The organism is Bordetella muralis (assembly GCF_054781015.1).
The window spans coordinates 1-57,671 of record NZ_BAAGVF010000010.1; the positions used below are offsets into that span (position 1 = coordinate 1).

The following is a 57,671-nucleotide window of genomic DNA, read 5'->3' on the forward strand; positions in this document are numbered from 1 at the left end:
GAAGCGCCAACACGGTCACTGCCCCGCCTCGACGTCCAATAGCACTCGATCCCCCGTCCTGCTCACAAGGCAACGTCCAACTTTGCACTCAGTTCACCCAGCGCATGTTTCATCATGCTAAGCCGACAAACCTCGATCCGCTCGCTTCTCCCACGCCGGCTATTGCATCCCGGTGGTGACGAGGATAGTGCTCAGCGTCGTTCCCATAGCCTTCACCATGGGACCTTTTTCCGCATCCAGCCATTCGTCCAGCGCATGTGCGCGGCCGAACGTGCCCGGCGCCATGCGGCCTACGGTGATGGCTGGGATACCGAGGCTCATGGGCAGATTGGAATCGGTGGAGCTGCGGTTCAGGTCGGGCTCGTAACCACCCGCTTTGATCGCAGAAATCGCGTACTGCACGATATCGGTATCAACCGCTGTGGTGCCAGCAGGGCGGTCGCCGATCGCGTCGAGTTTGAGCTTGATTTCGCCTTCTTTGGTTGAGCGCGCGAAATTCTCGGTAGCCACTGCTTCTTTGACGATCGTCAGAAAGCGATCTTCGACGCGTTTGAGCGCGTCTACGTCTTCGGAGCGCATGTCGACTTCCATCCAGGCTTCGACCGGAATCGAATTGACCGAAGTGCCGCCGCCCAGACGACCTATGCTGTAGGTAGTCTTGGGGTGGGCAGGGACCGAGATCGTAGAGAACGCCGTGGCGGCTTGGCCGAGCGCATACATGGGATTGACCAGGCCAAATGCGCCGAAACTGTGTCCGCCAGGCCCTTGGAATGTGGCGCGGTAGCGTTTGGATCCCACACCGCCATGCGTGACGCGGGCTACCGATCCGGACTCGACCGAGTAGAAAGCCTTGATCTTGCCTTGGTACTTGCCTTTGGTGAAGAGGTAGCGCACCCCACGCAGATCACCTGGGCCTTCTTCGCCCACCGTGCCTACGAACAGGATGTTGTCGCGCGTGCGGATGCCGGCAGCTTCCATGGCGCGCACGTAGCCGGCGAGCACGGCCAGGCTCATGGTGTCGTCGCCGATGCCGGGCGCGGCCAAGCGGGTGCCTTCACGCTTGACCTTCACGTCGGTGCCTTCTGGAAACACGGTGTCCATGTGGGCCGACACCACGACGACCTGGTCGCCGCCGGCCGTGCCGGGGCGCAGGCCCAGCACATTGCCTTCTTCATCCAGGGTGACGTCTTTCAATCCACTGGCGCGCAGCAGTTCGGCAAACGCTTGAGCACGCTTGGCTTCCTTGAAGGGAGGAGCGGGAATTTCGGTCAGGGTAATGCCGTCTTCGACGATGCGTCCGTGCTGTTCGTCAAGCACGGCCAACGCTTTCTTGTAGGCATCGGACGATAGAACTTTCTGTACTGCCTGGTCATGCGCTGCGCTGGCAGTGACCGCGTCCTTTGCCAGAACGGGCGTAGCCGCACACGCCATCGATAATGCCAACACTACTGCAACACGCCGAGATTCCTGCAACATCGTTGGTGCTCCTCAGGGTTGAAATTGAATCTCGACTGTGTGCCAGTTTGATTGTTGTGTCAACAATCGCTGCTCTTGCGCCTATTGTTCTGGTGAATGTTCCGTCAACGCGCGCGCAACGGCATCAATGACCTGTGCGACGGTGTCTGTGGCGAGGCAGTCTACGATGACGCGCTCGGGCTGTGCTCGCAGCCAGGTGATTTGGCGTTTGGCTAGCTGGCGCGTCGCGGCGATACCTTGCTCGCGTGCCGTGTCCAGATCGACAGCGCCGTCCAGATAGCTCCACATTTGCCGATAGCCAACACAACGTACCGAGGGCAGGCCGGGGTGCAGATCGCTGCGCGCATGCAGGCCACGGACCTCGTCCAGCAATCCGGCATCCAGCATGGCGTCAAAGCGCTGGGCAATGCGTGCATGCAGTGCAGTGCGATCCGAGGGCTCCAGGCTGATCGTGATATATCGGTGCGCAGGGGCTGAGTCACCGGCCGGGGCATCCACGTCGGCGTTATGGGATGTCCGTGGCAACTCGATCGTGCGTTGCTGACGTTGCAGCAATGCGGACATGGGTTGCCCGCTCAACATACAGATTTCCAATGCACGCTGAATGCGTTGGCTGTCGTTGGGGGCTAATCGAGCGGCCGTGATGGGGTCCAACTGCGCCAGCTCAGCATGCAAGGCGGGCCAGCCGTGCTGTGCGGCGCGTTCTTCCAATTGCGCACGCAGCACAGGGTCGGCCTGCGGCAGATCGTCCAGTCCGTCGCGCAAGGCCTTGTAATACATCATGGTGCCGCCTGCCAGCAGGGGCATGCGGCCGCGCGCCCGGATCTCGTCGATGAGGCGCAAGGTGTCGGTACGAAACTCTGCAGCGGAATAGGACTCGGCAGGGTCTCGGATATCCAGCAGATGTTGTGGGACGAGAGCCTGCTCGTCGCGAGACGGTTTCGCTGTTCCGATATCCATGCCACGGTAAATCGTGGCGGAATCGACGTTGATGATTTCCAGCGGCCAGCGTTGGGCGAGCGCCAGCGTGGCGGCGCTCTTGCCCGCCGCCGTCGGACCGGCCAGGCAGATGATCGGTGAGGGGATCATTGGCCGCGCAGAAAAAGTTTATCCAGATCGGATACTGACCACTGCACCCAGGTGGGCCTGCCATGATTGCACTGATCGGCGCGTTCGGTGACTTCCATCTGCCGCAGCAGCGCGTTCATCTCTTCGAGGTTGAGGCGCCGGTTGGCGCGTACGGAGCCATGGCAGGCCATGGTGGACAGCAGCTCGTTACGCTGTTCGGTCAAGAGGCGCGATACGCCCACGGCACCCAGGTCACGCAAAACGGCCCGCGCCATGGTTTCAATATCGCCTCGCGCCAGCATGGCAGGCACGGAACGAACGGCAATCGAGGTGGGGCCGGCAGGGCGCAGATCAAAACACAGTTCGGCGAGTTGCTCTTGGTGTTCTTCGACGAGGGCGACGTCTTTTTCCTGCGCATGAAAGACCACGGGCACCAGCAGTTCCTGGCGCGGCAACTCGCGCGCATCCAGCGCGCGTTTCAACTGTTCGTACACGACCCGCTCGTGTGCCGCGTGCATATCGACCAGCACGAGTCCGCGGCGATTTTGTGCCAGGATATAAATGCCGTGTAGCTGCGCCAGCGCCATGCCCAATGGGTGTTCTTCATCGGTTGGCAGGTTCGACGCTGTGCGCGCGGCGGTTGACGGAGCGTCCGGCTCGCGCAGCGTACTCGCTGGAGCCGCGGCCGTTCCATCCAGCGGCCGATACAGCGCACGCCAATCTGCGACAGGGTTGCCGCTGGGCTCCGTATGCAGACGGAAAGGAACCTGAGTGTGCGGCCGCATAGGCTGGCGAGGCGCCGCCGAAGAGGATCCATCGGCCACCAAGCCAGAACGTCCGTCATACCGGTTTGAACCAGACGACTGCCATGAGCCCGTTTGTCCCCTGAATTCTGAGCCGCCTGATTGTCCGGCCATGTTGGCCGGTTGCCCCTGGGCGTGCCGTTCAGCGCCGTTCGCGGTGGCGTTTTGTCCTGCTCGATTCTCGAATTCGTCCGAAGCGGTGGCGGTTGAGGGCACGCGACCCGGTGACGAACCCGATGTCCAAGAGGGCGATGACGTGCCGGGAAATACCGCGGTGTCAACCTGACCGGACGTTGCTGATGTGTCCAGCCCTCGTGCGGACACCGCCTGTCCCTCAGCGTCATCCGATTTCGCGGAGACCGCCGACGCGCCACCGGTTTGAGCCAGCGCCTGGCCCACCACCTGGGTGACGAATCGATGCACTGCGCCGCTATCGCGAAAACGCACCTCGTGTTTGGCCGGATGTACGTTGACATCGACCGCGCCTGGATCGATGTCCAAGTACAGGACATAAGCTGGTTGGCGGTCACCATGCAACACGTCGGCATACGCCGACCGCAGCGCGTGGCTGACGGTGCGATCCCGGACGAAGCGGCCATTCACGTATAGATACTGGCGATCGGCTCGTGCACGGGCGGCCGTGGGCCGCGTGATCATGCCCGACAGGCCGATGGCTCCCATCGATACATCGACCGGCAAGCCGTGTTCGGCGAATTCCGCTCCCAGTACGTCACGGATGCGCTGGCCAGGTACGGCAGGCAGCCACTGACGCTGCGCCCGGTCATGGTGGAACAAGCGGAACGCAATGTCCGGGTGAGCCAGAGCAATACGTTCCATCGCGTCGACGCAGTGGCCAAACTCGGTAGCCTCGGAACGCAGAAATTTGCGGCGCGCGGGCACCGCGTCGAATAGCTGGCGCACGTCGACGGTGGTGCCCGGCGGGCCCGATGCGGGACTGACCTGCATGCTGCCGCCTTCGATCTGCCAGGCATGTTCGCCCTGGCGTGTGCGGGAAATGATCGTGACTTGCGCGACCGAGGCGATCGAGGCCAGCGCCTCGCCGCGAAATCCCATCGACGCGACTGACTCCAGCTCGCCGAGGGATCGGATCTTGCTGGTGGCGTGCCGTGCCAGCGCCAGCGGCAGTTCCTCGGGCGGAATTCCGCCGCCATCATCGGACACGGCAATGCGCCGGATCCCGCCACCTTCGAGGCGGACCTCAATGGCGCGCGCGCCGGCGTCGATGGCGTTTTCCAGCACCTCTTTCAAGACGGAGGCGGGGCGTTCGATCACCTCGCCGGCTGCGATCTGACTGATCAGCAAATCGGGCAGGGCGAGAATGCTGCGGCGCTCGGACGCAGAGGAAGATTGGGACAAATCAGCGTGTTCAGGCATGTGACGATTTTAGCGCTCGTGCGGGCGGTCTTGGGGCGGCGTCTTCGACGCGGATTTCACGCAGGGTGCGCTATAGTCGAATTCGGTTCGCGTCGGGACGTCCCGGTGGAACTGCCTTTTCTCAGACATGGTTACTGCATGCTCGAATTTTTCCAGATGGTATTGCACATCGATCAGACCCTAGGCGTCTGGGTCGATCAGTATGGTTCGTGGGTTTACCTGGTTTTGTTTTTGATCATTTTTGCCGAGACTGGATTGGTGGTGCTGCCATTCCTGCCGGGTGACTCCTTGTTGTTTATCGCGGGCGCATTTGGTGCGACGGGCAGTTTGAATCCCGTGCTGCTGGGGGGCTTGCTTATTGTCGCTGCCGTGACGGGAAATACGGTCAATTATGCGATCGGCCGCTACATCGGCCCGCGTGTTTTTACGATGAATGTCCGCTTCCTGGATCGGGCCGCGTTATTGCGCACCCACATGTTTTACGAAAAGCACGGCGGCAAGACCATTGTCATGTCGCGCTTTCTGCCGATCATCCGTACATTCGCGCCGTTTGTCGCCGGCGTGGCGGAAATGAATGTGCTGCGGTTTCAGTTGTTCAACGTCAGCGGGGCGATCTTATGGGTCGCGAGCCTGATCACGGCGGGATATTTCTTTGGCAATATCCCGTTGGTCAAAGAACACTTGAACACCATTGTGCTGCTGGGGCTCGCGGCAGCGATCGTGCCCATCCTTCTGGCTGGCGTCATCAAATTGGTGCGTGGGCGGCGGCGTTCCGGGAATCGAGATCTGCCCTCCTGAAAACGTCGGAAAATCTGAGGGCGAAGCCGGCGTCGCAGTCTATCGGCGAATTATTTTCGGACGCCTCAAAGTACATCGGCCCGGGTATGTCCCGGGCCGATTGTCATTGCGTCGCGCGGTTTTAACTGGCGTCCGCAATATGCGCCAGTGGCGGATTGGCGACGAAGTACTGCTGAATGCCTGCCATGATGGCCCGAGCCATTTTTTGCTGATGGCTGCTCGAACGCAGGAGTTCTTCTTCGCGCGGATTGCTGATGAACGCGGTTTCGACCAGGATCGATGGAATATCCGGCGCCTTCAGTACCGCAAAGCCGGCCTGTTCAACCTGGCGTTTATGCAGGCGATTGATTTTCTGGATCTCGTCCAGGAGCGCGGAGCCCAGTCGCAGCGAATCATTGATCTGCGCCGTGGTAGAGAGGTCCAGCAAAACCTTGGCGACTTGTTTGTCGTGACTGCCCAGATTGACCCCGCCGATCAGGTCGGCCGCGTTTTCCTTGTCGGCCAGCCAGCGGGCCTGGGTGCTGGAGGCGCCGCGTTGCGACAGGGCAAATACGGACGATCCATTGGCCGAGGGCTTGATCCAGGCGTCCGCGTGGATCGAGATAAAGAGATCTGCCCGTACCCGCCGCGCTTTTTGGACGCGCACGTGCAGCGGCACGAAATAATCATCGTCACGCGTCAAATAGGCGCGCATGTTGGGCTGATCGTCGATCAACGCTTTCAATTGCCGCGCGATACGCAGCACCACGTCTTTTTCGCGCAAGCCGCTCTTGCCAATGGCGCCGGGGTCTTCGCCACCATGGCCGGGATCCAGCGCAATCGTCACCATGCGCTTGCGGCGAGAGGGCGTCGAGGGCGAGGGCAACGAGGGCTGAGGAACGACAGGCGCAGGCGCGGGAGTAGGCTGAGGCAAGGCCACCCGCGGGGGCGGTTCCTGTCCCCGGGCTTGCGGCGCTGGGGCAGGGACGGGCGCAGTGCCCCCGGGGGTGCCCGAGTTGCGCGAGATGTCTTCGAGGATGCGCGCCAGCGGGTCGTCTACATCGGGGCCGGCCTGTTTGTCCAGTACGGCCATCAACGGGTCTTGTGCGACCTTGGGATACAGATCGAGCACCAGGCGATATTGGTAATCGGCCACCGGCTTGAGCGTGAACACTTGCGGTGCGATGGCCTGTTTCAGGTCGAACACCAGGCGCACGACATTGGGGCGGTTCTGCGCCACGCGCAGACTGCGGATATAGGGGTCGTCCGGGCGGACCTTGGAAATCAGCTGGTTCAGCTCGGCATTGGCCTGCAGGCCCTGGATGTCGACCACCAGGCGGTGCGGATTTTCCAGGGTGAAGTGTTCCGCTTTGAGTTCGCTGTCTAGTTCCAGCGTCACGCGGGTGTATTCATCGGCAGGCCAGGTCCGCACCGCCAGGATGGTGGCGGCCTGAGCCAGACGCGGAATGACGGGCAGGACGAGCAGCGTCGTCGCCACGCTGATCAGGCGTCGGCGGCGGGCCCCGTTGGGGGACAGGGCATCTGGGGCGGAGGAGCAATCGCGTTCAACCATGTTTGTCCTCGTGCGGTAAAGGCAGTCAAAGTGACCACGCGGCCCGGGTCTGCATACACCAGGGAAACCTGCATGTCGGGGGGGGGAAGCAACCCCTCGGCACGCTCGGGCCATTCGATCAGGACGACCGCGTCATCACGCAGTAAATCTCGAAATCCCGCATCCAGCCATTCGCGCGAATCGTTAAATCTATAAAAATCAAAGTGATAGAAGTATAAGTTAGAAACTTTATACGATTCAAGTAGCGCGTAGCTGGGACTTTTGATCCGGCCCTGAATGCCGCATTCTCGCAACAGTGCCCGGGTAAAGGCGGTTTTTCCCGCCCCTAATTCGCCATGCAGATGGATGCGTCCCCCTGGTGCGAGGCCGGTGGCGCCGGTGACCAACGGTGCGAATCGACGGGCCAGCACATCGGTGGCGGTTTCGTCGGGCAGGGACAGGGTCAGGCTGCACAGCGGAGCGGACATGGCGGGGCTCGAGTGGTAAAACAGGTTGAACGTGTGCGAATTATAGGAAGTGGCCGGTCTGCTATGATCGGATTGAGTTTTATTCTTGTTTAGGCTTTGTGCCTGCGCCCCATTTCGGACATTTTTTGCCCGGGACCGCTCCAAAGGCGCAGCGTGGATTTTTTCCAGGAATTTTCACCCATGACTACCCGCATCGAGAAAGACACCTTCGGTCCCATCGAGGTCCCTTCCGACCATCTCTGGGGCGCGCAAACACAGCGGTCGCTGCATTTTTTTGCCATTTCGACCGAGCGCATGCCCGTGCCGCTGGTTGCTGCCATGGCGCGCCTGAAGCGCGCGGCGGCCAAGGCCAACGCCGAGCTGGGTGAGCTCGATCCCAAAATCGCCGACGCCATTGTGCGTGCCGCGGACGAAGTCATTGCCGGCAAATGGCCCGATGAGTTTCCCTTGTCGGTCTGGCAGACGGGCTCGGGCACGCAAAGCAATATGAATATGAACGAGGTGCTGGCCAATCGCGCCTCCGAGCTGCTGGGCGGCGTACGCGGCGAAGAACGTCTCGTGCATCCCAACGATCACGTCAATCGCGGCCAATCGTCCAACGACACCTTTCCGACCGCCATGCACGTGGCGGCGGCGGTGCAGGTGGAGACCCATCTGCTGCCGGCCCTGAAAGCGCTGCGTGCCACGCTGGCCGAAAAGAGCGCGGCGTTTTATGACATCGTCAAAATCGGCCGTACCCATTTGCAGGATGCGACGCCGCTGACGCTGGGCCAGGAGCTATCTGGCCATGTGGCCCAACTGGACCTGTCGGAGCAGCAGATCCGTGCAACATTGCCGGGCCTGCATCAGTTGGCGATCGGCGGTACCGCCGTTGGCACGGGGCTGAACGCGCACCCGGAATTCAGCGCCAAAGTCAGCGCCGTGCTGGCGCATGATACGGGCTCGGCATTTGTCTCGGCCCCCAACAAGTTCCAGGCCCTGGCGTCGCACGAGGCCCTGCTGTTTGCCCACGGGGCGCTGAAATCTTTAGCCGCCGGATTGATGAAAATCGCCAACGACGTGCGTTGGCTGGCCAGCGGCCCGCGTTCGGGCCTGGGTGAAATCAGCATCCCGGAAAACGAGCCGGGCAGCTCCATCATGCCGGGCAAGGTCAATCCCACGCAGTGCGAAGCCATCACCATGCTGGGGGCCCAGGTCCTGGGCAACGACGTGGCCATCAACATCGGCGGCGCCAGCGGTAATTTCGAGTTGAACGTGTTCAAGCCGCTGGTGATTCACAATTTCCTGCAGTCAGTGCGCCTGTTGGCCGACGGCATGGCCAGTTTTGACCAGCATTGCGCGGCGGGCATCGAGCCCAACCGCGAACGCATCGCCGAGCTGGTGGACCGCTCGCTGATGCTGGTGACGGCGTTGAATCCGCATATCGGCTACGACAAGGCTGCGCAAATTGCGAAGAAAGCCCACAAGGAAAATCTGTCGCTGAAAGAATCCGCCCTGGCGCTGGGTTTTGTGACGGAAGCGCAGTTTGCCGAGTGGGTAGTGCCAGCGAACATGACGAACGCCAAGCGTTGAATACGGCTGTCCTCGCGCGATGGGCTCCGGATGCGCAAACGTGTCCGGGCCCCGACCGCGCAGGGATGAGATACCGGACAGTCGTCTGTGGGCCGAAAAACGAAGAGTGGGGCATTCACGTTCGGCGTTCCTGTGGCATCCGGCCACCCGCACGTGGCCGACGGCCCGGTCTGCATGGCCGTCAATAGTTGTAGATCATCAGCCACATCGGCAGCGTGACCACCGAAAACAACGTCCCCAGAGAAATGATCAGCGCGACCAGCCGGCCGTCGCCGCCCATGCGCATCGCCAGCACATAGGCCGCGGAGGCGGTGGGTAGCGCCGCAAATAACAACAGCATGAGCGCTTGCTCACTGGGTAGGCCGAACAGTTTTGCGGCCGTGAGAGCGGCCAATGGCAACAGCAGCAGTTTCACGGTCAAGGTCCACGCAATCAGCTTGCCGTGTTCTCGTCCGCCCTGCCAGGACAGGCTGGCGCCCACACACAGAATGCCGAGCGCCAGCGATGCGGCGCCCAACCGCGCCAATACCGTATCGACCGGCCCCGGCAACTGCAATCCTGCCAGGTTGCCCGCCAAACCCATTAACGTGGCCATCAACAGGGGGTTGCGCAGCAATTCGCGCAACAGGCCATTATTACCGTGCCGGGCCAGGCCATAGACAGCGGCCAGATTGGCCAGCGGCACGGCAAACCCGATGATCAGCGCCATCGTGGTCTGGCCATGAGGGCCGCCCAGGCTGGCCGATAGCGCTAGCCCGATATAGGTATTAAAGCGATAAGCGCACTGCGCCGACGAGGCCAGTGCCAGGGGCGGTGCCCGCAGGACGCGTCCGCCCGCCCAGGCCAGCACAACGCCAGTCAGCAATACGGCGACGGTTGCCTGCAGCAGCATCAGCGCACTGCCGGCACTGATGGGGGTGCGCAGAATGGATTGAAACAGCAGCGCCGGGAACAACACGAAATACACCAGGCGCTCGGTGCCCGCGAAAAACTCGCGATTAAAGCCCAGTTTGTGACGCAAGATCCAACCCAGGGCAACCAGCAAAAAATCAGGCAAAACCAGCAGTGCGACCGACATAACAATCCGGGAGGGTTTGGCAATTATTGTATTTGTGGGCTACTCGGGCAGGCCGATTTGCTGCTATTCTCCCCGAAATCGACGAAGATGCAATTTAAAGTCGTATATATTTCGCACAGTTTTGGCTATTTACACAGTGACGTGTTTCCAGCGGTCGGCTTATCGGCGGCTCGCTGAAACCTGCACTAGTGGCTCTCAGACAGGGCCGCGCACATGGAGGAATCACGATAATGAAGATCAACGCTCGTATCCTGGCGACTGCTATCGCAATGGCTACCGGATTGGCTGCCACGTCGGCTGCAGTTGCTGCGGATGCCTATCCCAACAAACCGATTCGCGTGATTGTGCCGTTTGCCCCGGGCGGCTCGACCGACATCATTGCGCGTCTGGTGACGCAGCGCATGGCCCAGGAACTGGGTCAGCCTCTGGTTGTGGAAAACAAGGGCGGCGCGGGCGGCGCAATCGGCGCTGCCGAGGCGGCTCGTGCGGCCCCGGACGGCTATGTGCTGTCGATCGCGACCGTGTCCACGATGGCAGTGAACTCGGCTTGCCGTCCCAATGATCTGCCCTACGATCCGATCAAGGACTTCCAGCCCATCACCAATTTCGCCAACACGGCCAACGTGGTGTCGGTAAATCCGAAATTCCCGGCCAAGGACTTCAAGGGTTTCCTGGAAGAACTGAAAAAGAACCCCGGCAAGTACTCGTATGGCAGCTCGGGCACCTGCGGCGTGCTGCACTTGATGGGCGAGTCCTTCAAGGATGCGACCGGTACGGATATCGTGCACGTTCCTTACAAGGGTTCGGGCCCGGCTGTGGCTGACGCTGTCGGCGGCCAGATCGAAATCATTTTCGACAACCTGCCTTCGTCCATGGGACAAATCCAGGCTGGCGGCCTGCGCGCCATGGCTGTTGCATGGCCCGAGCGCTTGAAGTCCTTGCCCGATGTTCCTACCTTCAAGGAAGTCGGTTTCCCGCAAGTGAACCAGCCGGTTTGGTATGGTTTGCTGGCCCCCGCCGGCACCCCGATGGAAATCGTGAACAAGCTGCGTGACGCCGCAGTGGTGGCCCTGAAAGACCCGAAGGTCATCGATGTCCTGGCGCAACAAGGTTCCGCACCGTCGGGTAATACGCCGGAAGAGTTCACCAAGGAAATCAAAGAGCAATACGACTGGGCGAAAGATATCGTCAAGAAGAGCAACATCAAGCTCGACTAAGCCGTTCTATGCGAGACAGGCTACAGGCTTGTCCGCGTGAGGGATGAATAGGGGCGCTCCATCTGGGGCGCCTTTTTTTTTACAGTGTCAGGTGCTTTGGGTGTGGGCGAGGTTGGCGTGCTTATGGACGTCGAGCCGAGGCAATCGGGCCGTGAGGGCTTCACAAAGCCGGTCCGGCGCGCGGGCGCCGGACACCGTGTTCGCTCACCTCGTCCGCGCCTTCGCGCTCCCTACGGTGTCCGCTCCACTCGGCTTTGAGGCGCCCTCCCGGCCCGATTGCCTCGGCTCGACTCGCAGTAATTCAAGCTCATGACATCGCCGGCACGGTTGTCTTGCTTGGCATTTTTCTGCAGCCGCGTTGGCAAGGAGGAAGGTCTTGCAGGGCTGCCATTTTCGGGTGCCCTGCACCCCCGAAAATGGCGATCAGTCCGGGCATGCGGCGGGGTGGCGTGGTGCCTGGTTGGAAGATCTGCTTGGCTAGAGTCGATGCATGCGACGATGATGTATGGAACGTATGATGAGATGTAGAGCGTCATGACGCATAGAACGATGGTACGTAGAACGTCACTACGCGTAGGACATCGGGATATGCAGAGCGAGCGAAGAGGCGTCGCCCATCGTTGGATATCGCGAAATCGTGGTGCGAACAATCTCCTGCTGATCGATAAGAAACCGTCGCTCGAGAGATCTTCTGTTCATCCCCGATGCCACGGTCACTGCCCCGCTTCGACGTCCAATAGCACTCGATACCCCACCCCTGGACCGCAACAACAACGGCACTGGCAGCAATGCTCCACCACGCGATCCGCCTTTATGGATGCGATGGATCGGCCTGCGACAGTGCCTCGCAGGCCTCGCGCAGCTGTTCGATGAATTCGCGGTGCAGGTTGGACAAAGGATCCTGCGTGCGCGTCAGAATGCTGAGAGGCACTTTCAGCGGCGGGTCCAGCCGGCGTACCACCATGCCGGGACGCAGCATGGCTCGCACGGTGATGGCATCGACGATGGCCTCGCCACAACCTGCCTCGGCCAGGGCGCAGGCCACATAGTGAGTTTGCACCTGAATCGCCACGTCGGGATTCAGGCCTTGTGCGTCCAAGGCCATTTGCAATAGCGTGCCTGAGGCATCGCGAGAGTCCAGCACAATCAAGGTGTCGTCGACCAGATCGGACAGACGCGTCGTTTTGCCGCCGTTCGATTTGCGGCCCAGATGCACCAATTCGGTATGGCCCAGCGGCGCGCGGGTCAGGCCCGCGTAGTCCTGCATGTCGAATGTCACGGCCAGATCGAGTTCGCGGCTCAACAGCCCCTGGACCAGTTCGGCGCTGTGATAGGTATGAATGTCGAACGTGATACCCGGCTGTTTATCGCGGCTGGCACGCACCACTTGCGGCAGCAGGCCCAGTCCCAAAGCGGGCGCGCACCCCAGGCGGATGTGGCCGTGCGGGCGCTCCCGCAGACTCGCCGCCAGTCTGCGTACGCTATTGAGGTCTTGATTGAGCCGGGTGACCTCCGGGCTCAGGATCTCGGCCTCGCGTGTGGCGACCAGCCGGCCCTTGACGCGCTCGAATAGCTTGAATCCCAATTGCATCTCGGCATGCGCGAGCAGTTTGCTGGCTGCCGGCTGAGAAATGTGCAGCGCCGCGGCCGCCTCGGTCAAAGAACCGGTGCGGCGTATAGCCTCGAAAATTTCGATGTGTCGAAGGCGCATGGCAAAGGGGAGAGCGAAAACGCCCCATTCTATTGCGATAATGTGCCCGAAGGGGCGCGTGCGCCGGTGTTGTGACTCGATGTGGTGGTTCGGTGATGCTTTGATTAAAACGCCCCGGAGCGATCGCCGCGCATTCCAAGTGACACGCTTGCCGCAACTATGGGCTGGGGAGAGACCTTGATGTCGATCAGAAAAAGCATCCTGGCGGTATGCATCGCCGCCTTGTCGAGCACTGCCGTGGCGCAGGTTGCCGTTGATACCCACGAAAATCTGAACCCCGAGATCGCCTCCGGCTACACGACGCGGCAGGCCGTCACCGCCCAGGACCTGATGGTGGCGACGGCCAATCCGCTGGCGACCCAGGCAGGGTATCGCATCCTGCAAGCAGGCGGCAGCGCCGTCGATGCGGCCATCGCAGCCCAGTTGGTACTGGGTCTGACCGAGCCGCAATCCTCGGGCATCGGCGGGGGCGGTTTTCTGGTGCACTATGCCGCCGCGAATCGGCAATTGCGCGTCTACGATAGCCGGGAAACTGCGCCTGCGGCCGCGCGTCCCGATCGTTTCCTGCGCGACGGCAAACCACTGCCGTTTGCCCAAGCCGTCAACAATGGCCGATCCGTCGGGACGCCCGGTCTGCTGCGTGGCCTGGAGCTCGCACATCGGCAACAGGGAAAATTGCCATGGCGTTCGCTATTCCAACCCGCCATTGAGCTGGCGACGCAAGGTTTCGCTGTCTCTCCCCGATTGCATGCGCAGATCAGCGAGTCGCGTGACGCACTGGCCGCTCAGCCGGCCGCAGCCCGCTATTTCCTGGATGCGGAGGGAAAGCCCTGGCCTGTCGGGCATGTGTTGAAGAATCCCGACTATGCCGCCGTCCTGAGCCGTGTCGCCGACAAAGGGCCCGATACGTTCTATCACGGCGATATCGCGCGCGACATCGTAGCGGCGGTTCGCGGTCATGCGAGTCCGGGCGATCTGAGCGTGGCAGACCTGGCGGGCTATCGTGCGCGAGTGCGCGATGCGGTGTGCGGCGACTATCGGGAATATCGTTTGTGTGGTGCGCCGCCGCCCAGCAGCGGGCCATTGGCGGTGTTGCAGATGCTGGGCATTTTGCAGCATTTCCCCATGAATCAGTTGGGGCCGAACAGCGTGCAGGCCGTGCATTATTTCGCCGAAGCGGGCCGCCTGGCCTATGCCGATCGAGGGTTCTATGTCGGCGACCCGGAATTTGTGCGGGTGCCTGTGCAGGCCATGTTGAATCCGGCGTATCTGGCACAACGCGCCACGCTGATTCATCTCGATCGCAGCATGGGAACCGCATTGCCGGGCGATCCTGCGAAACTCCTATCGCAGCGCGCACAGGATGATGCTCTGGAGCTGCCATCCACCACCCACGTGGTGGTCGTGGATGCCCAGGGTAACGTGCTGTCGATGACCAATACCATAGAGTCCGCGTTCGGCAGCAAGATCTTTGTCAGAGGCTTTCTGTTGAACAATGAACTGACCGATTTCTCGATGTCGTTTCAAGACCCCGAGGGCCGACCTGTGGCCAATCGTGTGCAGCCCGGCAAACGGCCGCGCAGCTCCATGGCGCCGATGATCGTGTTTCGCGATGGCCAGCCATATATGGCAGTAGGATCGCCAGGCGGCAGTGCCATCATCAACTACGTGGCCAAGACCTTGGTCGGTGTGTTGGATTGGAATCTCGATATCCAACAAGCGATCGCACTGCCCAACATGGGCAGCCGCAATCAGGCAACCGAGCTGGAGCAGGGAACCGCGTTGGCAGAAATGGCGCCGCTGCTGCGAGCCAAGGGGCATGAGGTCAAGGTGACGGAGTTTCCCAGTGGTATCCAGGGGATCGTGATGGACCGCGGCGTCTTGACCGGCGGCGCCGATCCCCGGCGTGAGGGGTTGGTGCTGGGCGGGAAAAATTGATGCTGAAGTACGGGCGCCTTTTAAGCCGGTATTGCCCCAGGCAGGCACCGCAGCGCCCGTATTCGCTTCATCAATGATTGTGGCGTGGCATGCGCTGTGCGATTTTCCGGAATTGCAATGCGTCTTCCAGCACAGCTCCCTCTGCCAATGAGCCGACCCCGCGGCGATAAATCATCTGCCAGGGCGTGGCGTCTGGCGGCACAGCCGGGATGCCGTCGGTTTGTTTACGGCGGGCGATTTCGGCATTATCCACCAGGGCATCACAGAGCCCCCGGTTCAAATCGATGCGTATCTTGTCACCCGTGCGCAGCCACGATAGCCCGCCGCCGGCCGCGCTTTCGGGCGATGCATTCAGAATGGATGGGCTGTCGGCCGTGCCCGATTGACGTCCATCGCCCAGGGTCGGCAGGCTTGAGATTCCTGCACGCAACAGAGCGTCTGGCGGTTGCATATTGACGACCTCGGCAGAGCCTGGCCAGCCGATGGGACCGGCTCCCCGGATCACCAGGATGCAGCGTTCATCGATATTCAGCGCCGGGTCGTTGATACGGCGGTGATAATCCTCGGACCCGTCGAATACAACCGCACGGCATTCAAAAATGCCTTCGCTGCCGGGCTCGTTCAAATAGCGTTGTCTGAATTCTTCCGAGATCACGCTGGTTTTCATGATCGCGAAATCAAACAGATTGCCCTTGAGCACCATGAATCCAGCGCGTTCTTTCAATGGCGTGGCATATGGATAGATGACTTCACGATCCGTGCTTTCGCGGCCTTGCAGGTTCTCACGCACGGTCTTGCCCGTGACAGTGGGGCAATCTCCGTCCAGTTTGCCTTGCTGCAGCAATTCCCACATGACGGCGGGCACGCCGCCTGCACGATGAAAGCGCTCGCTTAGGTATTTGCCGGCAGGCTGCACGTTGGCCAGTAGCGGCAGGTCGTAACCCTCGCGTTGCCAGTCGTCCAGCGGCAGTTCCACACCCGCATGGCGCGCCATGGCCATCAAGTGCGGTTGCGCATTGGTAGAGCCGCCCAGGGCGGTATTCACCCGAATGGCATTCAAAAAGGCGGCGCGCGTCATGATGTCAGAGGGTTTGATGTCGTCCAGCACCAGCTCCACCGCCCGGCGGCCCGTGCGATAGGCCATCTGGCCGCGTTCGCGATAGGCGGCCGGAATCGCCGCACAGCCGGTCAACGACATGCCCAGCGCTTCGGCCATGGCGTTCATGGTCGAGGCCGTGCCCATGGTGTTGCAATGACCCACCGAGGGGGCAGAGTCCAATGCGGCCTGCATGAATTCTTCTTCGTTGATTTGTCCGGCTGCGAGCTTGCGGCGCGAGCGCCAGATGACTGTGCCGGAGCCGACCAATTCATTCTCGTGCCAGCCGTCCAGCATGGGGCCGCCGGACAGCACGATAGCGGGAATGTCGACTGTGGACGCGGCCATCAAGGCAGAGGGTGTGCTCTTGTCGCAACCGGTCATGAGCACCACGCCATCAATGGGATAGCCGTACAGGATTTCCACCAGGCCCAGATAGGCCAGGTTGCGATCGAGTGCGGCGGTGGGGCGCTTGCAGTTCTCGAACAAGGGATGCGTAGGGAACTCGATAGGGATGCCGCCCGCATCGCGCACGCCATCACGCACGCGTTTGACCAGTTCCACATGCACGCGATTGCAGGGCACCAGATCACTGCCGCTTTGCGCAATGCCGATGATGGGTTTGCCGGAGCGCAGTTCTTCTGGAGTGATGCCGTAATTCATGAAGCGCTCCAGATACAGCGCCGTCATGTCGATGTGATCGGGGTTGTCGAACCAGTCCAGTGAACGCAGCCGTTTGACGGGTTTTTTACTGTTGTCCATGTCTACTCCGGGTTAGCCCAGCTTGCCGCCGAGTTCGTCTTCGATATGCGCGCGAATGATCTCGTCGAACGACGATTCCGCCGTAAAGCCCAGTTCACGTGCCCGCGTGGCGGTAAACCCGGGGGCCCAGCCTTGGACCATTTGCGTGATCATGGCGTCGGGCTCGCGCCGAATCAGGGCGACGGCCTTGTCACCGGCTGTGCGGCGCAATGCCTCGATCTGTTCGCCGACGGTGGCGCTGACACCAGGCATGTTCAGATTGCGCCGCGGCCCCACACCTTGCAAGTCCAGCGTGGCGGCATGGCGCAGGAATCCCACGGCCGAACGCGGCGACGCGTGCCAATGCCGCACATCCTCGGGAACGGGCAGCACCGCCTCCTGGCCTACCAGGGGCTCGCGCAGGATGCTGGAAAAAAAGCCCGATGCCGCTTTGTTGGGCTTGCCCGGGCGTACGCACAGAGTCGGCAGACGTATCCCTATCCCATCGAAAAAGCCGCGTCGCGTGTAGTCCGACAGCAGCAGTTCGCTGATGGCTTTTTGCGTGCCATAGCTCGTCAACGGCGTATGGTGAAAATCGTCGGGAATGGGGTAGGGCAACGGTGCGCCATAGACGGCGATCGACGAGGCGAACACGACGCGTGGTTTATAACCATCGGCCGTAGATTGCGAACGGATGGCATCAAACAGGTAGCGGGTGCCGTCCAGATTGATGCGGTAGCCCTTGTCGAAATCCAGTTCGGCTTCGCCCGACACGATCGCAGCCAGGTGCACGATCAGGTCGGGCCGGGCGGCGACGAGGGTCTCGGCCTTGCCCGGCTCGGATAAATCCGCTGCCTCGCAATCAACCTGTCCTCGAAATTTCGCAGGCGCCTCGGGCGGCACCACATCCCATAACGTCAGCCGGTCTACGTTCTGCGTGCCCAGCACCGGGTCACGCGTCAACGATTCCGTCAATTTCCGGCCGACCATCCCGGCCGCGCCAATGATGGCGATATGCATTGCAGTCTCCTCCGGGCATCCCAGGGCCCGATACGATATTTTTGTTGAGAGCTAGGGTTGATCTCTAGTAGGCATAACCTGCACTTCCAGGTAATCTGATGACCTATTATAGGGTTGTCTGACAGGCTGACTACTGGTAAAAACCAGTCCAACGAAAAAAATCTGGAGACTCGCATGACATCGTCGGCTATTGCCCGTGTCGCTGATTTGCAGACCGCCTTGGTGCACAGGCTGGGGGCTGCGTCGGTGATTACCGATCCCACGGATCAGGCGCGCTATTGCCGCGACTGGCATGGCGATGTGACCTCGGGGGCGGTCGCCGTATTGCGCCCCGATTCGACACAGGCGGTGGCAGAGGCGGTGCGCGCATGTGCTGAGCTAGGCTTGGCCGTCGTCCCGCAAGGGGGCAATACGGGCCTGGTGCTGGGCGCCACGCCCGACGATCCACAGAATCAGGTCGTGTTGACCCTGGAACGCATGAACCGGGTGCGCAGCATGGACCCGGGCGATTTTTCTGCGGTAGTCGAGGCGGGCTGTATCCTGCAACAGATCCAGGAGGCCGCCGAGGATGCCGATATGTTCCTGGGCCTGTCGCTGGGCGCGGAGGGCAGTTGCCAGATTGGCGGCAATATCAGTACGAATGCCGGCGGCATCAACGTATTGCGTTATGGCATGGCGCGCGAACAGGTATTGGGGCTGGAGGTAGTGCTGCCCGACGGCACGATCCTGGACGCGTTGGGAACCTTGCGCAAAGACAATCGCGGCATCGACATCAAGCAATTATTCATCGGCGCCGAAGGCATCCTGGGTGTGGTCACCGCGGTGTCGTTGAAACTGCACCCGCGTCCCGAGCAGGTCGAGACCGCCTTGTTGGGCGTGGACTCACTGCACACTGCGATTGCGTTGTACCGCCGCGCACGGCGCGATTGCTGCGATCTGATGACCGCTTTCGAGTTCATGCCGCCATCGGCCTTCATGCTGGCGCGCGAGGCGATTCCCAGCCTGACGCTGCCGATCGCGATGGACCATCCCGGTTATGTGCTGATGGAGCTCTCGGGTTCGGGCCTGGTCGATATGCGCGCCTTGCTGGACCACTTTCTGGAAAACGTCATGGCCGATGAGTTGGTGCGTGATGGGGTGGTGGCGGCCTCTCGGGCGCAGGCTGCCAATCTTTGGAAATTCCGCGAAGCCATGAACGAGGGTCAGGCGCAGCGCGGCGCGCATTTGCGTACCGATGTGTCGGTGTCGCTGTCGCAATTGTCGAGTTTCGTAGAGCAGGCAGAGACGCGGCTGCGAGCTGAGTTTCCCGATTGCCTGACGCTGTCATATGGTCACGTGGGTGATGGCAACGTTCATATCAATGTGATCCCGCCGGCTTCGGCGGATGCCGTCGAGCGCGATCGCGTGATTCACGATGCCAAGGACTGCATCAATGCGGTGATTGATGAGTTTCGCGGCAGTATCAGTGCCGAACATGGCATTGGCCGCTTGAAACGCCCCGAATTCGAAGCGCGTATCAGCGACCCGCGCCGCCAGCTGTTGACGGCTATCAAGCGGGCGATTGATCCGGACGGCAGGCTGAATCCCAATTGCCAGATACGCAGCGATGCATGATGTGCGCTGACACGAAAACGCAGGAACACAATGGTTAATTTCGGACAGATCCAGCGCTTGGAGCATTTGCCTGCCAAAGTCGCTGCCACCATAGGACAGGAGATCTCGTCGGGCCGCCTCAAGGCCGGCGAGAAACTGCCTACGGAGCACGAGCTGGCCAAGACGTTTGGCGTGAGCCGGTCGGTCGTGCGCGAGGCTATCGCGCAATTGCGGAATGAGGGCCTGCTCGATACGCGCCAAGGCGTCGGAGCCTTTGTGCTGGAGCCGCAGCGCCGGCCGGTCATTCGCATTGACAGTACCGACTTGTCTAACCCCGAGAGCTTTCGCAGTCTCTTTCAGCTGCGTGTGCCTTTAGAGGTCGAGGCTGCAGGACTGGCTGCCTTGCATCACACAGCCGACGAACTGGGACGCCTGGATGAGGCGCTCGACATCATGCGCGGCATGGATACGCGCTGGACATCCGAAGGCGTTGCTGCGGATCTGGAGTTTCATTGCGCTCTGGCCGACGCTACGCATAACGAGTACTACGCAATGTTCGTAGGATTCATCGGCGAAAAAATCACCAACACGATTGCGGTGGCGCGTGCGCGCGCCGAGCTGGAACAGATTGTGCAGATCACCGTTGCCGAGCATACCGCGATACGCGATGCCATCGCGTCGCGCGACATGATGCAGGCGCGTGCCGCTATGCGAGCCCATATTCTGGGGGCGGCCGCGCGTCTGGACCTGCATTTGGAAACCCCTACCGGCGATCGCCTCAGAGATCGTGGTGCAGTGACCTGATATCGAGGCAGAACGAGCCGCTCGCAATAGATTCATTTCTAACGACAACCGTATTCGCGCGACATGCGCGACCAGGAGACCAGAATGACCGCGCCCAGCGCATCCTCAGGCACCATCCCCGAACGAAGCGACGCCGCAGCCCAACGTGCGCGGCTGACCGCCGCGGATATTTTGCCCCGCGACGTCGACCAGGCCCGTCTGGTCGGCCGCGTCTGGTCTAAAAAAATGGGCGGCCCATGTCCTGTGTTTTTGCGCCAAGGACAGCTCCATGACGTCAGCAGTGTGGCATGCACACTGTCCGCGTTGCTCGAGCGTTCTGACCTGCTGACGCAGTTTGATCAGAACCAGGATTTGCCTGTGTTGGGAAGCGTGCAGGATTTTCTGGATGGTTCAGCGGGCGAATTGCTGGCGCCACTGGATCTGCAAGCGGTGAAGGCTGCAGGCGTCACGTTTGCCGATAGCATGCTGGAGCGCGTGATCGAAGAGCAAGCCAAAGGCGATCCTTCTCAGGCTCAGGCGATTCGCGCCAAACTGGCACCCGTGCTGGGCGATAACCTGCGCGGGCTCGTGGCAGGTTCAGAACAGGCACAACAGGTCAAGGCGCTGCTGCAGGATATGGGCCTGTGGTCGCAGTACCTCGAGGTCGGCATCGGCCCGGACGCAGAGATCTTTACCAAGGCGCAGCCCATGTCCTCCGTGGGCTGCGGTGCGACGATCGGCATCCATCCCGGATCGCATTGGAACAATCCCGAGCCCGAAGTCGTGCTGGCGATCACCTCGGACGGCCGTATCGTCGGCGCGACGCTGGGCAACGATGTCAATTTGCGTGACTTCGAGGGACGGTCGGCCTTGCTGTTGAGCAAGGCCAAGGATAACAACGCTTCGTGCGCGATCGGCCCCTTTATTCGTCTGCTGGATGACGATTTCACGCTGGCATCCCTGGGCCAATTGGAAGTGTCGCTGGATGTGCAAGGGCCCGACGGTTTTCGCATGCAAGGCATCAGCGCCATGTCGGCAATCAGCCGCTCGCCGCGCAATCTGGCCGATCAGTTGTTGAATCGTTGCCATCAATATCCCGACGGCGCGGTGTTGTTCCTGGGCACCATGTTTGCGCCGACCAAAGATCGACGCGGCGAGGGGCAGGGCTTTACGCATGAGGTGGGTGATCGCGTCAGTATTTCGACGCCTGCGTTGGGACAACTGGTCAACTGGGTCGATACGTCCGACGCATGTCCGGAGTGGACGTTTGGCGTGGGTGCATTGATGCGCAACCTGGCAGAACGAGGATTGTTGGCACCCAAGGCATAGAAAGCCCGGCGGGCCGAGACCCGCCACAGCATTGCTCTGCATGAGGACTAATAACGTATCGCGCACGCCGGAGGGCACAGCGCGATCACCAAGGAGACAGGTATGCAACGAGTCACTGAACTGTTTTACAAATTTCTGGGCCTCATTATGGTCCTGTTGCTGGCCGCCATGGTGGTCATGGTATTTGGCAACGTGCTGCTGCGTTACGGATTCAATTCCGGCATCGTGGTGTCCGAGGAATTGTCGCGCTACTGCTTTGTCTGGCTGACCTTTGTGGGAGCCGTGCTGACCTTTCGCGAGCATTCGCATATGGGCATCGAAAGCCTGGTGCAGCGTTTCGGACGGCGCGGCCGCCTGACCTGCATGGCGTTGAGCAACATCATCATCATGGGCAGTTCCGCGATCTTTTTTTGGGGCGCGGTCATGCAGTTCGATATCAACGCCACGATGTTCGCGCCGGTCACGGGGCTGTCTCTGGCCTGGGTCTATGGCATCGGGCTGTTCACTGGCGCTGCATGCTTTTTGATCTCGGCATTGAGATTGATACAGGTATTGATAGGCAGGATCAGCGACGAAGAAATTGCTCGCTTCGTCGGTGAAGACGGCCAGATTGCGGAGGTGGTCTGATGACGTTGCTGATCTTTGTAGGTTCGCTGCTAGGTGCCATGGCAGTAGGCGTGCCGATCGCCTTTGCCTTGATTTTCTGCGGTATCGCGTTGATGTGGCACATGGATATGTTCAATGCGCAGATCGTCGCGCAGAACATGGTCACGGGCGCGGACACGTTTACCCTGCTGGCGATTCCCTTTTTCCTGCTGGCGGGCGAGTTGATGAATGCCGGCGGCCTGTCGCGCCGCATCATTGATTTTGCATTGGCCTGCGTGGGTCACATCAAAGGCGGCCTGGGCATCGTTGCCATTCTGGCTGCGGTCATCATGGCCAGCTTGTCGGGGTCGGCTGCAGCCGATACGGCAGCGTTGGCGTCCATCCTCATCCCCATGATGCGCGAGGCCGGCTACAACGTTCCTCGTTCCGCTGGCTTGATGGCGTCGGGAGGCATTATTGCTCCCGTGATTCCGCCGTCGATGGCGTTCATCGTGTTCGGCGTGGCTGCCAATGTGTCGATTTCCAAATTGTTCATGGCCGGCATTGCGCCGGGGCTCATGATGGGGTTGACGCTGGTGGGTATGTGGCTGTGGCTGGTACGCAAATCCGACATCAAACCCTTGCCCAAGCAAAGTATGAAACAACGCTTGCAGGCGACGGGGCGCGGCGCATGGGCGCTGGGCATGCCAGTGATCATTCTGGGCGGCATCCGGATGGGTGTTGTCACGCCGACCGAGGCTGCCGTGGTGGCGGCCGTCTATGCCTGGTTCGTGGGCACATTCGTCTACCGCGAACTGAAGTTTTCCCATCTGTACGACGTATTCCTGAAGTCGGGCAAGACCACGGCCGTGGTGATGTTCCTGGTGGCCGCCGCCATGGTATCGGCCTGGTTGATTACCGCGGCGGACATCCCGGGGGAGGTCACGGCGCTGATCGAACCCTTGATAGACCAGCCCAAGTTGCTCATGTTCGTGATCATGCTGCTGGTAATGGTTGTCGGTACCGCGTTGGACCTGACGCCCACGATCTTGATCATGACGCCGGTGCTGATGCCTATTGTGAAACTCGCCGGCATCGATCCCGTGTATTTCGGCGTCATGTTCATCATGAACAACTGCATCGGTTTGTTGACGCCGCCGGTTGGAGTGGTGCTGAACGTGGTCAGCGGTGTGGCGCGCGTCCCCTTGGGGCGTGTGGTGTGGGGAGTGATGCCGTTCCTGCTGGCGTATTCAGTGTTGCTCGTGTTGTTCGTGATTTTCCCGGAACTGATCACCGTGCCCATGCATTGGTTGTTCTAGATTCCTGATGTTGAGTTCGCCGTGACGACACGTTGCGGCCAGACGTACGAAGCGAGCAACAAGACTCGCCGCTTTACCCAAGTCCAACGTTTATTGACTGATATCGAAAGACAAAATCTGCCGATCAGATGAGGAGATCTACATGAAGAAACTAGTCATAGCCGCCGCCATCGCCGCTCTGGGTGCCGCTACCGCGTTGCCTGCATCCGCCGCGGGCGACTTCAAGTCGCGCAACATTCGCCTGTCCAATGGATTGGCCCAAGAGCACCCGGTCGGTAACGGCGTCAAAGTCTTTAATGAGTGCCTGCAGGAGAAATCCGGCGGAAAAATGAAGATCACCGCATACTGGAGCAGCTCGCTGGGCGACGATATGCAGGCTACGCAAGCGCTGCGCTCAGGCACCCAAGAGGCCGTGATCACCTCGTCCTCGCCGTTGGTGGGCCTGGTGCCCGCATTGGGCGTGTTCGATCTGCCGTTCCTGTTCAGCAACGAACAAGAGGCCGACGCCGTCATGGATGGCGAGTTCGGAAAATTCATCAATGAAAAACTCGACGCGGCGGGCGTGGTCAACCTGGCCTACTGGGAAAATGGCTTTCGCAATCTGAGCAACTCCAAACATCCCGTGAGCAAATGGGAAGACTTTGGCGACCTCAAGCTGCGTGTCATGCAGAACAATATCTTCCTCGACACGTTCCGCACCATGGGCGCCAATGCGACCCCGATGGCGTTCGGCGAGATTTTCTCCGCCTTGGAAACGCGTGCTATTGATGGCCAGGAAAATCCCTTTGTGACCATCGATACCTCGAAATTCTATGAGGTGCAGAAATACATCTCTGTGACCAATCACGCGTATACGCCGTTCCTGGTCTTGTTCTCCAAGCCGATCTGGAGCCGCTATTCCGATGACGAGAAGGCCGCATTGCGTGAATGCGCCGTGCTGGGCGGCAAAGAGGAACGCAAAGTCATCCGCACCATGAACGGCGAGTCCCTGGCCAAAATCAAAAAGGCTGGCCTCGAGGTCAACAACGTCAGCCCCGAAGAGCAGAAACGCATGCGCGACAAAGTCCAATCGGTGTACGAGCAGCACAAAGCCACCATTGGTGCCGACGTCGTGGACCGCGTTCAGAAAGAGCTCGCAGCTTTGCGCGCAAAGAGCGGTTCTTGATCCCTCGCAGGCTGCGCCGTGCTCACAGAGCCGGCCAGCCTGATGCATGGCCCGTGCAAGACCATGTATGAGAATCATCTCGTCATCAACGTGGAACGTCCCGATGCCTGAAGCAGCATGATGACAAGACATCTAACGGAAAATGGCGATAAGGATTACAGGGAAGCCCCATGGCACAGCATGTAAACCAACCGGCAACGCCCTCATCGGCAACCGCCTCGTCCCTGTTTGACCTGTCCGGCCGGCGTGTCCTCGTCACGGGCTCCAGCCAGGGGCTCGGTTACGCGTTGGCGCGTGGGTTGGCTCAGCACGGCGCCACCGTCATCATGAATGCGCGCAACGCAGCGCGCCTGAACGAGGCAGTACAGCGTTTGCGCGGTGAAGGCTTGTCCGCTCACGCATTGCCATTCGACGTCACCGATCCCGCCGCCGCACAAACCGGCATCAACGGGGCCGAATCCGAATTTGGCCCCATCGACATCCTGGTCAACAACGCCGGCATGCAACATCGCGGCCCATTGGAGCAATTCCCTGTAGACCAATGGGATGCCCTGATGCGCACCAACATCAGCAGCATCTTCTACGTCAGCAAACCTGCGGCCACTCACATGATCGCGCGCGGCCGCGGCAAAATCATCAACATCGCCTCCGTACAGAGCGAATTGGCCCGCCCTGGCATCGCCCCGTACACCGCCACCAAAGGTGCTGTACGCAACCTCACGCGCGGCATGGCGACCGACTGGGCGCGTCACGGCCTGCAAATCAACGCCATCGCTCCGGGCTATTTCCGCACCGAACTCACTCAGGCCCTGGTAGACAACCCCGATTTCACCCAGTGGCTCAGCCAACGTACCCCCGCCGGCCGCTGGGGCAATCCCGAAGAGCTCGTCGGCGCTGCCGTATTCCTGGCCAGCGACGCCTCCTCTTTCGTCAACGGCCACACCCTCTACGTAGACGGCGGCATGACCGCCAGCGTATAAAACAAGTTGAAGACGCGGAGTCACCGTCCTCCGTGAACAGAACATCCCCAGGACAATCCCCATGCCAACCCCTCTGCTAAACGCATTGATCCAGACCCGCGTGGTCCCCGTCCTCCGTTACACCGACGCCGAGCAAGCCCTCTACGCCGCAGACATCGCCATCCGTGCAGGCTTCGAAGCCATCGAGTTGACCTGGACCATTCCCGACGTCCTGAACGTCCTGCAAACCCTGCGCCAGCAACACGGCAGTGCCGTCCTGCTAGGTGTAGGCACCTTGATGGACGCCGCTCAGGCAAACGCCGTACTCAAGGCCGGCGCCGATTTCCTCGTCTCCCCTGGGTTAGCCACCGACATGATCCCGCCCGCCCACGAGGCCGGCAAACTATGCCTCGTAGGCGCCTTCACCCCCAGCGAAGTCATGACCGCGAACCGGGCCAACGCCGACGTCGTGAAAATCTTTCCCGCCGACACCGGCGGCCCCGCTCATCTAGCCGCCCTGCGAGCCGTGTTCCCTGACACCGTGTTCTGCCCTACGGGCGGCATATCGACAAACAACATGCACGACTATTTCCGCGCAGGCGCCAACTTCGTCGGTATAGGGTCCTCTCTCTACGACAAAAAAGCCTTTGCCGCCCGCGACACCGACAGCCTCTTGGCGGCGGTGCGCCAGACCCGGGAGGCCGCCCATGGCCGCGCATGATTTCGATGTGGTGGGCCTGGGCGAGGCCTTGATCGAATTCAACCAGACCGTGCCGGGCGAGCCCATGTACCGCCAAGGCATCGGCGGCGACACCTCGAACGTCATCATCGCCGCAGCGCGCGCAGGCGCTCGCACCGCCTATCTGGGCCGCTACGGCGGCAACGACGATTTCGGCGAATTGCTGCTGCAAACCTGGCGCAACGAGGGTGTCGACGTGTCCGGCATGATATGTGACGAACAGGCCAACAACGGCCTGTATTTCGTGCAGCATGCGGCGGACGGCCATCGCTTCAGCTATGCACGCCACGAGTCGGCTGCCGCGCGCATGCGGCCCGCGGACTTGCAGCATGGACTGGTCGAACGGTCGCGCTATCTGCACGTATCCGGTATCAGCCTGGCCATCAGCACCACCGCCTGCGATACCGTGTTCGCCGCCATGGAACGCGCCCGCAACGCCGGGACGCGCTCGTGCCTGGACGCCAACCTGCGCGCCCGCCTGTGGCCGATGTCACGCGCTCGCGCCATCCTGCGCGAAGCCATCGCGCAGTGCGACGTGTTTCTCCCAGGTCTGGACGATATGGCGTTGATGACCGGCATGGACCAGCCGGATGCGATCCTGGACTGGATTCGCGCCGTCAACGACCACGCCATCGTCGTACTGAAGATGGGCAGCAAGGGCGTGATCCTGGACGACAAGCTCACTCGCACGCCCATTGCGCCGCGCAGCGTGAAAGCCGTCGACGCCACCGGGGCGGGCGATTGCTTCGCAGGTAATTTATTGGCGCGCGCCTGCGCCGGTGACGATTGGTTGCAGGCCTGCTATTACGCCAACGCGGCCGCAGGTTTGTCCACGACCGGATATGGGGCGGTCGATCCCTTGCCTAGACCTGAGCAGGTCAGGGCATTTCTGAATGCGGCAAATTAACATCGCCCGCTAACAGTCCCTCGGCCAAGAGCGCTGGCATCGCATGTGTGCGATGCCAGCGTTTTTTTTGCCTGTGTTGCATCGCACGACAAAAAGTCGTTGACACGTTCTTGCGCTTGGAGGACTATTTGTCCAGACAAACTAACAAATTGAACAAAGGAGGCAGCATGGAGGTAGTGGAAACCGGTCCTCAGCGGTATCGCTTCAGCTTTGGACGCTATCTGGAGGAATTCGAATTAGGCGCTGTGTACGAGCATCGGCCCGGCCGCACCTTGACCGATGCCGATAACATTCAGTTTTCGCTGTTGACGATGAATTTTCATCCCATGCATTGCGACGCGGCGTTTGCTGCGCAAAGCGAGTTTGGCCGTTTGCTGGTCAACAGTGGCTTGACGGTGGCGATGGTGCTGGGCATGACCGTAGCGGATGTCAGCGGTAAGGCGATCGCCAATCTGGGTTGGAAAGAGATCAATCTGACCGCTCCCGTTTTCGCCGGCGATACCTTGTATGCCGAATCGGAAGTACTGGAGCTGCGTGAGTCGCGCAGCCGGCCGACACAGGGCATCGTGACGACCCGGACGCGGGCCTATAACCAGAACGGCGTCGAAGTCATGAACTTCATCCGATCCTGCCTGGTACCCAAACGCGGCCACGCCGTCGGCGACAAGTAACGCCGGCATTTCACTTTCAGCTGTTTGATGAGCCTGCGTGGCTCAAGGGTTCTCTACGTCTGGAGAGAACCGTGGCATTGCAGTACTCACTTCAGGAGATATTGCTATGTTTTATCCGTTTTTCCGCCGGCTTGCGGTGCTATGCGCGTTGGCCATCCCAATGAGCGCCGGTGCGGTCGAGATGGTGCTGACTTCCGAAGTCGCGGCTTCGCACTGGAAAACGCAATACATGAATGAATTTGCCAAGGACGTTGCGAAACGCACCAACGGCGAAGTTCAAGTCAAGGTCTTTCCCGCCTCGCAGTTGTACAACGATCAGGACGGGGTAGCGGCATTGGGCACCGGTGCCGTGCACATGGTATGGCCGGTATCTGTGCGGCTCGAGACATTGGATGCGGGTCTGGGTTATCTGAATCTGCCGTTCGGCCTGTCTGATGAAAAAATGGAAAACGCCTGCTTTGCCAGCGGCCTGACCGATCTGATATCCGAACGATTGAAATCCAGGCAATTGCAGGTGTTGGGCCTGTTGCGCACCGCAGATCTGTTTTTCATCTTTCGTGACCGGGACGTGAAGTCGCTCGCTGATATGCAGGGAGCCAAACTGCGCGTGACGGGGGGCCGCATTTTCCTGGACATGGTGCGTGGTTTTGGTGCCAGCCCGATTTCCATGGCCGCATCGGAAATGAGTTCGGCGCTTGCGCAGGGCGCGATCGACGGCGTGTTGACGTCACCGGCGGGGTGGGCCGAGATGATCGGCAAAACGGGCAAGTACGCATTCCATGTTCCGGGCATGTCGTTGGCCACCTATGCCATCGTGGTGGACCGGGGATGGATGGAGACGCTTTCGGCATCGCAACGTCAAGCCATTGTGGACAGCTTGAACAGCATCATTCCGCGTCAATGGAAAGAAGCTCGTGCAGATGACGCGAGACTCGTGAAGAAAATGCAGGACGAGGGATCGGTCTATCGCGTGGCCGACGAGGCTGCCAGCGCGGAATGGAAAACCCGTGCCGAGGCCGCCAGAAAGGTCTACACCGACAAATACCCCGAGGTCGTCAAACAGGTCGACGAGCTGGCCAAGCGTTGCGGGGTCTGAAATGAGCGCGCTCATTGAATCGGCATTGCAGTGGTCACAAGCGCGCGACTTGCCCATTGATGCGGGGGACGTGCCGGAATTGGCGGAGATGGTCGAGGCCCTGAGAATAGACCTCAGACAGGATTGGGCGGCATCTGACATGATGCAGACCTGCGAGCCATTTGGCCAGGTGCTGCGTGCGTTGGCCCCCCAGCCGTTCCCTGATGTCGCGATTGAGGCCCGCAGCGCATCGCAGGATAGTGAATACCAGGTGCGTTCCAGCCTGGCAGCGATTGAACAGCGCCAGCCTGGCAAGGCTGCCTGGATGCATATCGATGCCGACACTGCACTGGCCGATGCACGCGCACTGGACGAGGAACAGCGTCATGGCAAATGGCGCGGCCCATTGCATGGAATGCCTGTGGGCATCAAGGATATGTTCGACATGCAGGGCCGCACGGCGGGCTGGGGAACGCCGCTGCGTGCCGGCAGCCCTCAGGCGCAAGCAGATGCCACCGTCGTCACGCGCTTGCGCCGTGCCGGCGCTGTCATCCTGGGAACGCAGCAGATGGCCGAGTTCGCCATGTCTCCCACCGGTTGGAATGAAACCTACGGGCCCGGCCGTAATCCTTGGGACCTGGACCGAGTGTCCGGCGGCAGTTCCAGCGGGGCGGCCATGTCGGTGGCAGCAGGGCATGTGCCATTGGCGATCGGATCCGACACGGGCGGTTCGATTCGCTTGCCGGCTGCGTTGTGCGGTTTGACTGGTTTAAAGCCTACGCAGTATCGCGTCAGTGCCGCCGGGGCAATGCCCTTGTCGGCGAGCCTGGATTGTATTGGTCCATTGGCGTGGTCGGCTGAACTCTGCGGCTACGCATATCGAGCCATCGCAGGGCGGGACTGCGCGGATCTGTCTTGCCTGGATGCGCCGGTGACCTTGGGCGCAGCATCGCGGCGCTTAAAGGTGGCTGTGCCGCAATGGGACGACGGCGATCCGATCTCCGGCGCGATGCGGCACGCGTTGGATGAAGCGCAACGTGTATGGCGCGATGCCGGCGTTGAGTGCGTCATGGTCCCGTCACCTTATGCCACCTTGCAGCAGGCGAGTGTTCTGGCCTCCGTCGTGCTGGCAGTCGAGGCCGCGGCCTTGCATCAGCGGTGGCTGCGTCAGTTCGGTAATGCGTACGGACATCAGGTCCGTCGCCGGATCTCGCGCGGTTTGCTGGTGTCTGGCGTGGATTACTACGATGCGCTGCGTCTGCGGCATGCATTCTTGCAACGGTATTTGCGAGACATTCAGGGCGATGCCGATGCGTTGATGTTGCCCAGTACGCCGGATGTCGCGCCACTGGTGGCGCCCACTCAGCATGCAGACCAAGCCCGCCTGGAACGGGAGTTTGCCCTATTGTCGATCTGGACGCGAGGAATCAATTATCTCGGATTGCCTGTACTGAGCGTACCAGCAGGACAAGGGGCGGAGGGCTTGCCGTTGGGGATGCAATTAGTGGGGCCGCCTTTGGGCGAAGACCGTGTGCTGGCGTTAGGACGGCGGTATCAACAATTCACCGAGTGGCATCAGCGGCGCCCTGCAGCATGGACAGCTCCATCGCATCGGGATAGCCGGACCACGGCAACGGAGGAGACGAAATGAAAGCACTTCGGAACTGGGCCATTGCCTGGTCAGCAGCCGCGGTGGTGGGGTGGGGATCTGCGGCACACGCAGCCGACATGATCATCACCAGTGAAATCCCATCGGCGACCAATCCTAGCCCCTACATCGAGCAGTTCATTGCTGCCGTGAAGCAGCGCACGGGAGGAGCGATACAAGGAAAGTATTTTCCGGCGTCGCAACTCTATAACGATCGCGATGGGCTGGCGGCGTTGGGTACGGGCGCCGTGCATATGGTGTGGCCGGTGTCTTCGCGCTTGGAGCAGTTCGATGCGCGCGTCGGTGTGGCCAGCTTGCCATTTGCACTGACCTCGGAGGAGATGACCAATCCTTGTTTCTCGCAGCGGTTCACACGCCAGATTTCAGGCTATCTCGAGCCTCGCGGCATACAAGTGCTGGGTTTCCTGCGCACGGCCGATCTGATTTTTCTCATGAAAGATCGCGATATTCAGAGCGTGGACGATCTCAAGGGCCAGAAGATCCGGGTCATTGGTGGACAGATCATGCTGGACGCGATGCGCGCTGTGCAGGCCAGTCCGATCTCCATGTCTGCTTCGGAAATGTCGGCCGCCTTGTCCCAGGGGGCGATTGACGGCGCCATGACGTCCCCCGCAGGGTGGGTGGATGTCTTGGGGAAAACCGCGAAATTCGCCACCTTGGCGCCAGGCATGGGGCTGGCCACGTCCGCCGTGACAGTGGACAAGCCTTGGCTGGATGCGCTGCCCGAGGACCAGCGCAAGGCCATCCACGACGTGTTGAACGAGATCATCGCCAAGCAGTGGAAAGAGACCGTGGCCAAGGATCAGCAACTGATCGAGCAGATGGTGGCCCAGGGCGGGCATTACCGGGTCATGGCGCCTGAGCAGGTCGAGCAACTGAAGGAGCGTGTCGTCGCAGCGGGGGCAGGGTTTCGCAGCAAGCATGCCGATGCGATTGCCGAGCTGGAAAACATACGCAAGGAGTGTGTCCATGATGGCAAGTAATCTGGAATCCCCTGCGCTGACCTCTGCAAAGCAGGCGTCAGGCAAGACTATGCAACCTGCAGCCGCCATTACGCCGGTATTCGGCAAGCTGGGCTGGTTATCCCGATTGACGTTGGCGCTGGCCACTGTGCTTGCCTTGGGCGCGACCTTGATCATGATCGTGGAAGGCTTTAGCCGCTATGTCTTGAATGTCAGCTATTTCTGGGCTGAAGAGTCTGTGCGTTTTCTGATGGTGTGGGCCTTTTTCCTGACATTGGGGATTGCCGGCTTTCGCCATTACCACATTCGCAGCGAGTTGCTGGTCCAGCGTTTGCCGTTGACGGCGCAGCGCGCGGTCTGGTTGCTGTCTTGCTTTGCGGGCATGGGGTTCGCTTTGATTCTGGCGTATTCGTCCATCCCTCAAGTGCAGCGGTTTTATTCGATGGGCATGGTGTCCGAATCATCGCTGGAGCTGCCCATGTGGCTGCTGTTTCTGGCGATGCCGGTGGGGGGTGTGGCATTGTTTATCTACTATGCCTGCGCCGCATGGTATGCGTGGCGCTGGGGAGATCCCTTTGCCCCCGAGCCTGTCGATGAGGTACCCGACGCAAGCGTCACTGCAGCGTTGAGCCGTCAGGAGCCGTCGCTATGACACTGGGACTCTCTGTTATTGGCTTATTGGTGCTGCTCGCGCTGGGGGCTCATGTGGGCACGGCGATGGGCCTGGTATCCAGCGGCATGGTGCTGTCGGTCGACGGCGTCCCCCTGACGGTCGTTGCCCAGACGGCTTTCAAGTCCATCAATAGTTATCCACTGATGGCAATTCCCATGTTTGTACTGATGGGCAATTTGATGATGCGCGGCAATATCGTCGCTGTCATGATCGAACTCATCGGCAGCCTGGTGCGTTGCGTGCGTGGAGGATTGGCGCTGACGGTGATGTTGGCGTGCGTGTTCTTCGCGGCCGTGTCGGGATCGAGTGTTGGGTCGGCGGCCGCGATTGGCGCAGCGACGGTCGATGGCCTGAAGCGTGAGAACTATCCGCCACGTTTTTCGGCGGCCTTGGTTGCGGTGGGCGGAACATTGGGTTTGATGATCCCGCCATCATTGGGTTTCATCCTGATTGGCTCTATTGTCGGATTGCCGGTGGACAAATTGTTCATCGCAGGAATCCTGCCGGGTTTGATGGAAGCGGCGTTTCTGTTGATGACCACGGTATGGCTGACGCGCCGGCATGGTTACGGGAATACGGCGGGAACCCCGGATTTCGCGGGCTTTACACGGCGTTTGCCGCGTGCCGCGGGTGCGTTGTCCATGCCAGTGCTGGTGCTGGGATCCATTTACCTGGGCATCTTCACGCCCACCGAGGTGTCGGCTGTCGCAGCGGGCTATGCCGCATTGTTATGCGTGTTGATCTATCGCACGATGAAATGGCGGGACGTGTGGCAGGCTTCACAAGAGTCGATCCTGCAGTCCACCATGATTTTCATGGTGGTCATGGGGGGAAGCCTGATCGGCTTCATTCTGGCACGTATGGGGGTGTCGGCGTCGCTGATCGGTTTCATGGAACGCATGGACATGACTGCGTGGCAGTTTCTGCTGCTGGCGAATGTCGTGCTGCTGGCGTTGGGCATGTTCCTGGACGGCGTTGCCATGATTGTGCTGACCGCGCCGTTGCTCTTTCCCATGGCGACTCACCTCGGGATTGATCCTGTTCACTTCGCCGTGATCATGGTGGCAAACGTAGAGATCGCGACGTTGACGCCGCCGATCGGCCTGAACCTGTTCGTGATGAGCGGTATTGCCCGTATCCCGGTCGAGCAGGTCGCCCGTGGCGTGGTGCCGTTCTACGTCACCAGGTTGGTGTCCCTGGCCCTGATCACTTTTGTGCCCGCATTGTCGTTGACGCTCGTGCATTGACGGCATCGCTATAGACTCTGGAGAACAGACATGAAAGACAATGCAATGCCCGCCGCAGGATTGGCTCTGTCAGAGGTGTTGGCGCAATACGCTGCCGGTTTCGATGCGCGGCGCATTCCTGATGAGGTGCGCGAGCGGGCGCGGCTGCTGATGCTGGATTCCATCGGTATCGCCATCGCTTCGCGTGGTTATGATTTTTCCCGACGTGCGTTGGCCGCTATTGACGAACTGGATGGTGGTGGCGATAGCGTCGTGATCGGCAGCTCACGACGCATGGACTTGCGTAACGCCGCGTTGGCCAATGGCATTCTGGTACATGGCCTGGATTATGACGACACCCATGCCAGAGGCGTGATTCATGCCACGGCGTCGGCGTTGCCTACCGTATTGGCATTGGCGGCGCGCGAGGGCCGCAGTGGTGCGGACATGGTGGCAGCCTATGTGCTGGGTATGGAGGTGTCCACGCGCTTGGGGGCGGTAGCCAAGGGCGGTTTTCATCAAATAGGTTTTCATCCCACGGGATTGATCGGCACCTTTGGTTGCGCCCTGGCAGCGGCTTGGCTGCTCGGGTTGAACGTACAGCAGATGGTGGATGCGCAGGGTATCGCCTTGTCTCTGGCCTCGGGCAGCCTGGAGTTTCTCAACGACGGCGCATGGAACAAGCGCATGCATCCCGGCTGGGCCGCGTCGGCGGGGATCACGGCAGCCACGTTCGGCAAGCATGGTTATACCGGTACGCGTTTAGCCTATGAGGGGAGGTTCGGCTTGTATGCAAGTCATTTGAGCGGAGCCGACTATGACCTGGGCCTGGCCACTGCCGAACTCGGTGATCGATGGGAATTGATGCGCGTGTCGGTCAAGCCTTTGCCTGCCTGCCATTTTACGCATGCCAGTGTCGATGCCGCCGCACGGTTGCATGCGCAAGGGATCTCTGCGAAACAAGTACATCGCATTACTGTGCTGGTGCCGCAGGAGGTCGTCAAGACGGTATGCGAGCCCGAGTCTTCCAAGCGCAAACCCGCCAATAGCTATGAGGCGCAGTTCAGCATTCCGTACCTGGTTGGCACAGCATTGTGCAAAGGCCGGCTGACGCTGGACGATCTGGAGCCGGACGCGTTGCGGGATCCTGCTGTGCTGGCCTTGGCCGAGGTGACGGATTACCGGCACGATCCCGATAGCGGTTTTCCAAAGCATTACTCGGGCGAGGTCATCGTGGAGCTGAAAGACGGCCGTGTTCTGCGCGAGCGCGAGGCAGTCAACCGCGGTGCGGAAGACCGGCCTTTGACCGAATCGGATATCCGGGCCAAGTATCGGGACAACGTATTGCGCCGAATGTCGGCGGCACACGCTGATGCCCTTGAACAGAGCGTGCTGCAGATGGAACAAGGATCGTCGCGCACGCTGGCGGATCAATTGGGACGCGAGGCTTGAGCGGCGTGTGCCGCCTATAGGTGTTGAGGAGCATCTGATGACAATGCATGATGATGGACAGGAACAACTGATTCTGGATATGGTCGGCCGATTTCTGGAGCAAGAGGTGCGGCCTCATGTGTGGCAGCTCGAGCATGACGATGTCTATCCCGAAGAAATCGTCGAAAAAATGAAGGCCATGGGTCTGTTCGGATGCCTGATTGCGCCGGAATATGGCGGACTGGGCTTGTCGACGACGACATATGCCAAGATCATTGAGCGCATTTCCGAGGAATGGATGTCGCTGTCGGGCATTCTGAATTCGCATCTGATCATGGCGGCCGCCGTACAGCGCAACGGTACAGAGGCGCAAAAGCAGGCGTTTCTGCCTCGTTTCGCGACGGGCGAGTTGCGTGGCGGCATTGGATTGACGGAGCCCGATTGCGGCACCGATCTGCAGGCGATCCGGACCACGGCACGGCGCGAAGGTGACGAGTATGTCGTCAATGGCGCAAAGATGTGGATCACCAATGGCTATTACGGCAATTGCTTTGCACTGCTGGTCAAAACGGATCCGCAAGCTGAGCCGCGTCATAAAGGGATGAGTCTTTTCATCGCGGAGAAAGGGCCGGGCTTCACCGTCAGCCGGAAACTCGAAAAGCTGGGCTACAAAGGCATTGACTCGACCGAGCTCGTATTCGAGAACTACCGCATTCCGGCCGATCGCTTGATTGGCGGAGTCGAGGGCCGGGGTCTGCAGATGATACTGAACGGACTGGAGTTGGGCCGCATCAATGTGGCCGCCCGCGGTGTCGGTGTGGCGCAAGCGGCGTTGCGCGAATCAGTCAAGTACGCTCAGCAGCGCAAGACGTTCGGCAAACCGATCTGCGAGCATCAGGCCATCCAGACCAAACTCGGTGAAATGGCGACGCGCACACAAGCCGCACGCCTGTTGACGCTGCAAGCGGCGCAAGCCTATGACCGCGGCGAACGTTGCGACATGGAGGCGGGGATGGCAAAGCTCTTTGCGACCGAGACAGCCGTGGAGAACTCTTTGGAAGCCATGCGTATTCATGGCGGATATGGCTATTCGAAAGAATACCTGGTCGAGCGGTTCTACCGCGATGCGCCGCTGCTGGTCATTGGCGAAGGCACCAACGAACTGCAGCGCATCATCATTTCCAAGCAGTTGGTCGAGAGGAACCGCGTATGAGTCTGCCGCTCACTGGATTACGTATTGTTTCCGTGGAGCAATATGGCGCGGGGCCGTTCGGCACGCAGCATCTGGCCGATTTAGGTGCAGAGGTCATCAAAATCGAAAACCCCCACGATGGCGGCGATGTCGGCCGCGCCGTGGGGCCACACTATTTCGGCCCAGGGGATAGCCATTTTTATCAAGCCTTCAATCGCAACAAGAAAAGTGTCACGCTGGATTTGAAACAGCCGGAAGGCCAGCAGGTGCTGCGCGATCTGTGCCGGCACGCCGATGCGGTATTCAATAACCTGCGCGGAGACCTGCCAGGGCGGCTCGGACTGACCTATGATGCCTTGCGTGAGGTGCGGGCGGATATCGTCTGCGTGCATTTATCAGCGTATGGCCGTGATGGCGAGCGCGCGAGCTGGCCGGGGTATGACTATCTGATGCAGTCGGAGGCGGGATACCTTTCGCTCACCGGTGAGCCTGATGGTCCGCCGTCGCGATTCGGGCTGTCCATCATCGATTTGATGACGGGAACAACGGCTGCGCTGGGGCTGGTGTCGGCTGTTCTGGGCGCACGCCAGAGCGGGACAGGGCGCGACGTGGATGTCAGCCTGTTCGACGTGGCGTTGCATAACCTGGGATACCTGGCGACATGGTATTTGAACGGCGGGCACAAGACAGGACGTGCGCCCCGGTCCGGTCACCCTTCGCTGGTGCCCAGCCAGCTGTATCGTACGGCCGACAGCTGGATCTTTATCATGTGCAACAAGGAAAAGTTCTGGCCCTTGCTGGCGCAATCGATGGGCCATCCCGAGTGGATCGATAATCCGGACTACCGCAGTTTCAAGGATCGTTTGCAGAACCGCGACCGCTTTAATGAGGAGCTGGAAACCGTCTTCATGTCCCAGACGACAGACCACTGGATGGCGCGTTTTGCGGGCCGGGTGCCGGCGGCGCCCGTTTATGATGTGGCCCAGGCGCTGGATAGCTCGTTTGTAAAGGCGCGTCAGTGCCTGTTGGACGCTTATGATACGGAGGGCAGGGCAATACGGAATGTGGCGTCGCCGATCCGGTGCCCTGGAGAAGCCCCATTGACCCGGGCGGCGCCAGCCATGGGCGTTGATACTGACGAGTTGCTGGCGCAGGCGGGTTATGGACCTGATCAGATTGCCAGTTTGAGGAAGAATGCCGTTTTATGACAGTAAAGATCGAAGCGCCAGGAGGCCGTCCACGATATTTGCAGCTGGCGACGACGCTGATCAACGAGATACGAGCGGGCCGGTATCCGGTGGGCAGTTTGCTGCCCACCGAGTTTGAATTGTGTGATCAGTTTGGCGTGTCGCGCTTTACCATCCGCGAGGCGGTCAAGCAGTTGGTCCAGATGGGGATGGTGACGCGTCAGGCGGGCGTCGGCAGCCGCGTGCTCCGGCAGGCGCCGGTGACGCAGTACACGCAAACCATGTCGGGGATCACGGATCTGCGCCAATATGCCTACGAAACCTCTCTGGAAATCGAGGGCCAGGCATTGTTGAATGTAGACGGCGACCTGGCAGATACCTTGGATGCGTCGCCGGGCGAAACCTGGCTGCACGTATGGGGGCTGCGTTACACCAAGGCGCATGACGCGCCTATCTGTTTGACTGACGCGTACATTGCGCCGGCCTTTCGCTCGGTGACGGGCATACAGGGCCGGATGACGCGTGCGCTGTACGCGGTTCTGGAGGACGAGTTCGACGTGCAGATCACGACGGTGCATCAGGATATACAGGGTGTCGTATTGGACAAGGCGCTGGCGTCCCGCCTGGGGGTCAAGGCTGGATCGGCAGGCTTGCGGCTCGAGCGCCGATATATGGATGCGCGCGATGCGCTGGTTGAACTGGCCGTCAGTGTCCATCCCGCGGATCGCTTCAGTTACCGTGAGTCATTCCGCCGTGAATGGCAGGTGCCTGTGTGAGAGTCTCCAGCGGCGCAGTTCTGGCGATTACGTTGGCGGTGCAGTCATTGGTGGCTGCAGCCGCATTGGTGGTGCCGGTGTTGGCACCCGCGATCAGTGCCCAGACGGGCGTAGCGGGCGAGTCGATCGGCATTTACGTGTCGTTGATGTATGTCGGGGCGATGGCAGGCAGCTTGATGGCTGGCGGCTGGGTGTCTCGACTGGGAGCGATCCGTGCCAGTCAATTGGGGCTGGTGCTGTGTGCGGCAGGGCTGCTCTTGAGCGTGGCCGGATATACGGTGTTGCTGGCTATCGGCGCGATACTGTTGGGGCTCGGTTATGGGCCGATCACGCCGGCCAGTTCGCATCTGCTGATCCAGACCACGCCTGTGAATCGGATGTCGTTCGTGTTTTCCGTCAAACAGACCGGCGTGCCGCTGGGAGGCGTGTTGGCGGGTCTGTTGGCCCCCAAGCTCGAAATCGGCGTGGGGTGGCAGGGAGCGCTGCTGGTGACGGCTGCGGCATGCCTGGTCTGTGCGTTGTTGGCGCAATGGGTACGCGCGGAACTGGATGCGGACCGCAAACCGGCCCGAACAGCGGGACTGGGAGGCCTACGTGCGCCGCTGGCGTTGATTTTTTCGCATAGAACGCTGTCGCTGTTAGCTGGCGCATCGTTATGCTTTTCGGCGGTGCAATGGTCGTTCAGTGCCTACCTCGTGACGTATTTGCACGATAGTCTCGCGTACACCTTGATTGCTGCGGGCGCCCTGTTGTCGTTGGGCCAGGTGGCCGGGGTGGTGGGACGGATTTTTTGGGGATGGTGTGCCGACCGCTATCTGGGGGCGGTCCTGATGCTGGCCGTGCTGGCAGCCTTGATGGGGTTGGGGGTACTGGTGTTGGCGTCGTTGTCGGCCCAGGCACCTGTGCCGATGGTGGCGCTTGCACTGGTGGTGCTGGGCGCGGCAGCCGTCGGCTGGAATGGCGTATACCTGGCAGAAATCGCGCGGCAGGCGCCGGCGGGAAAAACGGGTATGGCTACGGGCGGAGCGCTGACCTGCACTTTTCTGGGCGTTGTCGTGGGACCGCCTTTGTTCGGCGCGATGATGGCGCTGTTTGACAGCTATCGGATCGCCTTCGTTCTGATCGTGATTCCGGCTTTACTGTGCGGCGTGCTGTTGGTGACGCAGCGGCGTCGTTTCTCAGTTCGCGAGGAGGCATGAGTGATGAAACGTCTGCGTAGCTTGCTGTTTGTGCCGGGAGATCGTCCCGAGCGTTTTGACAAGGCTGCGGCGGCCGGGGCGGGCGCCATCATTCTGGATCTCGAGGATGCAGTGTTGCCCGAGGCAAAAGTACGGGCGCGCAGTTTGGCGGTGCCATGGCTCGCATCATCTGCCTGCCCAGCGTTGATACGTATCAATGGCGCAGACACGCCTTGGTTTGACGCTGATGTCAGCGCCTTGCAGCAGGCGGGCTGTCATGCGGTGATGCTGCCCAAGGCGGAGGATCCGTCGATACTGAATCAGCTGCGTCATCGCCTGGGCGATAACGTACGCCTGTTTCCGTTGATCGAAACCGCAGCAGGGGTGGAAAATGCGGCGGCCTTGGCGCGAGTGCCCGGGGTCGTACGCCTGGTATTTGGCAGCGTGGATTTTGCCCGTGATACGGGTATTCAAGACGAGAATGGCTGGCTGCCAATACGTGTTGCCCTGGTGCTGGCGTCGAGGCGTGCCGGCTTGGCTGCGCCTGTCGATGGCGCGACCTTGCATTGGGATGATCCCGACGCCTTGCAAACCACGGCAGCCGCTGCGCGCCGCCTCGGCTTTGGCGGGCAGCTATGTATTCATCCCAAGCAGGTGGCGCCGGTGAACAGGGGCTTCTTGCCTTCTGAGGATGAGCTGGCCTGGGCCAAACGAGTGATAGACGCGGTAGCGCAAGGCGCACATGGTGCGGTGACGGTGGACGGCAAACTCGTGGACAAGCCGCTGCATGATTTGGCCCAGGCATGGCTGGACATGATTGACGAGGGATCATTGCCAGCCTGCGCTTGAGCGGGATGTGCCGTCCGGGCTGTGTGTCAGGCTCGGTACGCGTCGTCTATGCCAGATCGTATCTCTTCGTTATGTTCTCCCAGTTTCGGCGGCAATCGCCGCAAACTGGCTGGCGTGCGAGACAACTTGATCGGTGATCCCACGCCTCGATATTCGCCTTGTTCCAACACCATTCCGCGATGCCGGGTATGTGGATGGTGCAGCACGTCCTCTACATTTTGTACCGCGGCGGCGGGCACCCCCTGTCGCAGCAGTTGTTCTGCCAGTGTCGCTGCGTCGTGCGAGGCCAGTTTTTCCGTCAACGCTGCACGCAAGGCATCACGATGTTGCAGACGATCCGCATTGTTCGTAAAGCGCGCGTCAGTCAACAAGGCCTCGGCGTTCAAAGCACGCGCCAACGCTGCAAACTGCCGATTGTTGCCCACAGCCAGAAAGATCGGTCCGCTTTGTGTCGGCAGCGTTTCGTAAGGTGCGATGTTGGGATGCGCATTTCCCGTGCGGCCAGGGACCTTGCCGCTATAAAAATAATTCGCCGCATGCGGATGCAATAGCGATACTGCACAGTCGTACAACGTGATGTCCAGAAACTGGCCCAGGCCGCTGCGCACGCGTTCGTTGAACGCTAGCAGGATGGCGACGGCTGCATTCAGGCCAGTGACCATGTCCACGACAGGCAGGCCGACCCGTGTGGCATCGCCATCGGCATCGCCATTGACGCTCATCAAACCGCACATGGCTTGTGCGCAGGCGTCATAGCCGGGCAAGCCGCCTAATGGGCCGTCGGCGCCAAAGCCGCTGACGCGGCAGTGAATCAGACGCGGAAATGCCGCGCTGAGCTGTTCGTACCCGAGGCCCCATTTTTCCAGGGTGCCTGGCTTGAAATTCTCGACCAGCACATCAGCATCTGCCAGAAGATGACGCAATAGTTCCTGTCCCGCTGGCTCGGATAGATCCAGCGTCATGCCGCGCTTGTTGCGATTGACGCCGATGAAATATGACGCGGTCTCATGCAGGAAAGGCGGGCCCCATCCGCGCGTTTCGTCGCCGACAGGCGGCTCGATCTTGATGACGTCAGCACCATGGTCTGCGAGCAGCTGGGTGCAATATGGGCCCCCCAGTACACGCGACAGGTCAATGATTTTGCATCCGGTCAGCGCACCGGCCGGCAGCGAAGGGAAAGACATGCGGGATATCCTTAGTCTAAGGCGACGCCGGCTTCCTGAATGATGGCGCGCCATTTCGGGACCTGTACATCGATGAACGAGGCCAGGCCTTGAGGGGTTTTGTCGTCCGCTTCCACAATGCCTTGTTTGTGCAAGGTCTCTTTGACATCAGGGTCGGCCAGGACGGCGATGAACGCCTGGTTCAATTTATCGATCACATCGCTGGGCGTGCTGCGCGGCGCCACGATGCCGAAGAACACGCTGACGTCATAGCCGTCCAGCCCTTGCTCTGACAGGGTGGGCAGATCGGGCAGCGCTTGCGAACGCTGTGCGCTGGCCAGGCCGATGGCGCGCAATGTGCCTGCTTTGACATGAGGCAGGGCAGTGAGAATGTCGGTGAACGACATCGACACCTGACCGCCCAGCAAGTCATTCAATGCAGGCCCGGTGCCCTTATAGGGAATGTGCAGGATCTGCGTGCCCGCCATTTTGTTGAACAGAATGCCGGCCAGATGCGACGAGGCGCCGTTGCCCGATGAGGCATAACTGAGCTTGTCCGGATTCTGTTTTGCGTAGGCGATCAGCTCTTGCACATTTTTCACGGGCAGCGACGGATGAACGACCAGGATATTGGGCAAGTGGCCGATGCGGATGACGGGAGCAAAGCTCTGTTGGGGATCGTATTGCTGCTGTTTGTAGAGGCTGCCGTTGATGGCGAGCGGGCCCGATGTGCCGAACATGATGGTGTAGCCATCGGGTTTGGCGCGGGCGACATATTCCGCGCCGATGTTGCCGCCAGCGCCGGGGCGATTTTCCACGACGACGGTTTGGCCCAATTGACGTTTTAATCCTTCGGCCAGACGTCGCGCCATCGCGTCGGTGGGGCCGCCCGGAGGAAAGGGCACGATGAGCGTGACCGGCTGATTGGGGAATGCTTGCGCGGCGCGAGCAGAGGTGGACGCCAACAAGGCGGCGCCGGCCAGCGTCAGGCAGAAATGTCGTCGTTGCATAGTTGTCTCCTGTGGGGTGAATATTTGCCCGTTGAACAGGTCTGTTTGTTGGGAAATGTCCCTACGCGTGCGTCCACGCTCGGTTGCATTCGACGCGCGAGGTTTCTGAGTTCTACGAGGCCGCGCTCGCTGAATACCTAGCTGATGCTTTGTGCCTCGGGGCTGTCTGACAGCAAGAAATGCCGCAGCAGTTCGCGGCAGCTGTCGTCTTCATCGTCCGGAATGGCGCACGGATTGGGCTGCGCCAGGCGGTGTCGCAGGACATGGTCGGCCAGCAGGCTACGATCGGCCAGCGCCGTCTCTGAGGCCTCCCAGCGCAGTGCGGCAATCGATAGCGCATGATAGAGCGCCGATGCCGCTTGGCGCGCCAGGTCGGGACGATCTTTCAGTGCCGCATGATGGGCGAGCGCAAAGGCGCTCTCCAGGGCTTTGGTTTGCGTATCAGCCACGGCAGGACTGCACGGTACACCGGCTTGCAAGAGCGTATCGATATGCTGGCGCAACGCTGCCAAGGCATCGGTTTTCTGAATCGCACGCAATACGTCCAGCGCCACGATGTTGCTGGTGCCCTCCCAGATGGATCCCAGATGAGCGTCGCGTACCAGGCGGGCTTCGACGAATTCTTCGATATAGCCGCAGCCGCCGCGCACTTCCATACCATCTCCGGTGACTTTACGCGCATCGCGGCAGGCGCGGAATTTGATCAGCGGCGTCATGATGCGGGCCAATGCCGCCGACTGCGTGTCGTGTTCGGCGTCAGCCAGGGCCGCTGCGGTTTGGAACATCACACTGCGCGCTTGTTCGGCCCAGACCGTCATTTTTACGAGCTGACGGCGCATCAACGGCATCTCGATCAATCGCTTGCCAAAGGCGCGGCGATGTTGGGCAAAGTAAATCGCCTCGGTGACTGCCCGCCGCATCAAGCCAGCCGCTCGCATGCCATTCGACAGCCGGGAATTGTTGATCATGTCGGCCATCTGCTGGAACCCTTTGCCGCGTTCGCCGACCAGCCAGGCTTGCGCGCCTTCCAGACGGATTTCCCCGCTGGCCATCGAGCGGGTGCCGAGTTTGTCTTTCAACCGCAGGATCCGATAGGCGTTGTGCGTGCCGTCGGGCAAGTCACGCGGCAACAGGAAAAGCGATACGCCTTTCAAACCCTCGACGGGCTCGCTGCGCGCCAGCACCATGGCAAATCCCGCGTCAGCGTTCGAGCAGAACCACTTGTCTCCATATAGCCGCCAGGTGCCGTCATCCTGCAAGTCCGCACGCGTTGTCGTGGCGCTGACGTCGGAGCCCGCGCCTTGCTCTGTCATGAACATCGCGCCTTGGCGCAATTCATCGAAATCCTGCGAGGTGACTTGGGGCAGCACTCTTTCGATCAATGCGGGGTCGCCGAACTTGCGTAGTGTCCGCGCGAGCGAATCCGTCATGCTGACCGGGCAACACAGGCCGAATTCCGCTTGAACGAACAGATGGCTCAATGCATATTTGGCCGCGGGCGGCATGGGATTAGGCCATCCCAGTACGCCGCCGCGATGCGACATGGCCGCCAAACCGAACTCGCTGTACGCCAAGCGCTCCATGTCGATATAAGCGGGATGTTTGTGTATGCGCGATTCGTCCTGCCCGGCACGGTTGCGTACCGATAGGGTGGGAGGATTCTGGTCTGCAATGGTGGCCAGTTCGTCGATACGTGAACCCGCGAGCGCGCCGAGGCGATCCAGGTGAGGCAGCAGATGCGCGTGTAAATCAGACGGCAGATATCGTGCGCTCATCGCGGCCGCATACGGATCCGCGCGAAACAGATTCAGGCCCCGGGAATCGGGAACATCGGAGGAGGCTGGCGACAAGGTCATGGCGGGCTCGAGAAAGGGCGTAGTGCACGTGCTGGAGCACGCATCGTCACTCAAACCATCCATCTATACAAATACTGTTTTAATGTTGAACAATACAAATTAAATATAGATGAAAAGATCGACGGGAGATGCACATGGATCTGGAGCCACGTCTGTTGCGTTACTTCATCGCAGTCGCCGAAGAGCGCCATTTCAGCCGTGCCGCGCAACGGCTGCATATTTCTCAACCGCCTCTCAGTTATGCCATTCGACAGCTCGAGAGTACGCTTGGGGCGCAACTGCTGGAACGCACCAGCCGCCACGTGGCGCTGACCGAAGCTGGACGCGTGCTGTATCGTGAGGCGCAAGCTTTGTTGCGCCAATCCGAGGCCATCGGCACGTTGGTGCAGCGTGTCGATGCCGGTCTGCGCGGACGTTTGCGCATCGGTTTCGTCGGGTCGATGTTGTATCGCGGTTTACCCGATTTGCTGGCGTCGATGCGTGCGGCGTTGCCCGATGTCGAGCATGTTCTCGTTGAACTGAATTCTCACGATCAATTAGAGGCTGTGCGCCGGGGCGAACAGGACTTGGGATTCATTCATGCGAATCCTGCGCCTGAGGAAGTCAGGACGCTGGACTTGATAGCCGAGCCCTTTGTGTTGTGCGTGCCTGATACGCATCCGTTGGCGCACCGGCGCCGGGTGACGTTGCGGGCGGTGGCCAAAGAGGATTTTATTTTCTTTGCGCGAGAGGCCTCGCCCAGCTATTACGAGACGGTATTGTCGATGTGCGTGACCGCGGGCTTTCACCCGGTGATACGCCACGAAGTCCGGCACTGGTTGAGCGTCGCAGCGCTGGTGTCGCAGGGATTGGGGGTGTCTATTGTGCCAGCGTGCCTGGCGCGCAGCGGCCTGGCGGGCACGCGCTTTATAGCGTTCGAACACCAGGCGCGGTCCGTCAGTCAGGCGATCTGGCCGAGACAGGTGGACTCGCCGCTGCTGCGCACCGCCGTCCGGCTGGTGCGCGATCACTATGGCGCGGCCAGCGCAAAAGCCTAACGGAACACGACTGTCTTGTTGCGGTTGAGCAGAATGCGGTGCTCGACATGGCTGCGTACGGCACGGGCCAGCACCAGCGATTCCACATCGCTGCCGACTTGCGTCAGGTCTTGTGCCGTCATGGTGTGATCCACGCGTTCGATGTCCTGCTCGATGATCGGGCCTTCGTCCAGGTCGGATGTCACGTAGTGTGCGGTCGCGCCAATGATTTTGACCCCGCGGGCATGCGCCTGGTGATAGGGGCGCGCACCCTTGAAGCTCGGCAGGAAGCTATGGTGGATGTTGATGGCGCGGCCATTTAACGCCTGGCACATGTCCTGCGACAGGATCTGCATGTAGCGCGCCAGGACCACCAGATCGATCTGTTCCGACTCGACCAGGCCCAAGACTTGCTTTTCCTGCTCGGCCTTGGTGTCGGGCGTGACGGGCAGATGGTGAAACGGAATGCCGTACGACGCGGCCAGGCTTGCGTAGTCATTGTGATTGGACACAATGGCAGCGATTTCGGCATGCAGTTGGCCGCTCTGTACGCGAAACAGCAGATCGTTCAGGCAGTGCCCTTGTTTGCTGACCATGATCAACAGGCGCGGCTTGCGGCGGGCGTCATGGATCTGCCAGTCCATGGCGAAGGTATCGGCCATGGGGGCAAATCGTTCGCGCAGGCTGTCCGCGGTCACGGTGTCAGGCAGGTCAAAATGCACGCGCAAAAAGAAACGGCCGCTTTCGTCATCGCCGAATTGCTGTGAATCCAGGATGTTGCAGCCCAACTCGAACAGCAGGCCGCTGACGCGATATACGATGCCTGTGCGGTCGGGGCAGGAAAGGGTCAGGATATGATCGTTATGCGGCATGATCTGAGAAAAATAATAAGGTCACTACGCTGCGGCTCGGCGGCGGGAAAACTACGACGACAACCGAGCGACGGTCTCGTCGGCGATGGCCAGGCTGGCGGTCAGGCCCGGTGATTCGATGCCGAACAGATTGACCAATCCCGCGACGCCGTGCACGGCGGGACCGGCAATGACGAAATCCGCGGCGGGTTCGTGGGGGCCGGAAATTTTAGGGCGGATGCCAGTATAGCCAGGAGCAAGCGCGCCATCAGGCAAGGCGGGCCAATAGGTGCGGACCGCGTCATAGAACACGTCGGCTCGGCTCGGGTCCAGCGTGTAGTCTTCGGCCGGAATCCATTCGGTATCCGGGCCGAATTTGGCTTGCCCGCCCATATCCAGCGTCAGGTGCACGCCCAGGCCCGCGTGTTGAGGCACCGGGTAGATCAGATGCGAAAACGGCGCTCGGCCGGTCAGCGTGAAATAGCTGCCTTTGCACAGGTATTCGTTCGGAATGCTGGCCGGCGGCAAGCCATCGATGTTCCGCGCCAACGTAGGCGCATGAATGCCGGAGGCGTTGATCAATACGTTGCACGACAGGCTCATCGCCTCGTCGCCGCCGAATTGCACCTCGAATCCGCCTTCGGGCCGAACGCGGGCCGACTGCATCGGCGTGTGAAAGACGCATTGCGCACCGGCATTTTCCGCATCACCCTGGTAGGCCAGCATCAGCGCGTGGCTGTCGACGATGCCGGTGGAGGGCGATAACAGGGCTGCGGTGCAGCGCAGGGCCGGCTCCAGCGCCATAGCCTCGGCGGCGCTGAGCCTGCGCATATCGTCAACACCATTGGCCTGGGCGCGCTGTGCGATTCCGTCCAGCAAGAGGGCCTCATCGTCTGTCGTGGCGACAATCAGTTTGCCCAGGCGTTGGTGCGGCACGCCGCGCGCGGCGCAGTAGTCGTACAGCAGGTGCTTGCCGCGTACGCACAATTGCGCCTTGAGGCTGCCGGCGGGATAGTAGATCCCCGCGTGGATGACTTCGGAGTTGCGGGAGCTGGTGCCCGTGCCTATCCCTTCGGTGGCCTCCGCCAACAAGACCTCGCGGCCTTGCAGGGCGAGTGCCCGCGCCACGGCCAGGCCGACGACGCCAGCGCCGATTACGATGCAATCGATGTCAGTACTCATAAGGGAACCGGGGTTTTATTTCGAGTCAGGGTGAGCCGGGGTCAAGTCGAATCCCCCTGCATGAAAAACAAGGGGCGCCTCTGCAGTGTGGCCGCAGCGTTCGACTTCACCGACCATGATGATGTGATCGCCCTCGACGTACTGGCTGCGATTGCGGCATTCGAACCAGGCCGCGCAGTACTCGTCCAGCATGGGCGTGCCACCCGGGGCCTGACTGCGCGGCAGTCCATCAAAGCGCTCGCGGGTGTTGCCAGTGGCAAAGCGTCGAGCCAGCGCGATCTGGCCGGCAGACAGCACGTTGACCACGTAACGCTCGCATTGCTCGAATACCTCCAGCGAGCTCGATCGTCGGGACAGGCTCCAGAGTATCAGGGGCGGGTCAAGGGAAACCGAATTGAACGAACTGACCGTCAGACCGATCGGCGCGCCGTCCGGCGCGGCTGTGGTGACGACCGTGACCCCGGTGGCAAAGCGGCCAAGGGCAGTGCGGAAAAAGCGCGCATCGAAGGAAGGAGGTGTATGGGACATGCAACTGAGGGCGGCGGGGCGAGAGTCGCGCAGGAGGCTTAGGTTTCAAGGCGACAAGCGGTCAATGGCCCAGCCGCCTTGGCCGTCGGGCAAATAACGCAGGCGGTCATGCAGCCGCGACGCGCGGCCCTGCCAGAATTCGAACAAAGTCGGCACGAGGCGGTAACCGCCCCAGTGGGGTGGTCTGGGCGGCTGGTCGCCATAACGCTCGCGGAATGTCTGCTCGCGGGCTTCGAGCTCGGCACGGGTAATGGGCTGGCTTTGTTCCGAAGCCCAGGCGCCCAGGCGGGAGCCCAGCGGACGGCTATGGAAATAGGCGTCGGATTCCTCGGCCGAGGCTTTTTCGATGACCCCCTCGATGCGTACCTGGCGCTCTAGCGGTTGCCAGAAAAACAGCAATGCGGCGCGCGGGTTGGCCAGCAGGTCGCGCCCTTTACGAGACTCGTAATTGGTAAAGAACACAAAGCCACGCGCGTCAAAACCCTTGATCAGCACGGTGCGGGCCGAGGGTTGGCCAGTATTGTCGACGGTGGCCAGCGTCATGGCGTTGGGCTCGGGGACCTTGGCCTGCAGTGCCTGGTCGAACCACAGGCTGAACTGTTCGAGCGGCGACGCGGCAGCGGTCTCCTCGAGCAGGACGCTTTTCTCGTAGCTTTGGCGCAAATCAGATACAGACATGAGGCGGGACATCCAGGTGCATCAGAATCGGGTATCCCCCAGTTTACCGCCTTCGTGAGATGGGGTTCAGTTATCGGGCAAAGGGTCGGTCTGTTCTTCGAGTTGCCGGGCGATCCGGTCCAGGCGTGCATCATGTATACCTGCCTCGCGCAGGGCCGAGGCGGTCTGGACCACATATTCCGTGCAGGGGCCGCAACTGCCGGATGCCCGCCGCACTATGGCCAGCAATTCGGGCTCGGGCAGCGTCCGGATGTAGGCCGGGTTGTCGCGGTTCATGATGAATACCAAGGCGCGTACGGAGCCTTGGTCCGTGGCGCAGTTGATCCAGCGGGGCAGATAGGCGCCGGTGGACATTTCGCGATTCCACAGTGCCGGGAAAAATTCAGGGACGGAGTTGCCTGCCAAGCGATAGACCACCCCCCGGCAGGAGCCGCCGCGGTCCAGGCCGAACACCAGGCCGGGGCATTCCGGCGTACCGCGATTGACGCGTGACCAGAGGCACAGCGCGCGATGGTGTCCACGCAAGGTCGCCAGCCGCCGTTCCTGAAAATGGAAGTCGGGTCGCCAGATCAGCGAGCCGTAGGCATAGACCCAGACGTCCTCGCCTTCGCGCCAATGTTTAAGAGCCTCGTCGAGCGAGGCGCGTCGTTCTTCGGGCGTCCAGAGACGAAAAGGGGGAGCGGGAGCAGTGAGGGCGGAAGGAGGAGTCGGCGAATTCACGGCGCGGGATTTTCTGCGTCTTGCGGGGGGTGACGATTGACCCAGCCGCCTGCGCTCAGCGCAGCAGCGTAGGCCCAAAACAAGGGAGCGATGCCAATTACCGCACCCAATGCGCCAAAGGTCAATGGCAGAGAGACTTGCGAAGCATTGATGAATGCCATCCGCAAGCCCACCGCCTCTGCGGCGCGACCATGAGGCGTATGTTGGTGCAGTAGCGACAGCATACTCGGTTGGCAGCATCCCAGGGCCAATCCCAGTACAAAAGAAAGCCCGATCAGGACCGCAACGTCGGCGAAAAGAGGGTAAATCAGAAAATCTGCCGCCGTGATGACCATGGCTGTGCGCACAAGCGTCCAGGAACGAACCCGTGTCTGGATAAAGGGTAATGCCAACCGGATGAGGAAAGTTCCCAGCGCGAAGGACGCGAGTATCGTGCCAATGGTGGTAGCGGACAACCCGATGGCGACGCCGAACAGCGGGACGACAAATAGGTGGGTATCCCAGGCGCCCGACAGAATGGTGTTAACCATCAGGATGCGCCGCAAGGGCGGGAGGTGCAGTAATTCGGTGGCCCGCCGGCGCGCGATTTGCCGCGACGCGGGCTCCATGCTTTCGTCTACTGCCCGCAGAGCCGGCTGTAGCCGGCGCAATCCGGCCAACGCCAAGAGCGGCCCCAGGGTCAAGATGCCGAACGCCAACCGCGAGCCCAGATGGTCGATGGCCAGCCCGGCGATGAGCGGACCGCTGAACCCCGATCCCGCCATGGACAGCGACAGCCAGGAAAAATTGCGCAGACGGCGGGCAGGCTCGGCATGCCCCAACACGTCCTGGGTCGCGACTTGGTGCAACATAAAGCCAATACCGATGCTACAGGCCGCAATCAGCAGCGTGATCTGGTGCTGATGGATAAAAGGCAACACGGTGCCAATGACCACCAGTGCATTGCCCAAGGTGATCGGACGCCGTATCCCGATACGGTCGATCCACTGGCCGGCCCGCACGGACATCAACATCGGGATGACGGCGAATACTGCGACCAGGCTGCCCACGATAAACGTAGATAGCCCCAATTGCAGGGCAGTTAGCGATACGGTGATGCGTCCGCCCGTGAGAGCGATGTGGTTGAGCATGGCAACCACGCACAGCAGCCCCGCTCCGGAGAACTCCGTCGCGTGAGAGGAAGACGAGGGGGAATGGGCTGAAGTTGACACTGATGCGGCATTAACTTCTGCGATTTTGATCCTAAGTCGCTGGGGTGTCGAGACGCGGCGGCGGGGCAACTTGGCGGGGATTAGAGACCCGAACAGGACATTTGTGAGCATGTAGGAACCCGGTTGCGATGAACTGATGTTAATTAATTGATAGATCACAGAAGTTGTGCTTTTCCCGTGTGCGTGGCGCGTTGGGCCGACGATCGTCCAGGGTGTGTCCTTATTGCAACGCTTGGCCGCAGTAGGGTTGTTTTCGCTGGCTCGCGTCCCGCATGACGCCGTCGTGGGAAAATAGCGTCCATGGATATTTCAGCTACCTTGGATGATGTTGATGCCGAACGCCGTTTTGGCGGATTGGCGCGCTTGTATGGCCCGGATGCGCCGGCGCTTTTGCGTCAGGCGCACATTGCGGTGGCTGGCCTGGGCGGGGTGGGTTCCTGGGTGGCAGAAGCCCTGGCGCGGTGTGGTGTGGGCGCGTTGACCCTGATCGATCTGGACAACATCGCGGAATCCAATGTCAATCGGCAGATTCATGCCCTGACCTCGACCATCGGACAGTCCAAGGTCGACGCCATGGCGGATCGGATTCAGGCGATCAACCCGGCGTGCGTGTTGACGCGTGTCGAGGATTTTGTCGAGCCTGGCAATATCGATCAGGTGCTGCCGGGCCCCTATACCGTGCTGGCCGATTGCACGGATCAGGCAACGGCCAAAATCGCGATGGTGTTGTACGCCCGCGAGCGCCGCGTGCCGCTGCTATTGTGCGGTGGAGCGGGGGGCAAGACGGACCCGCTGGCCCTGCGCGCTGGGGATCTGTCGCAGGCCGTGAACGACGCGCTCCTGGCCAAGCTGCGCAATCAATTGCGCCGCCAGCACGGATTTCCCAAGGCCAGTGATGCGCGGGGCAAGGCGCTCAAACGGGTCCCGCGCATGGGAGTGAGAGCACTCTGGTTCGATCAGCCGGCGATCATGCCCGCCGCTTGGGCACGCGCTGCCGAGGTGACCGACGATATGGGAGCCGCCGGGCAGGCGGTGGCGCCGCAAGGGTTGTCGTGCGCAGGATATGGCTCTGTCGTGACCGTGACGGCGGCGATGGGGATGGCCGTCGCTAACGAGGCGCTGCAACTGGCGTTGAAAGCTAAGGCGTAGCCAGCGCCTGACTATCCCGGTTCAACGTGAACGCCGGCTGTTCGAGGCCGGCGCCTGTTGCTCACGGGTCAGGCTGATCTCAAGGTAACGTCGAACCAGCCGCGTAGCGCATTGGACAGGCGTATGCCTTCGGCCTCATGCAGGTCTTGCGCGGTCAGGGTGCGTTCGTGCACCGACTCTCGATCGAGCAACTCGGCGCGTTGCACGCCCGGCAGGCAGCCGCTGCGGATCGGGGGGGTGTACCACACGCCCCGGATCAGCAGGTAAACGTTGCTGCGGCTGCCTTCGCAGAGTTCGCCATGTTGATTCAGGTACAGCAGGTCGAATACATCGGGATGCGCGGCCAGCCAGCTCGTCGCCTCGGTGTACCAGGGCCGATAGGTGGTTTTGTAGCGCAGCAGCGGCTCATCGGCGTTGAGCACCTCATCGGACAGCATGATGTGTTGAACGCCGGATAACGCGGGCAAAAGCGCAGTTTGGACGGTGCGGTGTCCCGTGCGATTGACCAGCAATCGCAGCCGGTGCGCACCGGGTGTGGCCACCATCGATAGCGCGGAATAAAGCGCTCGTTCGATTTCCAGCGCGCCCGCCCACGCATAGTCCAGCGCGGCGCAGCTGGCCTCCAGACGGGCCAGGTGACGCGGCAGCAGAGGAATGTTGCCCTCTGCATCGACTAGCATGGTTTCGATCAACTCAGCAGACATGATCTGAATCTCGAGTGCGGGAAACGGCCCGGCGATGGAATGCGGGGGGCGAGATGGAATGTTATCCGATGATGAGGGGTGAAGCCGATGTTGATATCGGTACAGATGCCGGCGTTGCGGCGGATAGCTATGCCGAGACTGACGCAGATGCCGGCATGGCATCTCGCAGGAGTCTAGCCTTCCACTGGCACTCCTGCCATTCCATTTCCGGATCCGAGTCGTGCACGATGCCGCCGCCGACGCTATAAACTCCGTGGCCGGTTTGATCCAGCACCAGCGTTCGAATCGCGACATTCAGTGAGAAATCCCCATCAGGCGCGAGCCAGCCAATCGCACCGCAGTACAGGCCGCGCGGTGCGATTTCCATTTGGCGGATGCGCCGCATGGCGGCGACCTTGGGCGCGCCGGTAATTGAACCGCAAGGAAACAAGGCGTGCAGAATCTGGCTGAACGTCGCGTCCGGGACTTCGGCAGTCACCGTTGAGGTCATCGTCCATACGGTGGGATAGCGTTCCAAGGTGAAGAGGGCTGGCACCTGGACCGAGCCGGGGCGGGCCAGGCGGCCGAGATCATTGCGCAGCAGGTCCACGATCATCAGGTTTTCCGCGCGGTTTTTGGCGCTGGCGTGTAGTTCGCGGCCTAGCCGTTCGTCTTCGGCGGGGTCGGGATGGCGTGGCGAGGTGCCTTTCATCGGGCGTACTGTCAAGCGAGCGCCTTCTCGCCGTACAAACAGCTCGGGGGAAAACGACAGCACGGTGCGTTGGCCGTCTTCGATATAGGCGCCGTGGGCCACCGGATGGAGAGCGGCGAGGTGCTGATAAAGTGCGCGCGGGTCGCCCTGTACCTGTATGTCCAGCGGCTGGGTGTAGTTCACCTGGTAGAGCTCGCCCGCGGCAATCAGCTGGCGGATGGCTTCGATCTGCCGCAGATAGTCGGCCCGTGCCATGCGAGGCTCGATGGAAGAGATCTTTGCGGCAAGCGCTTGTCGAGTCGTTATATCTGCCGTATTGGAGGAGGTCGGGGCAGAGACCGCGTTTGCGTGCCGGAGAGGCGTGTTTTCCGAGGTCTGTGTCAGTACGGTTTTCTCCGCCGGCCACGGCGTTTCTACTGTCATGCGCTCGAATACCAATCCTGTCAGGCGAGGCGTGCCATCGGCGACCTGCCTGGTTGCCGGGCCGCCAGTGGGCGCAGGCAAGACGGTTTCGGGGGCAAGCCATTCGCCCAGCTCATAGTCGAGCAGCAGCGCGACCCAATACCCCGCGCGCCGCGCGGCCTCGATGGTGTCCAGGGCGGCGGGAAGTTCCTCAGGGTGACGGGCTTCGATGCGCTGGCGCAGGCGCTGCAGATTCAGTGCGCGCCCAGCCACGCGATCCTCAAAACGACATTGCATGATGCTTACTGTTGTTGTGCGAGAAATTCCGTCAAGACACGACCAGTATGTGAGCGTTCGCGCAAGGTCATCACGTGTTCGGGCGAACCCTCGGCGACCAGTTGGCCACCTCCGGTGCCGCCTTCGGGGCCGAGGTCGAGCAGCCAATCGGCTTCGGCAATCACGTCCAGATTGTGCTCGATCACGACAACAGTATTGCCTGCCTCGACCAGGCGATGCAGCACATGGATCAGCTTTTCCACATCGGCCATCGACAGCCCGACCGTCGGCTCGTCCAGGACATATAACGTGTGTGGAATGCGCGAAGCGCGGCCAGTCGTGATGACGCCCTCGGTCAAACGGGCTTTCGACAGTTCGGTGACCAGCTTGATGCGCTGCGCCTCGCCGCCGGACAGTGTGGGCGAGGGCTGGCCCAGCGTCAGGTATCCCAGCCCCACGTCCTGCATCAGTTGCAAGGGACGATGAATTTTGGGATGGGCGGTGAAGTAGCCCAGCGCATCGTCGACCTCCATGTTGAGCAACTCGCCCGCGTTTTTGCCGCGCATTTGTACTGACAGCGTGTCGCTATTGAAGCGCGCGCCGTTGCAGGCATCGCAGGGCACTTTGACGTCGGGCAGGAAGTTCATTTCGATGGTGCGCATGCCCTGGCCTTCGCAAATGGGGCAGCGGCCATCGCCGGTGTTGAACGAGAACCGTGCTGCGCTCCATCCGCGCATGCGGGCCTCGCGCGTATCGGCGAATTGGCGGCGCACGTCATCCCAGAACCCGATATAGGTGGCCGGGCAGGAACGCGGGGTTTTGCCGATGGGCGTCTGGTCGACTTCCAGAACGCGGTCGATTGCCTCCCAGCCGCTGATGCGTTCGCAGCCATTCCAGCGCGGGGCTTTGGATTGCGAGACGGCTTGCAGCAGGTTGTCCAGCAGCACCTCGCGTGCGAGCGTGGACTTGCCTGACCCGGATACCCCTGTGACAACGCTCAGGCGGCCAATGGGAATTCGGGCATCGACATGGCGTAGGTTGTGCAGATGTGCGCCATGGATCTGAATCATGGGCGTGTCATCGTCAACCGCGCGGCGGCCATTGAGCGGATGCTTCAAGGGCTTGGCCAGATAACGGCCGGTGACTGATTCAGGGGCGTCGATCAGGTCCTGCGCACTGCCTTGCGCCACGACGCGGCCGCCGCGCACGCCTGCGCCGGGGCCGATGTCGATGATGTGCGAGGCACGGCGAATGGTGTCGTCATCGTGTTCCACCACGACCAGCGTATTGCCGTTGCCCTCGAGGCGGGCGAGGGCGTCCAACAGGATGCGGTTATCGCGAGGGTGCAGGCCGATGGTGGGCTCGTCCAGCACGTAGCACACGCCTTGCAGGTTTGAACCCAGCTGTGCCGCGAGCCGGATGCGTTGGGCTTCGCCGCCGGACAAGGTGGGTGCGGCGCGATCCAGCGCCAGATAATCCAGGCCGACTTCTTTCATGAAATTCAGGCGGCCGCGAATTTCCGTCAGGATATCGCGCGCGATTTCGCCCTCGCGGCCACGCGCGACCAGGCCGGTAAAAAACGTGTGTGCTTCGGACACCGGCATGGCGGCGAGCTCGGCGATGGAGCGGTCGCGCCAGCGCACGGCGCGCGCTACGCGATTCAGGCGCTGGCCATCGCAGACCGTGCAAGTGTGAGCCTCGCCATCGTAGCCCGCATTCCAGGCGGATTCCTCGCCGGTTTGCTCGGCGTCGAAATCCTGCAGTTGTACGCCCGTGCCAAAGCATCCCGTGCACCAGCCATGTTTGGAGTTGTACGAAAACAGGCGCGGGTCAGGTTCAGGGAAACTGGTGCCGCACGACGGGCACGCGCGTTTGACCGAGAAATGCTGCTGTTGCAGTTCGCTGTCGAGCGCTTCATGCAGCTTGTTGACCGGCCAGACCATACTGAGGACGCCTTGGCCGTGTTCCAGGGCCTGTTTGACGGCATCACGCAACGCAGCCTCGTTGTCGGGATCGACGATCAGATCGGCAATCGGCAACTCGATGGTGTGTTCCTTGTAGCGATCCAGGCGCGGCCAGGGACTGACCGGAATAAATGTGCCGTCGACACGCAAGTGCGTGTAGCCCTTGGAGCCTGCCCACTTGGCCAAATCCGTGTAGTAGCCCTTGCGTGCAGTAACCAGCGGCGCCAGCAGGCCGATATGCTGACCCTTGTGCTCGCGCAACAGGCGCGCCACGATCTGGTCCGTGTTTTGCGGTTCGACCGCGACCTGGCAGTCGGGGCAATATTGAGTGCCCAGCTTGACGTATAGCAGGCGCAGAAAATGGTGGATCTCCGTCATCGTGGCGACGGTGGATTTACGCCCGCCGCGGCTGGTGCGCTGTTCGATCGCGACCGTGGGCGGAATACCGAAAATCGCGTCGACGTCCGGTTTGCCGGCAGGTTGCACGATGGCGCGTGCGTACGCGTTCAGCGATTCCAGATAACGGCGTTGGCCCTCGTTGAACAGGATGTCAAAGGCCAGCGTGGATTTGCCCGAGCCCGAGACGCCGGTGATGACGGTGAACTTGTCGTGGGGGATCTCGACGTTGACGTTTTTCAGGTTGTGTTCGCGCGCATTGCGTATCTCGATGGCTTGCGCCTGGCGCCGGCGGCGCATGAGAGATTGCAGCGGCGTACCAGCGCTTTCCGCATACGCGGCGGCGGGCTCGGCCAAGGTGAGCGCGGATGAACCCTGCGCGGCTGACGCGGCATCCATATCGGCATCGCCAGCTGCCCGGTCTGCGACGCGTGTCGCGTCGGCTGTGGCTGCCTCGACGACCTGGCTCGGCAGCACACTGACCTCATAGTCGCGTAACGCCGCACCGGTATGCGAGCGCGGATTGTCCATCAAGTCTTGCGGAGTGCCGACACCGACGACGAGGCCGCCGGCATCGCCACCTTCGGGGCCTAGATCGATCAGCCAATCTGCGGCACGGATGACGTCGAGATTGTGTTCAATAACCAGCAGGGTATGCCCGGCGGCAAGCAGCTTGCGGAACGCGCGCATCAAGCGCGAAACGTCGTCAAAGTGCAGGCCGGTCGTCGGCTCGTCGAACAAGAACAGGCTACCTTTTTTGGCAACCTTGGCGGTAGAGATGCCGCTGCGGGCGGCTCCGGCCAAATGGCCGGCGAGCTTCAGGCGCTGGGCCTCGCCGCCGGATAGCGTAGGGACGGGTTGTCCTAATCGCACGTATTCGAGGCCCACATCGGCCAAAGGTGCCAAGCCAGTTTGCACATCGCGCAAGCCTTTGAAAAATTCCAAGGCCTCGCTGACGGTCATCTCCAGGACTTCGTCTATCGAGGCGTTCTTGCCCAAGTGTTCGATGCGCACCTCGAGCACCTCGGGACGGAATCGCCGTCCGTCGCAATCGGGGCAACGCAGATAGACGTCGGACAGGAACTGCATCTCCACATGTTCGAAACCCGTGCCGCCGCAGGTGGGGCAACGTCCATCGCCGCTGTTGAAACTGAACGTGCCTGCGGTGTAGGCGCGTTCTTTGGCGAGCGGCGCTTGGGCAAAGAGCTTGCGGATTGCATCGAAGGCCCCGACGTAGCTCGCCGGGTTGGAGCGTGCGGTCTTGCCGATGGGGGTTTGATCGACCATCACCACGTCGGCAATCTGTTCGGCGCCCAACAAGCGCTCGAACGAACCCGGGGCTTCGGAGGGTTTGCCTTGGTATTTCAGCAGGGCCGGATACAGCACGTCCTGGACCAAAGTCGATTTGCCCGAGCCCGATACGCCGGTGACACACACGAGCCGGCCGAGCGGCAGTTCGATAGAGACGTTACGCAGATTGTGTGCGGTAGCGCCCTCCAATAACAGGCGCGGCGTATTGGCGGCGACAGGCATGGGGCGCGGCGCTTCGACGCGCAGACGTCCACCCAGATAGTCGCCCGTGAGCGTGGGCGAACTGCGCAGTTGTGCGGGCGTGCCGTCGAACACAATACGTCCGCCGCGTTCGCCAGGGCCCGGGCCGATGTCGATGATGCG

48 protein-coding genes (1 of these 48 running past the window's edge) are annotated in these 57,671 nt (G+C 61.0%); 27 read left to right on the forward strand and 21 right to left on the reverse strand.

All coding sequences use genetic code 11. The features are described from left to right. Positions 1–159 precede the first annotated feature (159 nt). From ACYVIT_RS24650 to mutL, 3 genes are all read right to left on the reverse strand, one after another. Entirely contained in the window at positions 160–1,476 is a 1,317-nt protein-coding gene (locus tag ACYVIT_RS24650; RefSeq protein WP_415806659.1) for a M20/M25/M40 family metallo-hydrolase, read from the reverse strand. A gap of 81 nt (positions 1,477–1,557) precedes the next feature. Further along, complete coding sequence (miaA, locus tag ACYVIT_RS24655; RefSeq protein ID WP_415806660.1) at positions 1,558–2,565, reverse strand: tRNA (adenosine(37)-N6)-dimethylallyltransferase MiaA; 1,008 nt, start codon at positions 2,563–2,565, stop codon at positions 1,558–1,560. Then, entirely contained in the window at positions 2,562–4,742 is a 2,181-nt protein-coding gene (mutL, locus tag ACYVIT_RS24660) for a DNA mismatch repair endonuclease MutL (RefSeq protein ID WP_415806661.1), read from the reverse strand. Before mutL ends, miaA begins: the two co-directional genes overlap by 4 nt. A gap of 138 nt (positions 4,743–4,880) precedes the next feature. On the opposite strand from mutL, the gene ACYVIT_RS24665 reads away from it, so the two are divergent. Continuing rightward, a complete protein-coding gene (locus ACYVIT_RS24665) occupies positions 4,881–5,540 on the forward strand; it encodes a VTT domain-containing protein (protein WP_415806663.1) in 660 nt (219 codons plus the stop codon). A 121-nt stretch (positions 5,541–5,661) separates the two neighbouring features. Here ACYVIT_RS24665 and ACYVIT_RS24670 read toward each other — a convergent pair whose 3' ends face one another. Together ACYVIT_RS24670 and tsaE are read right to left on the reverse strand one after the other, a co-directional pair. Next, positions 5,662–7,092: an N-acetylmuramoyl-L-alanine amidase gene (locus tag ACYVIT_RS24670; protein ID WP_415806664.1), complete on the reverse strand. Its 1,431-nt coding sequence runs from the start codon at positions 7,090–7,092 to the stop codon at positions 5,662–5,664. Then, entirely contained in the window at positions 7,023–7,559 is a 537-nt protein-coding gene (gene tsaE / locus ACYVIT_RS24675; RefSeq protein ID WP_415806665.1) for a tRNA (adenosine(37)-N6)-threonylcarbamoyltransferase complex ATPase subunit type 1 TsaE, read from the reverse strand. The genes ACYVIT_RS24670 and tsaE overlap by 70 nt, the downstream gene beginning before the upstream one ends. Positions 7,560–7,739: 180 nt before the next feature. Between tsaE and fumC the strand changes: the two genes are divergently transcribed. Continuing rightward, the gene (gene fumC, locus ACYVIT_RS24680) at positions 7,740–9,131 is read left to right on the forward strand and encodes a class II fumarate hydratase (RefSeq protein WP_415806666.1); all 1,392 of its coding nucleotides are present in this window, start codon (positions 7,740–7,742) and stop codon (positions 9,129–9,131) included. Between the two features lie 181 nt (positions 9,132–9,312). On the opposite strand, the gene ACYVIT_RS24685 is transcribed toward fumC, so the two are convergent. Then, complete coding sequence (locus ACYVIT_RS24685) at positions 9,313–10,209, reverse strand: AEC family transporter (protein WP_415806667.1); 897 nt, start codon at positions 10,207–10,209, stop codon at positions 9,313–9,315. A 230-nt stretch (positions 10,210–10,439) separates the two neighbouring features. On the opposite strand from ACYVIT_RS24685, the gene ACYVIT_RS24690 reads away from it, so the two are divergent. After that, positions 10,440–11,426 (forward strand): tripartite tricarboxylate transporter substrate binding protein BugE, encoded by a 987-nt coding sequence (locus tag ACYVIT_RS24690; RefSeq protein WP_415806668.1) that lies wholly within the window; start codon positions 10,440–10,442, stop codon positions 11,424–11,426. A gap of 811 nt (positions 11,427–12,237) precedes the next feature. Here the strand turns inward: ACYVIT_RS24690 and ACYVIT_RS24695 are convergent. After that, a complete protein-coding gene (locus ACYVIT_RS24695; protein ID WP_415805657.1) occupies positions 12,238–13,137 on the reverse strand; it encodes a LysR family transcriptional regulator in 900 nt (299 codons plus the stop codon). A 180-nt stretch (positions 13,138–13,317) separates the two neighbouring features. On the opposite strand from ACYVIT_RS24695, the gene ggt reads away from it, so the two are divergent. Continuing rightward, complete coding sequence (gene ggt, locus ACYVIT_RS24700) at positions 13,318–15,075, forward strand: gamma-glutamyltransferase (protein ID WP_415805658.1); 1,758 nt, start codon at positions 13,318–13,320, stop codon at positions 15,073–15,075. Between the two features lie 70 nt (positions 15,076–15,145). Here the strand turns inward: ggt and ACYVIT_RS24705 are convergent, their stop codons facing one another. Together ACYVIT_RS24705 and denD are read right to left on the reverse strand one after the other, a co-directional pair. Beyond that, positions 15,146–16,933 carry an IlvD/Edd family dehydratase gene (locus ACYVIT_RS24705; RefSeq protein ID WP_415805659.1) on the reverse strand — a complete coding sequence of 596 codons (1,788 nt, stop codon included), beginning with the start codon at positions 16,931–16,933 and terminating at the stop codon, positions 15,146–15,148. Between the two features lie 12 nt (positions 16,934–16,945). After that, complete coding sequence (gene denD / locus ACYVIT_RS24710) at positions 16,946–17,932, reverse strand: D-erythronate dehydrogenase (RefSeq protein ID WP_415805660.1); 987 nt, start codon at positions 17,930–17,932, stop codon at positions 16,946–16,948. A 174-nt stretch (positions 17,933–18,106) separates the two neighbouring features. On the opposite strand from denD, the gene ACYVIT_RS24715 reads away from it, so the two are divergent. From ACYVIT_RS24715 to ACYVIT_RS24815, 21 genes are all read left to right on the forward strand, one after another. Beyond that, positions 18,107–19,546: an FAD-binding oxidoreductase gene (locus ACYVIT_RS24715; RefSeq protein ID WP_415805661.1), complete on the forward strand. Its 1,440-nt coding sequence runs from the start codon at positions 18,107–18,109 to the stop codon at positions 19,544–19,546. Positions 19,547–19,576: 30 nt separating this feature from the next. Beyond that, complete coding sequence (locus tag ACYVIT_RS24720) at positions 19,577–20,329, forward strand: FadR/GntR family transcriptional regulator (protein WP_415805662.1); 753 nt, start codon at positions 19,577–19,579, stop codon at positions 20,327–20,329. Positions 20,330–20,413: 84 nt separating this feature from the next. Beyond that, complete coding sequence (locus ACYVIT_RS24725; protein ID WP_415805663.1) at positions 20,414–21,637, forward strand: fumarylacetoacetate hydrolase family protein; 1,224 nt, start codon at positions 20,414–20,416, stop codon at positions 21,635–21,637. Between the two features lie 102 nt (positions 21,638–21,739). Then, on the forward strand, positions 21,740–22,264 hold the full coding sequence (locus tag ACYVIT_RS24730; RefSeq protein ID WP_415805664.1) for a TRAP transporter small permease: 525 nt from the start codon (positions 21,740–21,742) through the stop codon (positions 22,262–22,264). Continuing rightward, positions 22,264–23,541: a TRAP transporter large permease subunit gene (locus ACYVIT_RS24735; RefSeq protein WP_415805665.1), complete on the forward strand. Its 1,278-nt coding sequence runs from the start codon at positions 22,264–22,266 to the stop codon at positions 23,539–23,541. Before ACYVIT_RS24730 ends, ACYVIT_RS24735 begins: the two co-directional genes overlap by 1 nt. A 142-nt stretch (positions 23,542–23,683) precedes the next feature. Continuing rightward, complete coding sequence (locus ACYVIT_RS24740; protein ID WP_415805666.1) at positions 23,684–24,706, forward strand: TRAP transporter substrate-binding protein; 1,023 nt, start codon at positions 23,684–23,686, stop codon at positions 24,704–24,706. A 170-nt stretch (positions 24,707–24,876) separates the two neighbouring features. Then, positions 24,877–25,686, forward strand: a complete 810-nt coding sequence (locus ACYVIT_RS24745) for an SDR family oxidoreductase (RefSeq protein WP_415805667.1) — start codon at positions 24,877–24,879, stop codon at positions 25,684–25,686. A gap of 61 nt (positions 25,687–25,747) precedes the next feature. Next, entirely contained in the window at positions 25,748–26,386 is a 639-nt protein-coding gene (locus ACYVIT_RS24750) for a bifunctional 4-hydroxy-2-oxoglutarate aldolase/2-dehydro-3-deoxy-phosphogluconate aldolase (protein WP_415805668.1), read from the forward strand. Continuing rightward, positions 26,373–27,311, forward strand: coding sequence for a sugar kinase (locus ACYVIT_RS24755; RefSeq protein ID WP_415805669.1), 939 nt, complete (start codon positions 26,373–26,375; stop codon positions 27,309–27,311). Before ACYVIT_RS24750 ends, ACYVIT_RS24755 begins: the two co-directional genes overlap by 14 nt. 167 nt (positions 27,312–27,478) lie before the next feature. Continuing rightward, positions 27,479–27,982 (forward strand): MaoC family dehydratase, encoded by a 504-nt coding sequence (locus ACYVIT_RS24760; RefSeq protein WP_415805800.1) that lies wholly within the window; start codon positions 27,479–27,481, stop codon positions 27,980–27,982. Positions 27,983–28,088: 106 nt separating this feature from the next. Continuing rightward, positions 28,089–29,078 carry a TRAP transporter substrate-binding protein DctP gene (dctP, locus tag ACYVIT_RS24765; RefSeq protein WP_415805670.1) on the forward strand — a complete coding sequence of 330 codons (990 nt, stop codon included), beginning with the start codon at positions 28,089–28,091 and terminating at the stop codon, positions 29,076–29,078. Between the two features lies 1 nt (position 29,079). Further along, positions 29,080–30,708, forward strand: coding sequence for an amidase (locus ACYVIT_RS24770; RefSeq protein WP_415805671.1), 1,629 nt, complete (start codon positions 29,080–29,082; stop codon positions 30,706–30,708). Beyond that, complete coding sequence (gene dctP / locus ACYVIT_RS24775) at positions 30,705–31,709, forward strand: TRAP transporter substrate-binding protein DctP (protein WP_415805672.1); 1,005 nt, start codon at positions 30,705–30,707, stop codon at positions 31,707–31,709. The genes ACYVIT_RS24770 and dctP (ACYVIT_RS24775) overlap by 4 nt, the downstream gene beginning before the upstream one ends. After that, positions 31,696–32,340 carry a TRAP transporter small permease gene (locus ACYVIT_RS24780; RefSeq protein ID WP_415805673.1) on the forward strand — a complete coding sequence of 215 codons (645 nt, stop codon included), beginning with the start codon at positions 31,696–31,698 and terminating at the stop codon, positions 32,338–32,340. The genes dctP (ACYVIT_RS24775) and ACYVIT_RS24780 overlap by 14 nt, the downstream gene beginning before the upstream one ends. Next, positions 32,337–33,608 (forward strand): TRAP transporter large permease, encoded by a 1,272-nt coding sequence (locus tag ACYVIT_RS24785; RefSeq protein ID WP_415805674.1) that lies wholly within the window; start codon positions 32,337–32,339, stop codon positions 33,606–33,608. Before ACYVIT_RS24780 ends, ACYVIT_RS24785 begins: the two co-directional genes overlap by 4 nt. A 30-nt stretch (positions 33,609–33,638) precedes the next feature. Next, positions 33,639–35,039: an MmgE/PrpD family protein gene (locus ACYVIT_RS24790; RefSeq protein ID WP_415805675.1), complete on the forward strand. Its 1,401-nt coding sequence runs from the start codon at positions 33,639–33,641 to the stop codon at positions 35,037–35,039. Positions 35,040–35,076: 37 nt separating this feature from the next. Beyond that, on the forward strand, positions 35,077–36,231 hold the full coding sequence (locus ACYVIT_RS24795; RefSeq protein WP_415805676.1) for an acyl-CoA dehydrogenase family protein: 1,155 nt from the start codon (positions 35,077–35,079) through the stop codon (positions 36,229–36,231). Then, positions 36,228–37,418 (forward strand): CaiB/BaiF CoA transferase family protein, encoded by a 1,191-nt coding sequence (locus tag ACYVIT_RS24800; protein ID WP_415805677.1) that lies wholly within the window; start codon positions 36,228–36,230, stop codon positions 37,416–37,418. Before ACYVIT_RS24795 ends, ACYVIT_RS24800 begins: the two co-directional genes overlap by 4 nt. Beyond that, complete coding sequence (locus ACYVIT_RS24805; RefSeq protein WP_415805678.1) at positions 37,415–38,173, forward strand: GntR family transcriptional regulator; 759 nt, start codon at positions 37,415–37,417, stop codon at positions 38,171–38,173. Before ACYVIT_RS24800 ends, ACYVIT_RS24805 begins: the two co-directional genes overlap by 4 nt. Continuing rightward, positions 38,170–39,372, forward strand: coding sequence for an MFS transporter (locus tag ACYVIT_RS24810; protein WP_415805679.1), 1,203 nt, complete (start codon positions 38,170–38,172; stop codon positions 39,370–39,372). The genes ACYVIT_RS24805 and ACYVIT_RS24810 overlap by 4 nt, the downstream gene beginning before the upstream one ends. Positions 39,373–39,375: 3 nt before the next feature. After that, the gene (locus ACYVIT_RS24815; protein ID WP_415805680.1) at positions 39,376–40,200 is read left to right on the forward strand and encodes an HpcH/HpaI aldolase/citrate lyase family protein; all 825 of its coding nucleotides are present in this window, start codon (positions 39,376–39,378) and stop codon (positions 40,198–40,200) included. Positions 40,201–40,226: 26 nt separating this feature from the next. On the opposite strand, the gene ACYVIT_RS24820 is transcribed toward ACYVIT_RS24815, so the two are convergent. From ACYVIT_RS24820 to ACYVIT_RS24830, 3 genes are all read right to left on the reverse strand, one after another. Further along, entirely contained in the window at positions 40,227–41,384 is a 1,158-nt protein-coding gene (locus ACYVIT_RS24820; RefSeq protein ID WP_415805681.1) for a CaiB/BaiF CoA transferase family protein, read from the reverse strand. Between the two features lie 11 nt (positions 41,385–41,395). Then, positions 41,396–42,373, reverse strand: coding sequence for a Bug family tripartite tricarboxylate transporter substrate binding protein (locus ACYVIT_RS24825; protein WP_415805682.1), 978 nt, complete (start codon positions 42,371–42,373; stop codon positions 41,396–41,398). A 137-nt stretch (positions 42,374–42,510) separates the two neighbouring features. Further along, the gene (locus tag ACYVIT_RS24830; RefSeq protein ID WP_415805801.1) at positions 42,511–44,229 is read right to left on the reverse strand and encodes an acyl-CoA dehydrogenase family protein; all 1,719 of its coding nucleotides are present in this window, start codon (positions 44,227–44,229) and stop codon (positions 42,511–42,513) included. Between the two features lie 134 nt (positions 44,230–44,363). Between ACYVIT_RS24830 and ACYVIT_RS24835 the strand changes: the two genes are divergently transcribed. Next, complete coding sequence (locus tag ACYVIT_RS24835; RefSeq protein WP_415805683.1) at positions 44,364–45,266, forward strand: LysR family transcriptional regulator; 903 nt, start codon at positions 44,364–44,366, stop codon at positions 45,264–45,266. On the opposite strand, the gene purU is transcribed toward ACYVIT_RS24835, so the two are convergent. The 6 genes from purU to ACYVIT_RS24865 form a co-directional block, all read right to left on the reverse strand. After that, positions 45,263–46,117 carry a formyltetrahydrofolate deformylase gene (gene purU, locus ACYVIT_RS24840; RefSeq protein ID WP_415805684.1) on the reverse strand — a complete coding sequence of 285 codons (855 nt, stop codon included), beginning with the start codon at positions 46,115–46,117 and terminating at the stop codon, positions 45,263–45,265. The genes ACYVIT_RS24835 and purU overlap by 4 nt on opposite strands. 51 nt (positions 46,118–46,168) lie before the next feature. Continuing rightward, positions 46,169–47,278, reverse strand: coding sequence for an NAD(P)/FAD-dependent oxidoreductase (locus tag ACYVIT_RS24845; protein ID WP_415805685.1), 1,110 nt, complete (start codon positions 47,276–47,278; stop codon positions 46,169–46,171). 15 nt (positions 47,279–47,293) lie between these two features. Then, positions 47,294–47,806 (reverse strand): flavin reductase family protein, encoded by a 513-nt coding sequence (locus tag ACYVIT_RS24850; protein WP_415805686.1) that lies wholly within the window; start codon positions 47,804–47,806, stop codon positions 47,294–47,296. A 45-nt stretch (positions 47,807–47,851) separates the two neighbouring features. Further along, on the reverse strand, positions 47,852–48,484 hold the full coding sequence (pdxH, locus tag ACYVIT_RS24855; RefSeq protein ID WP_415805687.1) for a pyridoxamine 5'-phosphate oxidase: 633 nt from the start codon (positions 48,482–48,484) through the stop codon (positions 47,852–47,854). Between the two features lie 66 nt (positions 48,485–48,550). Continuing rightward, a complete protein-coding gene (locus ACYVIT_RS24860) occupies positions 48,551–49,204 on the reverse strand; it encodes a gamma-glutamylcyclotransferase (RefSeq protein ID WP_415805688.1) in 654 nt (217 codons plus the stop codon). After that, complete coding sequence (locus ACYVIT_RS24865) at positions 49,201–50,415, reverse strand: MFS transporter (RefSeq protein ID WP_415805689.1); 1,215 nt, start codon at positions 50,413–50,415, stop codon at positions 49,201–49,203. Before ACYVIT_RS24865 ends, ACYVIT_RS24860 begins: the two co-directional genes overlap by 4 nt. A 300-nt stretch (positions 50,416–50,715) precedes the next feature. Here ACYVIT_RS24865 and ACYVIT_RS24870 point away from each other — a divergent pair, with 300 nt between their 5' ends. After that, a complete protein-coding gene (locus tag ACYVIT_RS24870) occupies positions 50,716–51,564 on the forward strand; it encodes a tRNA threonylcarbamoyladenosine dehydratase (RefSeq protein WP_415805690.1) in 849 nt (282 codons plus the stop codon). 68 nt (positions 51,565–51,632) lie between these two features. Here ACYVIT_RS24870 and ACYVIT_RS24875 read toward each other — a convergent pair whose 3' ends face one another. The 3 genes from ACYVIT_RS24875 to uvrA all read right to left on the reverse strand — a co-directional run. Further along, positions 51,633–52,268 carry an aminotransferase class IV family protein gene (locus ACYVIT_RS24875; protein ID WP_415805691.1) on the reverse strand — a complete coding sequence of 212 codons (636 nt, stop codon included), beginning with the start codon at positions 52,266–52,268 and terminating at the stop codon, positions 51,633–51,635. Between the two features lie 127 nt (positions 52,269–52,395). Then, positions 52,396–53,658: an aminodeoxychorismate synthase component I gene (gene pabB, locus ACYVIT_RS24880; protein WP_415805692.1), complete on the reverse strand. Its 1,263-nt coding sequence runs from the start codon at positions 53,656–53,658 to the stop codon at positions 52,396–52,398. Positions 53,659–53,663: 5 nt separating this feature from the next. Next, positions 53,664–57,671 carry the 3' portion of an excinuclease ABC subunit UvrA gene (gene uvrA / locus ACYVIT_RS24885; protein ID WP_415805693.1) on the reverse strand. The gene runs 1,803 nt beyond the window's last position, so only the last 4,008 of its 5,811 coding nucleotides appear in the window; the start codon falls outside the window, past its right edge; its stop codon occupies positions 53,664–53,666.

Excerpts from the sequence above, each read along its gene's own strand:
- denD (WP_415805660.1), bottom strand. The coding sequence starts at position 17,932 with ATGCATATCGCCATCATTGGCGCGGCCGGGATGGTCGGCCGGAAATTG.
- ACYVIT_RS24850 (WP_415805686.1), bottom strand. The coding sequence starts at position 47,806 with ATGTCCCATACACCTCCTTCCTTCGATGCGCGCTTTTTCCGCACTGCC.
- ACYVIT_RS24690 (WP_415806668.1), top strand. The coding sequence starts at position 10,440 with ATGAAGATCAACGCTCGTATCCTGGCGACTGCTATCGCAATGGCTACC.
- ACYVIT_RS24785 (WP_415805674.1), top strand. The coding sequence starts at position 32,337 with ATGACACTGGGACTCTCTGTTATTGGCTTATTGGTGCTGCTCGCGCTG.
- ACYVIT_RS24745 (WP_415805667.1), top strand. The coding sequence starts at position 24,877 with ATGGCACAGCATGTAAACCAACCGGCAACGCCCTCATCGGCAACCGCC.
- ACYVIT_RS24665 (WP_415806663.1), top strand. The coding sequence starts at position 4,881 with ATGCTCGAATTTTTCCAGATGGTATTGCACATCGATCAGACCCTAGGC.
- fumC (WP_415806666.1), top strand. The coding sequence starts at position 7,740 with ATGACTACCCGCATCGAGAAAGACACCTTCGGTCCCATCGAGGTCCCT.
- ACYVIT_RS24815 (WP_415805680.1), top strand. The coding sequence starts at position 39,376 with ATGAAACGTCTGCGTAGCTTGCTGTTTGTGCCGGGAGATCGTCCCGAG.
- dctP (WP_415805672.1), top strand. The coding sequence starts at position 30,705 with ATGAAAGCACTTCGGAACTGGGCCATTGCCTGGTCAGCAGCCGCGGTG.
- ACYVIT_RS24695 (WP_415805657.1), bottom strand. The coding sequence starts at position 13,137 with ATGCGCCTTCGACACATCGAAATTTTCGAGGCTATACGCCGCACCGGT.
- ACYVIT_RS24770 (WP_415805671.1), top strand. The coding sequence starts at position 29,080 with ATGAGCGCGCTCATTGAATCGGCATTGCAGTGGTCACAAGCGCGCGAC.
- ACYVIT_RS24805 (WP_415805678.1), top strand. The coding sequence starts at position 37,415 with ATGACAGTAAAGATCGAAGCGCCAGGAGGCCGTCCACGATATTTGCAG.
- ACYVIT_RS24755 (WP_415805669.1), top strand. The coding sequence starts at position 26,373 with ATGGCCGCGCATGATTTCGATGTGGTGGGCCTGGGCGAGGCCTTGATC.
- ACYVIT_RS24670 (WP_415806664.1), bottom strand. The coding sequence starts at position 7,092 with ATGGTTGAACGCGATTGCTCCTCCGCCCCAGATGCCCTGTCCCCCAAC.
- ggt (WP_415805658.1), top strand. The coding sequence starts at position 13,318 with ATGTCGATCAGAAAAAGCATCCTGGCGGTATGCATCGCCGCCTTGTCG.
- ACYVIT_RS24750 (WP_415805668.1), top strand. The coding sequence starts at position 25,748 with ATGCCAACCCCTCTGCTAAACGCATTGATCCAGACCCGCGTGGTCCCC.
- ACYVIT_RS24870 (WP_415805690.1), top strand. The coding sequence starts at position 50,716 with ATGGATATTTCAGCTACCTTGGATGATGTTGATGCCGAACGCCGTTTT.
- ACYVIT_RS24760 (WP_415805800.1), top strand. The coding sequence starts at position 27,479 with ATGGAGGTAGTGGAAACCGGTCCTCAGCGGTATCGCTTCAGCTTTGGA.
- ACYVIT_RS24790 (WP_415805675.1), top strand. The coding sequence starts at position 33,639 with ATGAAAGACAATGCAATGCCCGCCGCAGGATTGGCTCTGTCAGAGGTG.
- ACYVIT_RS24795 (WP_415805676.1), top strand. The coding sequence starts at position 35,077 with ATGACAATGCATGATGATGGACAGGAACAACTGATTCTGGATATGGTC.
- ACYVIT_RS24715 (WP_415805661.1), top strand. The coding sequence starts at position 18,107 with ATGACATCGTCGGCTATTGCCCGTGTCGCTGATTTGCAGACCGCCTTG.
- ACYVIT_RS24735 (WP_415805665.1), top strand. The coding sequence starts at position 22,264 with ATGACGTTGCTGATCTTTGTAGGTTCGCTGCTAGGTGCCATGGCAGTA.
- ACYVIT_RS24650 (WP_415806659.1), bottom strand. The coding sequence starts at position 1,476 with ATGTTGCAGGAATCTCGGCGTGTTGCAGTAGTGTTGGCATTATCGATG.
- ACYVIT_RS24835 (WP_415805683.1), top strand. The coding sequence starts at position 44,364 with ATGGATCTGGAGCCACGTCTGTTGCGTTACTTCATCGCAGTCGCCGAA.
- pabB (WP_415805692.1), bottom strand. The coding sequence starts at position 53,658 with ATGCAATGTCGTTTTGAGGATCGCGTGGCTGGGCGCGCACTGAATCTG.
- ACYVIT_RS24875 (WP_415805691.1), bottom strand. The coding sequence starts at position 52,268 with ATGTCTGCTGAGTTGATCGAAACCATGCTAGTCGATGCAGAGGGCAAC.
- ACYVIT_RS24730 (WP_415805664.1), top strand. The coding sequence starts at position 21,740 with ATGCAACGAGTCACTGAACTGTTTTACAAATTTCTGGGCCTCATTATG.
- ACYVIT_RS24820 (WP_415805681.1), bottom strand. The coding sequence starts at position 41,384 with ATGTCTTTCCCTTCGCTGCCGGCCGGTGCGCTGACCGGATGCAAAATC.
- ACYVIT_RS24845 (WP_415805685.1), bottom strand. The coding sequence starts at position 47,278 with ATGAGTACTGACATCGATTGCATCGTAATCGGCGCTGGCGTCGTCGGC.
- ACYVIT_RS24830 (WP_415805801.1), bottom strand. The coding sequence starts at position 44,229 with ATGACCTTGTCGCCAGCCTCCTCCGATGTTCCCGATTCCCGGGGCCTG.
- ACYVIT_RS24800 (WP_415805677.1), top strand. The coding sequence starts at position 36,228 with ATGAGTCTGCCGCTCACTGGATTACGTATTGTTTCCGTGGAGCAATAT.
- purU (WP_415805684.1), bottom strand. The coding sequence starts at position 46,117 with ATGCCGCATAACGATCATATCCTGACCCTTTCCTGCCCCGACCGCACA.
- tsaE (WP_415806665.1), bottom strand. The coding sequence starts at position 7,559 with ATGTCCGCTCCGCTGTGCAGCCTGACCCTGTCCCTGCCCGACGAAACC.
- ACYVIT_RS24825 (WP_415805682.1), bottom strand. The coding sequence starts at position 42,373 with ATGCAACGACGACATTTCTGCCTGACGCTGGCCGGCGCCGCCTTGTTG.
- ACYVIT_RS24685 (WP_415806667.1), bottom strand. The coding sequence starts at position 10,209 with ATGTCGGTCGCACTGCTGGTTTTGCCTGATTTTTTGCTGGTTGCCCTG.
- mutL (WP_415806661.1), bottom strand. The coding sequence starts at position 4,742 with ATGCCTGAACACGCTGATTTGTCCCAATCTTCCTCTGCGTCCGAGCGC.
- ACYVIT_RS24705 (WP_415805659.1), bottom strand. The coding sequence starts at position 16,933 with ATGGACAACAGTAAAAAACCCGTCAAACGGCTGCGTTCACTGGACTGG.
- ACYVIT_RS24780 (WP_415805673.1), top strand. The coding sequence starts at position 31,696 with ATGATGGCAAGTAATCTGGAATCCCCTGCGCTGACCTCTGCAAAGCAG.
- ACYVIT_RS24740 (WP_415805666.1), top strand. The coding sequence starts at position 23,684 with ATGAAGAAACTAGTCATAGCCGCCGCCATCGCCGCTCTGGGTGCCGCT.
- dctP (WP_415805670.1), top strand. The coding sequence starts at position 28,089 with ATGTTTTATCCGTTTTTCCGCCGGCTTGCGGTGCTATGCGCGTTGGCC.
- pdxH (WP_415805687.1), bottom strand. The coding sequence starts at position 48,484 with ATGTCTGTATCTGATTTGCGCCAAAGCTACGAGAAAAGCGTCCTGCTC.
- ACYVIT_RS24725 (WP_415805663.1), top strand. The coding sequence starts at position 20,414 with ATGACCGCGCCCAGCGCATCCTCAGGCACCATCCCCGAACGAAGCGAC.
- miaA (WP_415806660.1), bottom strand. The coding sequence starts at position 2,565 with ATGATCCCCTCACCGATCATCTGCCTGGCCGGTCCGACGGCGGCGGGC.
- ACYVIT_RS24720 (WP_415805662.1), top strand. The coding sequence starts at position 19,577 with ATGGTTAATTTCGGACAGATCCAGCGCTTGGAGCATTTGCCTGCCAAA.